Source organism: Aeromonas sp. S2(2024) (genome assembly GCF_041402505.1).
GTDB classification, from domain to species: domain Bacteria; phylum Pseudomonadota; class Gammaproteobacteria; order Enterobacterales; family Aeromonadaceae; genus Aeromonas; species Aeromonas media.
Genome location: NZ_JBGLRL010000026.1, coordinates 1 through 41,551, shown reverse-complemented (window position 1 = coordinate 41,551; position 41,551 = coordinate 1). Strand labels below are relative to the sequence as shown.

General features: G+C 63.3%; 42 protein-coding genes and 1 pseudogene. 24 read left to right on the top strand and 19 right to left on the bottom strand.

The genetic code is table 11. The annotated features are described in order from the left end of the window. The first annotated feature begins 383 nt into the window (after positions 1-383). On the top strand, positions 384-1,580 hold the full coding sequence (locus ACB039_RS19080) for an NnrS family protein (protein ID WP_371166227.1): 1,197 nt from the start codon (positions 384-386) through the stop codon (positions 1,578-1,580). A 3-nt stretch (positions 1,581-1,583) separates the two neighbouring features. Here ACB039_RS19080 and ACB039_RS19075 read toward each other — a convergent pair whose 3' ends face one another. Beyond that, entirely contained in the window at positions 1,584-2,153 is a 570-nt protein-coding gene (locus ACB039_RS19075) for a helix-turn-helix domain-containing protein (RefSeq protein ID WP_005327753.1), read from the bottom strand. 115 nt (positions 2,154-2,268) lie between these two features. Between ACB039_RS19075 and ACB039_RS19070 the strand changes: the two genes are divergently transcribed. Then, positions 2,269-3,420 carry a benzoate/H(+) symporter BenE family transporter gene (locus ACB039_RS19070; protein WP_371166226.1) on the top strand — a complete coding sequence of 384 codons (1,152 nt, stop codon included), beginning with the start codon at positions 2,269-2,271 and terminating at the stop codon, positions 3,418-3,420. 147 nt (positions 3,421-3,567) lie between these two features. Next, complete coding sequence (locus ACB039_RS19065) at positions 3,568-4,632, top strand: DUF3103 family protein (protein WP_371166225.1); 1,065 nt, start codon at positions 3,568-3,570, stop codon at positions 4,630-4,632. Between the two features lie 120 nt (positions 4,633-4,752). Here the strand turns inward: ACB039_RS19065 and ACB039_RS19060 are convergent, their stop codons facing one another. Then, complete coding sequence (locus tag ACB039_RS19060) at positions 4,753-5,223, bottom strand: Lrp/AsnC family transcriptional regulator (protein ID WP_025325515.1); 471 nt, start codon at positions 5,221-5,223, stop codon at positions 4,753-4,755. A 160-nt stretch (positions 5,224-5,383) separates the two neighbouring features. Between ACB039_RS19060 and ACB039_RS19055 the strand changes: the two genes are divergently transcribed. Continuing rightward, the gene (locus ACB039_RS19055) at positions 5,384-5,902 is read left to right on the top strand and encodes a tyrosine-protein phosphatase (RefSeq protein ID WP_371166224.1); all 519 of its coding nucleotides are present in this window, start codon (positions 5,384-5,386) and stop codon (positions 5,900-5,902) included. Between the two features lie 82 nt (positions 5,903-5,984). Here ACB039_RS19055 and metA read toward each other — a convergent pair whose 3' ends face one another. After that, entirely contained in the window at positions 5,985-6,932 is a 948-nt protein-coding gene (gene metA, locus ACB039_RS19050) for a homoserine O-succinyltransferase (RefSeq protein WP_005327747.1), read from the bottom strand. Positions 6,933-7,076: 144 nt separating this feature from the next. On the opposite strand from metA, the gene ACB039_RS19045 reads away from it, so the two are divergent. Both ACB039_RS19045 and ACB039_RS19040 read left to right on the top strand, forming a co-directional pair. Next, a complete protein-coding gene (locus ACB039_RS19045) occupies positions 7,077-8,315 on the top strand; it encodes an HD-GYP domain-containing protein (RefSeq protein ID WP_270824863.1) in 1,239 nt (412 codons plus the stop codon). A gap of 27 nt (positions 8,316-8,342) precedes the next feature. Next, positions 8,343-9,506 (top strand): competence/damage-inducible protein A, encoded by a 1,164-nt coding sequence (locus ACB039_RS19040; RefSeq protein WP_371166223.1) that lies wholly within the window; start codon positions 8,343-8,345, stop codon positions 9,504-9,506. 7 nt (positions 9,507-9,513) lie between these two features. On the opposite strand, the gene ACB039_RS19035 is transcribed toward ACB039_RS19040, so the two are convergent. Next, entirely contained in the window at positions 9,514-10,029 is a 516-nt protein-coding gene (locus ACB039_RS19035; protein WP_005327731.1) for a metal-dependent hydrolase, read from the bottom strand. Between the two features lie 404 nt (positions 10,030-10,433). Here ACB039_RS19035 and ACB039_RS19030 point away from each other — a divergent pair, with 404 nt between their 5' ends. The 3 genes from ACB039_RS19030 to ACB039_RS19020 all read left to right on the top strand — a co-directional run bounded on the left by ACB039_RS19030 (position 10,434) and on the right by ACB039_RS19020 (position 14,171). Then, a complete protein-coding gene (locus ACB039_RS19030; protein WP_371166222.1) occupies positions 10,434-12,098 on the top strand; it encodes a FapA family protein in 1,665 nt (554 codons plus the stop codon). Between the two features lie 127 nt (positions 12,099-12,225). Then, positions 12,226-13,035 (top strand): sugar-phosphatase, encoded by an 810-nt coding sequence (gene yidA / locus ACB039_RS19025; RefSeq protein ID WP_043130614.1) that lies wholly within the window; start codon positions 12,226-12,228, stop codon positions 13,033-13,035. Between the two features lie 365 nt (positions 13,036-13,400). Beyond that, positions 13,401-14,171: a gamma-glutamyl-gamma-aminobutyrate hydrolase family protein gene (locus ACB039_RS19020; RefSeq protein WP_371166221.1), complete on the top strand. Its 771-nt coding sequence runs from the start codon at positions 13,401-13,403 to the stop codon at positions 14,169-14,171. Here ACB039_RS19020 and ACB039_RS19015 read toward each other — a convergent pair. The 7 genes from ACB039_RS19015 to ACB039_RS18985 form a co-directional block, all read right to left on the bottom strand. Continuing rightward, entirely contained in the window at positions 14,168-14,572 is a 405-nt protein-coding gene (locus ACB039_RS19015; RefSeq protein WP_005327724.1) for a hypothetical protein, read from the bottom strand. The two genes, ACB039_RS19020 and ACB039_RS19015, sit on opposite strands and share 4 nt — an antisense overlap. A gap of 92 nt (positions 14,573-14,664) precedes the next feature. Beyond that, positions 14,665-15,375: an HAD-IA family hydrolase gene (locus tag ACB039_RS19010; RefSeq protein ID WP_161507596.1), complete on the bottom strand. Its 711-nt coding sequence runs from the start codon at positions 15,373-15,375 to the stop codon at positions 14,665-14,667. A 46-nt stretch (positions 15,376-15,421) separates the two neighbouring features. Next, positions 15,422-16,378 carry a tyrosine recombinase XerC gene (xerC, locus tag ACB039_RS19005; protein ID WP_041206763.1) on the bottom strand — a complete coding sequence of 319 codons (957 nt, stop codon included), beginning with the start codon at positions 16,376-16,378 and terminating at the stop codon, positions 15,422-15,424. Continuing rightward, on the bottom strand, positions 16,371-17,051 hold the full coding sequence (locus ACB039_RS19000) for a DUF484 family protein (protein ID WP_161507597.1): 681 nt from the start codon (positions 17,049-17,051) through the stop codon (positions 16,371-16,373). Before ACB039_RS19000 ends, xerC begins: the two co-directional genes overlap by 8 nt. Positions 17,052-17,206: 155 nt before the next feature. Next, entirely contained in the window at positions 17,207-18,037 is an 831-nt protein-coding gene (gene dapF / locus ACB039_RS18995) for a diaminopimelate epimerase (RefSeq protein WP_025325502.1), read from the bottom strand. A 96-nt stretch (positions 18,038-18,133) separates the two neighbouring features. Further along, the gene (gene lysA, locus ACB039_RS18990; RefSeq protein WP_161507598.1) at positions 18,134-19,384 is read right to left on the bottom strand and encodes a diaminopimelate decarboxylase; all 1,251 of its coding nucleotides are present in this window, start codon (positions 19,382-19,384) and stop codon (positions 18,134-18,136) included. Between the two features lie 20 nt (positions 19,385-19,404). Beyond that, a complete protein-coding gene (locus ACB039_RS18985) occupies positions 19,405-19,611 on the bottom strand; it encodes a lipoprotein (protein ID WP_025325500.1) in 207 nt (68 codons plus the stop codon). A 73-nt stretch (positions 19,612-19,684) separates the two neighbouring features. On the opposite strand from ACB039_RS18985, the gene cyaY reads away from it, so the two are divergent. Next, entirely contained in the window at positions 19,685-19,999 is a 315-nt protein-coding gene (gene cyaY / locus ACB039_RS18980; RefSeq protein WP_005330957.1) for an iron donor protein CyaY, read from the top strand. A gap of 14 nt (positions 20,000-20,013) precedes the next feature. Next, complete coding sequence (locus ACB039_RS18975) at positions 20,014-20,667, top strand: alpha/beta hydrolase (protein ID WP_042649021.1); 654 nt, start codon at positions 20,014-20,016, stop codon at positions 20,665-20,667. 77 nt (positions 20,668-20,744) lie between these two features. Here the strand turns inward: ACB039_RS18975 and ACB039_RS18970 are convergent, their stop codons facing one another. Then, positions 20,745-23,264 (bottom strand): class I adenylate cyclase, encoded by a 2,520-nt coding sequence (locus ACB039_RS18970; RefSeq protein WP_263685758.1) that lies wholly within the window; start codon positions 23,262-23,264, stop codon positions 20,745-20,747. Between the two features lie 322 nt (positions 23,265-23,586). Here ACB039_RS18970 and hemC point away from each other — a divergent pair, with 322 nt between their 5' ends. The 4 genes from hemC to ACB039_RS18950 are packed head-to-tail and all read left to right on the top strand — an operon-like array spanning position 23,587 to position 27,544. Further along, positions 23,587-24,516: a hydroxymethylbilane synthase gene (gene hemC, locus ACB039_RS18965; protein ID WP_182310278.1), complete on the top strand. Its 930-nt coding sequence runs from the start codon at positions 23,587-23,589 to the stop codon at positions 24,514-24,516. A gap of 46 nt (positions 24,517-24,562) precedes the next feature. Next, positions 24,563-25,297, top strand: coding sequence for a uroporphyrinogen-III synthase (locus ACB039_RS18960; RefSeq protein ID WP_317842691.1), 735 nt, complete (start codon positions 24,563-24,565; stop codon positions 25,295-25,297). Then, complete coding sequence (locus ACB039_RS18955) at positions 25,294-26,370, top strand: uroporphyrinogen-III C-methyltransferase (protein WP_263685759.1); 1,077 nt, start codon at positions 25,294-25,296, stop codon at positions 26,368-26,370. The genes ACB039_RS18960 and ACB039_RS18955 overlap by 4 nt, the downstream gene beginning before the upstream one ends. Positions 26,371-26,380: 10 nt before the next feature. Then, on the top strand, positions 26,381-27,544 hold the full coding sequence (locus ACB039_RS18950; RefSeq protein ID WP_371166220.1) for a heme biosynthesis HemY N-terminal domain-containing protein: 1,164 nt from the start codon (positions 26,381-26,383) through the stop codon (positions 27,542-27,544). 119 nt (positions 27,545-27,663) lie between these two features. On the opposite strand, the gene ACB039_RS18945 is transcribed toward ACB039_RS18950, so the two are convergent. Beyond that, positions 27,664-27,915 carry a YkgJ family cysteine cluster protein gene (locus ACB039_RS18945; RefSeq protein WP_041206765.1) on the bottom strand — a complete coding sequence of 84 codons (252 nt, stop codon included), beginning with the start codon at positions 27,913-27,915 and terminating at the stop codon, positions 27,664-27,666. 276 nt (positions 27,916-28,191) lie between these two features. After that, entirely contained in the window at positions 28,192-29,202 is a 1,011-nt protein-coding gene (gene glpX / locus ACB039_RS18940; RefSeq protein ID WP_041206766.1) for a class II fructose-bisphosphatase, read from the bottom strand. Between the two features lie 218 nt (positions 29,203-29,420). On the opposite strand from glpX, the gene ACB039_RS18935 reads away from it, so the two are divergent. Next, a complete protein-coding gene (locus tag ACB039_RS18935; RefSeq protein WP_161507600.1) occupies positions 29,421-30,479 on the top strand; it encodes a porin in 1,059 nt (352 codons plus the stop codon). A gap of 85 nt (positions 30,480-30,564) precedes the next feature. Here ACB039_RS18935 and ACB039_RS18930 read toward each other — a convergent pair whose 3' ends face one another. Next, entirely contained in the window at positions 30,565-31,044 is a 480-nt protein-coding gene (locus tag ACB039_RS18930) for an N-acetyltransferase family protein (RefSeq protein WP_371166219.1), read from the bottom strand. Positions 31,045-31,322: 278 nt separating this feature from the next. Between ACB039_RS18930 and ACB039_RS18925 the strand changes: the two genes are divergently transcribed. The 4 genes and pseudogenes from ACB039_RS18925 (at position 31,323) to ACB039_RS18910 (ending at position 35,872) form a co-directional block, all read left to right on the top strand. Further along, the gene (locus ACB039_RS18925) at positions 31,323-33,365 is read left to right on the top strand and encodes a TonB-dependent receptor (RefSeq protein ID WP_371166218.1); all 2,043 of its coding nucleotides are present in this window, start codon (positions 31,323-31,325) and stop codon (positions 33,363-33,365) included. 65 nt (positions 33,366-33,430) lie between these two features. Next, the gene (locus ACB039_RS18920) at positions 33,431-34,051 is read left to right on the top strand and encodes a PepSY-associated TM helix domain-containing protein (RefSeq protein WP_371166228.1); all 621 of its coding nucleotides are present in this window, start codon (positions 33,431-33,433) and stop codon (positions 34,049-34,051) included. A gap of 173 nt (positions 34,052-34,224) precedes the next feature. Then, a pseudogene (locus ACB039_RS18915) lies at positions 34,225-35,262 on the top strand (acyltransferase family protein). A gap of 175 nt (positions 35,263-35,437) precedes the next feature. Further along, positions 35,438-35,872, top strand: coding sequence for an N-acetyltransferase (locus ACB039_RS18910; protein ID WP_371166217.1), 435 nt, complete (start codon positions 35,438-35,440; stop codon positions 35,870-35,872). On the opposite strand, the gene ACB039_RS18905 is transcribed toward ACB039_RS18910, so the two are convergent. Continuing rightward, positions 35,869-36,234 carry a winged helix-turn-helix transcriptional regulator gene (locus ACB039_RS18905; protein WP_371166216.1) on the bottom strand — a complete coding sequence of 122 codons (366 nt, stop codon included), beginning with the start codon at positions 36,232-36,234 and terminating at the stop codon, positions 35,869-35,871. The genes ACB039_RS18910 and ACB039_RS18905 overlap by 4 nt on opposite strands. A 118-nt stretch (positions 36,235-36,352) precedes the next feature. On the opposite strand from ACB039_RS18905, the gene ACB039_RS18900 reads away from it, so the two are divergent. Continuing rightward, positions 36,353-36,658, top strand: a complete 306-nt coding sequence (locus ACB039_RS18900; RefSeq protein WP_371166215.1) for a monooxygenase — start codon at positions 36,353-36,355, stop codon at positions 36,656-36,658. Between the two features lie 19 nt (positions 36,659-36,677). Here the strand turns inward: ACB039_RS18900 and ACB039_RS18895 are convergent, their stop codons facing one another. Continuing rightward, positions 36,678-37,283: an outer membrane beta-barrel protein gene (locus tag ACB039_RS18895; protein WP_268435114.1), complete on the bottom strand. Its 606-nt coding sequence runs from the start codon at positions 37,281-37,283 to the stop codon at positions 36,678-36,680. A 225-nt stretch (positions 37,284-37,508) separates the two neighbouring features. Between ACB039_RS18895 and ACB039_RS18890 the strand changes: the two genes are divergently transcribed. Then, positions 37,509-38,147, top strand: a complete 639-nt coding sequence (locus ACB039_RS18890) for an exopolysaccharide biosynthesis protein (protein ID WP_371166214.1) — start codon at positions 37,509-37,511, stop codon at positions 38,145-38,147. Between the two features lie 74 nt (positions 38,148-38,221). Here ACB039_RS18890 and ACB039_RS18885 read toward each other — a convergent pair whose 3' ends face one another. Continuing rightward, positions 38,222-39,112: a sensor domain-containing diguanylate cyclase gene (locus ACB039_RS18885; RefSeq protein ID WP_171273096.1), complete on the bottom strand. Its 891-nt coding sequence runs from the start codon at positions 39,110-39,112 to the stop codon at positions 38,222-38,224. Between the two features lie 275 nt (positions 39,113-39,387). Continuing rightward, on the bottom strand, positions 39,388-39,969 hold the full coding sequence (locus ACB039_RS18880; protein WP_043130659.1) for a hypothetical protein: 582 nt from the start codon (positions 39,967-39,969) through the stop codon (positions 39,388-39,390). 394 nt (positions 39,970-40,363) lie between these two features. Here ACB039_RS18880 and ACB039_RS18875 point away from each other — a divergent pair, with 394 nt between their 5' ends. Both ACB039_RS18875 and ACB039_RS18870 read left to right on the top strand, forming a co-directional pair. Next, positions 40,364-40,780 carry a GNAT family N-acetyltransferase gene (locus ACB039_RS18875; RefSeq protein WP_371166213.1) on the top strand — a complete coding sequence of 139 codons (417 nt, stop codon included), beginning with the start codon at positions 40,364-40,366 and terminating at the stop codon, positions 40,778-40,780. Further along, entirely contained in the window at positions 40,780-41,322 is a 543-nt protein-coding gene (locus tag ACB039_RS18870) for a GNAT family N-acetyltransferase (RefSeq protein ID WP_371166212.1), read from the top strand. The genes ACB039_RS18875 and ACB039_RS18870 overlap by 1 nt, the downstream gene beginning before the upstream one ends. Positions 41,323-41,551: the final 229 nt, after the last annotated feature.

The window sequence follows — 41,551 nt, the reverse complement described above, 5'->3', positions numbered from 1 at the left end:
GTTCGATGCTGTGAGTGCCCACACAGATTGCTTGATTCAAATTGTTAAAGAGCGTCACGCTTATCGCGCTGAGGAGGCGCATCTTACGCTCCTCACTTCGAAAGTCAAGCGATTGTTTTCGCTTTTCTTTCGGCGCCTGCTTCACAAGGAAGCTGGCTCATCAGTTTGGCGTGTTCCGCCGTGCTGGTAGGGGCGCATTATAGGGAGCCGCGCCGGGATGACAAGGGCTTTTTTACCTTAACCGTTTGTTCGCTCAGTTCTACAGCAAGTCGTTCTCTTTTCAGCCATTCCGATTCCTAAATCGGCATTGACTGGATTTAAATTGAGTATTTGAAAAGCCACTTTATAATTGGCTTTTCAAATACTCAATTAAGGTCGCTGTCATGCACCAGATCCTCGATAGCCACAAGGAAGAGCAGATAGTCCCGCTGTTCCGTCTGGGGTTTCGTCCCTTCTTCCTGCTTGGAGCTCTGTTTTCCTGCCTAGCCATGTTGGGCTGGCTGGGGCAGCTTAACGGCTGGTTCGCTCTGCCCGGTATTGGCAATCCCATCTGGTGGCACGCTCATGAGATGTTGTTCGGCTTTGGCGCCGCCATCGTCGCGGGGTTTCTGTTGACTGCTGTCCAGAACTGGACGGCTCATCCCGGCGTTCGCAGCTGGCCATTAGCGTTGGTCGTGGGATTGTGGGCGCTGCCAAGGTGCCTGCTACCCTGGCTGGGAGAAGACAATATCATTCTGATGGCGTTGGATCTGGCTTGGCTACCGCTCTGTGCCTGGTTCCTCGCCAAGCCCATCATCATGACACGCCAATGGCGCAACCTCTTCTTTGTCCCCTTGCTCCTCATACTGACGCTGCTCAATGGCGCCACTTGGTTATGGCGAGATGACTGGAACACAGTGGAACATCTGCTGATCACGACGGTACTGCTGTTCACTACCCTGATTGCCGTGATGGGTGGACGGGTCATTCCCTTCTTTACAGCCAGAGGCACGGGTCAGGAGAAGGCACCTCCCCGCCCCTGGTTGGAGCGCGGGGCATTGGCCTCTCTCTGGCTGATCCTGCTGCTCTGGCTACTTCTGCCCGGCTCATGGGCCAACTCTTTATATACGATGCCTCTATATATAGTGGCGGCTGGCTTGCACCTGTGCAGGCAACTGCGCTGGCAACCCGGTGACACCCTGGTACACCCCCTGCTATGGTCGCTGCACCTGGCTTACCTGTTTATTCCCCTTGGTCTGCTCGCCCTCACGGCTCAGGCTGCTGGGCTGCCCCTCAGCTTGTCGCTGGCCAGTCACCTGCTCAGTGCTGGCTGCATGGGCACCATGATCCTCGGAATGATTGCCAGAGTGTCGCTCGGTCACAGCGGCAGAGCCCTGCACGTAGGGCGCAGGATCACCATGGCATTCGCTCTGGTGATCGTCTCTGCGCTCGTGCGGGTCTTGATCCCTCTGTATTGGCCTACCTTGACGCTGACGGGATGGAACCTGAGCGGCTGGAGCTGGATAGCGGCCTATGGTCTGTTTGTCTGGGTTTACACCCCCATCCTGACCCGCCCCAGAGTGGACGGTCGTCCTGGCTAGCCATCAGGCACGAGTGGCGGGATAGTGGATCAAATTGTGAAAAACGGCCGGGGCTATTCCCAAATTGCGGTAACCATGGGGGCGGTCGGCGACGAAGCGAACGGCTTCCCCCTGCTCCAGTGAACGCCACTGCCCATCGACCAGCACCTCCATTACCCCGCTGATGACGATGACATGCTCGGTCACCCCGGTCTCATGGGGTTCCGATTCCCGCTGATAGCCAGGTAGCAGGGTCAATTCAAACAACTCGAAACCGAAGCGGCCTTCATAGGGAAACAGCGGCGCCACCTGCATGCCTTCGCCCGCCGGTTGCTGGCGAATGTCATCGGCGGTGCGATAGAGCGTCTCCCCCGCCACTGCCGGGGTCGGCTCGATAAAGCTGGAAAAGGAGACCCGAAACCCGGTGGCGATCTTCCACAGAGTCGCCACCGTCGGGCTGGATTCCCCCCGCTCGATCTGCCCCAGCATGGCCTTGCTCACCCCGGTCTCACGGGCAGCCACATCCAGACTCCACCCCAGTTCGCTGCGCAGCCCTTTCAATCGCTGAGCCAGATGTCGATTCATCTCCTGCATACGCCCTCTCCCGAATGCGGTATGTCACCTTGTGCGCTATAGCGCACAAGGTTATAGTCAAAGTCATATTGTACGTAATAACGCACAAGCTATCGACATACACAAGGAAGTCACCATGCCCTTTGCTTTCCCCCATCTGGTCGCAGGCCTTATCGCCGTTCTGGTTGGCTATACCAGTTCGGTTGTGCTGATCATTCAGGCGGCCACCGCCGCTGGTGCCGATGCCGCCCAGGTATCCTCCTGGCTATGGACGTTGGGTATTGGCATGGGAGTGAGCTGCATCGGCCTCTCCCTTTATTACCGCATACCCGTGCTGACCGCCTGGTCTACCCCCGGGGCCGCCCTGCTCATCACCAGCCTGGGCAATTTCAGCCTGTCGGAAGCCATCGGTGCCTTCATCGCCTCCTCCTTGCTGATCACCCTGTGTGGCATCAGCGGCTGGTTCGACAGGCTGATGCGCCACATTCCAGCGCCCCTGGCCGCCGCCATGCTGGCCGGTGTGCTGCTCAGATTCGGGCTGGATCTATTCAAAGTCGCCCCACAGGATCCCCTGCTGCTTGGCGCCTCGCTGCTAGCGTTCTTGCTTGGGCGCCACCTCTGGCCCCGCTACACCATGGTGCTGGTCCTGGGTGCCGGCATGCTGCTCTGCACCCTGAGGGGCGAGCTGCAGCTTGCCGAGGTCCACTGGCAACTCTCCAGTCCGGTATGGATCTCGCCAACCTTCTCCATCAACGCCTTGCTGGGGATAGCGCTGCCGCTTTTCCTCGTCACCATGACGTCGCAAAACATGCCCGGCATTACTATCCTGCGTGCCCATGGTTATCAACCGGCAACCTCTTCCCTGATCGGTTGGACCGGTCTTACCGGCCTGCTGCTGGCCCCATTTGGTGGTTACGCCTTCAACCTGGCCGCCATCACGGCCGCCATCTGCATGGGCAAGGAGGTGGATCCCGACACGGCTCGCCGCTGGCCTGCCGCCGTGTGGGCGGGCTGCTTCTACCTGCTGACCGGTTGCTTCGGAGCGACTGTGGTCGCCTTGTTCAGCGCCTTTCCCACCGCTCTGGTGACCTGCGTGGCCGGGCTGGCACTGCTCGGCACCATAGGCAGCAGCCTGCACGCGGCACTGCAGCAGGATGAAGAGCGGGAAGCCGTGCTGCTCACCTTCCTCATCACGGCCTCGGGGATCAGCCTGCTCGGTGTCGGCTCTGCCTGCTGGGGATTGCTGGTCGGCGTGGCGCTGCATCAAGTCAACCGCCTCCGCGCCTGACCTGACCATCTGGGGAGACTCCAGTGAGACGCTGCACACAATTCGGCAAAGGTGGTTCACAGGCGAACCCCATTCCCGTTTAGTGAGAAGGAGGCGCAGATTCTTCCCGATACGCGCCGCTGTCAGACTCAATACTGGAGAAGAAGAATGAGGAATCAGGCTGTCATTTTATTGCTGACCCTGTTGGGTACCGCCAGTGCCCATGCCGCCGACACGGACAGGGAGCTGGCACGCCAGCTCGCATTGCAACAGAAGAACCTGCTACCCCTGCTCGCCCATCAGGAGTACCAGAGCCCGCTGCCAAACCTGCTGCAAAAGGCGAGTCCACGCCTCAAGCGGCAGGCCAGCGATGCCAACCAGGCCGCCATCAGCCGGCAAGGGCTGGACGGCGAGATCAAGCAGCTGATGCAACTGCGACTGGCCAACCCGGAGCAGGCTGCCGCACTGCAACAAGGAGTCGACCCCCTGGTTGCCTACGTGCCGAGCGGAGATGAGAAGAGCTGGAGTGCCATCGAAGCCTTCGACAGCGCCGGCAACCCGGTCTACCTCGATGTAAACCAGCCACCGGCACGACCGGTACTGGTAGTGGAGGCCGATCCCGTCAAGGCCAAGAATGCCGGCTTGAAGGTGATGCGCAAGGCGCTGGCTGCCGCCGACATGCAGGTGGCCCCCCGTGTCGGCGGCAACACGGCCCCCCTCAAGACCAGCATCCTCAAGAAGATCAGGCTCAGCGATGATCAGGAACCCTGGTTGCTCGGCGCCGCCGAGGTCTACGCCGTCGTGGCCGGGGTCAATCCCGGTCGGGACGAACCCGTGGTGGACATAGTCGACATGCCCTATCTCGACCATGACAACACCGACTACACCCCGAACCAGATCCTGGTGTACTGGGATCGCTATCGCTGGGGCGCCGTCGACCTCGTCATGATGGAGCAGGATGACAACGTCAACTACAAGGAGCTGAGCGCCCTGCTGATCGAGGCCCTCAAGCTCGGCTTCACCGCAGGCGGCGTGCCGGAAGCCCTGCCCTTCCTCGACCTAGGCGGTCGCATCGTCAAGGCGCTGCCCGACTCCTGGATGACCAACAACGACGACTATCTCGATACCTTCTACACCCTGGAGCAGGACCAGAGCTACCACCAGTATCCCGGTGCCGCCGGCAATGCGGTCATCACGCTGGAGCCCAAGGAGATCCAGCCGACCAGACCCTGAACATCACTCAAGGCAAAAAGCCAATGAGGCGACTCATTGGCTTTTCTCGTTTCGGTCTCAAGGGGCTCAAGGCCGGTTGAAATGATGCAGACCTACTTCAGGGCCGGCACCCACTTGTTGTCAGGGGTGGGTGAAGCAGGGCAGGGAGCGGCTGAATCTGTGCTCGAACACCAGAGAGGTCTCGAGGTGTACCACCTCTTCCCGGGAGGTGAAGTGATCGAACACGAAATTGCGCAGGTGCTCGGTGTCGGCGACGCAGAGGTGCACCAGGAAATCATCCTTGCCACCCATGTGAAACAGGCTGATCACCTCGGGCAACGCCAGGATGGCATCGCGAAACGCATCTATGATTTGCCGGCTGTGACGCGCCAGCTGCAGGGAGACCATGGCCTGGATATGGCCGCCCAGGGCCTGATAATCCACCTCGCAGTGAGCGCCCTTCAGCACCCCGTCCTGTTGCAGCTTGCGCACCCGCTCCAGACAGGTGGAGGGAGCCACCCCGACCAGGGCCGCCAAATCCTTGTTGGTCATGCCCGCATCGCGAAACAGATGGGCCAGGATGTCCAAGTCCAGTTGATCCAGGTTTCTCATCTCTACTCCTTCCATCGCTCAATTTTTTTAGACTCTGCCCGTAAACCGGGCCGAACACAACGCAGATTGACATCGTCCCCAGCGCCTCTATGCTGTGCCGCACTCAAACAGGGGGCCAACAAGTTCGTTTGACACCCGCTCAGCACCGACAAGGATCCTCATGCTCAGTGCCCACCCCTTCTGGAGCCTGGAGGTCCCGCGCCTCGACGGCCAGCTGTTGCTCACTCCCTGCCCCGGCAACCAGCAGGTTGCCCTGCCGCTCGCCCTGGCTCAGTTGCAACTGGCCGGTGCCGGCGGTGTGCTCACGCTGATGACGAAGGATGAGCTGGCCGCACGCGGTGCAGGCTCTCTCGGCTCACAGGTCAAGGCCAGGGGCATGGCCTGGTTCCACCTGCCCATAGCGGACGATGAGGCCCCCAATGAAGCCTTCGAGCAAGCCTGGCTCCCCGTGCTGCCGCAACTGATCTCCCTGCTGCGCGAGGGCAGGCACCTGGCCATTCACTGTCACGGAGGGAGCGGCCGCACCGGGCTGGTGGCGGCCCTGCTGCTGATGGCCCAGGGCCAGCCCCAGCTGGAGGCCATGGCCATCATCCGGGCCCGGCGGCCCGGCGCTTTCACCCTGGCCTGCCACCGTCACTGGCTCGACACCCGGGGACGACGACTGGCCGGGGCCGACTGAAGGAAGCCCTGACCCTTGAGCTGCTGACAAGTGAGCACCTTGCCGATCTCCTCCGACCATAGCCGGTGAGCCGGCCCTACATCTAGCCCTTGGGCTGCTCGTAAGTGAACACCTTGCCGATGTCCTCCAGCCGATAGCTGGTGAGCTGATAGACGTAGTAGTTGAGCCAGTTGGAAAACAGCAGGTGACCGTGACTGCGCCAGGTGGCACGCGGCGTCTGATCGGGATTGTCGCCCGGGTAGTAGTTGACCGGGATGACGGGGGTGAGGCCCGCCGCCAGATCCCGCCGGTACTCCCCGTCCAGGGTCAGTGCATCGTATTCGGGGTGGCCGGTGACAAACACCTGGCGGCAATCCTTGGTCGCCGCCAGATAGACACCGGCCTCCTCGGACTCGGCGAAGATCTGCAGATCGGTATGGGCGCGGATAAGATCCCCATCAAAGGCCGCATAGCGGGAGTGGGGCGCAACGAATTCATCATCGAAGCCACGCAGCAGCGGCTCGTGCTCATCAAGGCGGTGGTGGCGATAGACCCCGGACAGCTTCTCGCCGTGGGTCTGCTTCTCCATGCCGTAGAGCGCCTTGAGCGCCGCCTGCACCGCCCAGCACAGGAACAGGGTGGAGGTCACATGCTGATGGGACCACTCGATGATCTCGACGATGCGCGGCCAATAAACCACCTCCTCGAACTCCACCAGCCCGAGCGGCGCCCCCGTGATGATCATGCCGTCGTAGTTGTTGCCACGGACCTGCTCGAAATCGTGATAGAAGTTCTCGAGGTGTGCCTGGGGCGTGTTCTTCGACTCCCGATCGTCGATGCGCAGCAGATCCACGTCCACCTGCAAGGGCGAATTGGAGAGCATCCGCATCAGCTGGATCTCGGTCTCTATCTTCTTGGGCATCAGGTTGAGGATGAGCACCCGCAGCGGACGGATGTTCTGGGTGACGGCCCGGGATTCCGTCATCACGAAGATGTTCTCCTGCCCCAGCACTTCGGCGGCGGGCAACTGGTCCGGGATCTTGATCGGCATGCTGACTCCCTGTACTGCATCGGTAAATATGTCTGGACATCTAGAAGCCTATAATAAAGCACTCATCCTGTCATCAGATACCTTTTGTATTCACCCCTGCCTTTGACTAGCATACGGCTCTGTGTGTCTCTCGTGCCCAACCCCATGACAGGAATCAAGATCTCGGTAGACCGGCTGCAAGTCGGCAATTATGTCTCCCTGCCACTAGGGTGGCGTGAGCACCCCTTCCTGTTCTCCAGCTTCAAACTCAAGAGTGAAGAGGAGATAGAGCTCATCCGCCGGCTCGGCCTCAAGCTGGTGACCATCATTCCCGACAAGAGCGACGCCCCCCCCAAGCCCCTCGATCAGGTGCAACCCGCACCGGATGGTTCGGACGATCTGGTCGGCCGCCAGCAGGAGATGCAGCAGGAGAAGACCAGACGCATCGAGCAGTTGCAGCGCTATCGCCGGGATCTGCAACAGTGCGAGAAGCATTTTCAGCAGTCCCTGGCCCAGGTGCGCAACCTGATGGGCAAGATCCAGTCCCGTCCCCTCAATGCCATCAATGAGGCCCAGGAGCTGATCAACGCCATGACGGAGCAGTTGCTGTCGGTAGACGAGATGGTGCTGCACCTGGTCTCCGACAGCGCGGACGGCAATAACCTCCAGTTCCACTCCCTCAACGTCAGCGTGCTCAGCATGCTGCTGGCCAGAGAATGCAAGTTGCCGGCCGAGGCGATCCGTCAGGTCGGCATGGGAGCCCTGTTCCACGACATCGGCAAGCTGAAGATCCCGAGCCAGATCCTGCGCAAGACAGGCCCTCTGACCAAACCCGAGCAGAACCTGATGGCCCAGCATCCGCGCTACGGCCTGGAGCTGCTGAGCCTGACCAGTGGCTTCCCCGAGCCGGCGAAGCGCATCGTGCAGTACCATCACGAGTACCTTGACGGCAGCGGGCCACAGGGGCTCAGGGGGGATCAGCTCGACCCGCTGACCCAGATAGTGTCCCTCATCAACGAGTACGACAACCTCTGCCACCTGCAGGCCAAGGTGCCCTATTCCGCCCTCGGCAACCTCTACAAGCAGCGCAAGGCTCAGTTCAACGCCGACCACCTCGGCATGCTGATCCGGCTGATGGGCATCTATCCCCCCGGCAGCGTGGTACAGCTCTCCAACGGCCAGGTCGGGCTGGTGATGTCGGTCAACGCCTCCCGCCTGCTCTACCCCGCCGTGCTGGTGTACGACCCCCGCATCCCGCGCCAGGAGGCGGCCATCATAGATCTCGAGCAGGCCGAGCTGACGATTGCCAAGGTGATCCACCCCAAGCGACTGCCGCCGGCGGTGTTCGAGTACCTCAACCCGCGCACCCGGATCAGCTACTACTTCGAGCACAACAAACCCTGATCGGGGTTCACCACCCAAGGAGCCTGCATGCGTATCGAGATCATCAGCACGGGGGACGAGATAGTGACCGGCTTGGTGGTGGACACCAACGCCGCCTGGCTCAGCGCCCTGCTGCTGGAGCAAGGCTGGCAGGTGCGTCGCCGCCTGACCGTGGGGGACAACCTCGCCGATCTGAAGGCCGCCTTGCAGGAGAGTGCCAGCCGGGCCGAGGTGGTGCTGGTGTGCGGGGGGCTCGGCCCCACCGCGGATGATCTCACCGCCCAGGCTGCGGCCGAGGCCTTTGGCCAGCCCCTGACCCTGTTCCCCGACTGGCTCGCCACCATGGCCGAGCGCTACGCCAGCCGGGGCCGCACCATGGCCCAGAGCAATACCAAGCAGGCCTGGCTGCCCCGGGACTGCGAGATCCTAGACAACCCGGTAGGCACCGCCTGCGGCTTCGTGGTCAACCACCCGGCCAGCCACGGCCAGAGCCGGCTCTTCTTCACTCCGGGCGTGCCGTTCGAGTTCAAGCAGATGGTGCGCGAGCAGATTTTGCCCCGCCTCAAGGCGCTGGCGGGGGAAGAGACGGACACCGAGCTGCGCCGCTTCTACACCTTCGGCATCTCGGAATCCGCCCTCTCGGACAAGCTGGATGCGGCGCCCTGGCCTGCGGGCATCGAGCTCGGCTACCGCTCCTCCATGCCCCTCATCGAGCTGAAACTCATCGGCCACGGCGCCAGCGCCGCCGACATGGATGCTGCCGAGGCACGCCTGCTCGGGGAGATAACCCCCTGGCTGGTAGGACAGGGCAACGAGGAGCCGGCGCAGCAGATCCTGTCCCTGCTGGGGGCAAGGCCGCTGTACCTGCAAGAAGGGGAGAGCCGGGGTGCCCTGCTGGCCATGTGCCACCCGCATCCGGGGCTGGAGGCCAGCTTCAGCCATAGCCTCCCCTGCGAGCTCGACCATCTGACATGCAGCGGACGGGAGCCCAGCCTGACCATAGGCAGTGCGGGCCCCGACGGCGTGCCGCTGCTGCTGTGCGCAGACGGGCAGCGAATCGGCCAGCGGGTGAAGCTAAATCACCCGGATCCCGAGAGCGCCCGCCGGATCCTCGCCTTCGCCGCCCTCGACATGCTGCGCCGCCACCTGCAGGGGCTGCCGGTGCTCGCCGACTACCTCACCCTGACCAGAACCGCCAGCCGCATCGACTGATACCGGGCTAGAAGGCGCCTAAGCCCCCATTCCCATGCACCCAGTACCCGGCAAGCGCCAGGGTCAGCAGGCAGAAGGCCTTCTCATAGCCCCCGCCGCTCTTGAGGGGCAGGCCGGGCAACCGAAAGCGCCGTCGCCAGGGCCAGAGCAGGGGAATGCCCATGGGAGTGAGCCAGTCCCCGAGCAAGTGGCTGAGGTAGCCGACGATGAGGGCGTCCTTCATCACGCCGGACAGCGGGCCGGATACCTGAAACTGCGCCAGCCCCCATATCCCCAGACCGACCGCCAGCAGGCTGTGGGTGAAGCCGCGATGGCCGAACAGGCGGGAGAGGGGCCCCGAGATCCAGGGCAGCTGCCGACCGAGCAGGGACTGGGGGTGATCGAGGTCTGGCAGCAGCGCGCTGGCCAGGGCCATGGGCACTATGTGCCACAGGCTGCCTTCGGCCAGAGCCGGAGTGAGTTCGACCTTGTGGGCAAGCAGGGCGCAGGTGACGGAAAACAGCAGGTGGCCTTGGGCGGTCATGGGGCTCGTTCGGTTGGACAAGAGGGCAGTATGATCGGTAGCGACCCGCATCAGCGCCTCGGGACGGCGGCAGATTAAAATCCCTTGAACCGCCTCTGGCAAGGTGAATCGTATCGCCACCCTGAACCTGATACCCATCGGGGTCCGCTTTCGGTGAAATAGTCAGCAGATACCGCCAAACACACCTCATTTGACACCAAACAAGTCATCACGGCACCGTCACCCGCCGTCAGACACAATTTCCCCAACCCGGCTCACCCATTTGCACTCGGCTCGTTGACCCGGAAGAAGAAATGCCAGAATACTGCGGTTCTGGGCCGCCCTGATGACATTGGCTTTTGGCAAGGATCCCGCCCCCGGCCACAGGGAGGTTGGCCGGATCGGGACAACGAAGGAGGATCCCGGTGTTAAGCAAAGAGTGGTTTCAGCTGTCGGCAGACATGACCTATGTCTGTCTGCGCATTACCCCGGGTCTCACCGAGCCCGTTCAGGAGCACCATGTCCTGGCCCTGTTGCGGCTCTCCAACTGCCGACGCTATCAACCCCTCGGCGAGGGGATCCGGCAGGCCGTCACCCTGCTCAACACCCTGCTGACCCAGCCTGATGCCCCCTCTCACCCGCCCGTGCCCATCGCCCAGCGGCAGGATGCCCGGCTGCTGATCCTGATCGACAAGGATCAGATGAGCGCCAGCGCCCAGATCACCGCCGACTGGGGCGGCAGTTCCCTCACCCTGGCGCAGTTGCAGGAGGCCGTGGCGGCGAGCCCGGTCAAGCAGGGAGTGAGCGAGCAGCTGCTCGCCGCCGCCATCAAGGCCGCCAGCGAGGCCGCCCCCGGCACCCGGCTCAACCCCGTCATCGCCCTGGGCAAGGCGGCCAGACACGGCCTGGATACCCGCCTGGAGCGACTGGTGGAGACCGCAGCCGAGCGGATCCTGAAACCCCAGGAACTGGACCATGGCAGGGTAGACATGCGCGATCTCGGCACCTTGCTCACCGTCAAGGCAGGCGCCCCCCTGATGCGGCGCCACCCGGCCACCCAGGGCATAGATGGCTTCACCGTGACGGGCCAGGTGCTGGCGGCCCGCTCCGGCAAGGAGAGCGCCATGACGGCGGGAGAAGGCACCTGCTTTTCCCCCGAGGATCCGGACCTACTGCTGGCGACCCGCGCCGGGCTACCGTGCCAGGAGCGGGCCGGCATGAGGGTGGACGAGGTGCTGAGCGTCAAACAGGTCGATATCCGCCACGGTCACGTCGAGTTCGAGGGTTCCCTGCTGGTGACCGGGGATGTCATGCCCGGCATGCGGATCAAGACCAGTGGCGATGTGGTGATAGGGGGCTTCGTCGAAGGGGGCTATATCGAATCCGGCGGCACCATCACGGTGCGCAACGGCATCATAGGGCGCAAGCTGGAGGGGGACGAATACCTCTGCCACCTCTGCGCCGGGGGCGAGATCCACGCCAGCTATGCCCAGTACGCCAGGCTGGAAGCAGACGGCGACATCCATATCCAGAGCCAGCTCAGCCACAGCTATTGCCGCAGCGGCCAGGATCTCAAGGTCGGGGACAGCGCCATGCGCAAGGGGCACCTGATCGGCGGCGTCAACATCGCCAACCGGCTCATCATGGCACCGGTGCTCGGGGCCTCGGCGGCGAACCGGACCCGGCTGCAGATCCTCGGCGGCTACTTCAGCCACAAGGAGCAGGAGCAGGCCCTGCGCCAGCGCAAGCAGGCCTGCCGGGAGCAGATCGACAAGCTGCAGGATCTCATCCTGCGGCTGCTGCAACTGCCCCGTGACAAGCGCAATCCCGAGACCCTGCAGAAGATCAAGGCGCTGCGCACCCGCCAGCTGGATGAGAGCAAGTCCCTCGACGAGCAGCTTGCCGAGGCGCAGCAAGCGCTGCAGGCGCTGATGGCCAACATGGAGATCATCGCCACCCAGCGCCTCTTCCCCGGTGTCGAGGTGGAGATGGCCCACTACCACAGCCGGGTCGACATCGAGCACGGCCCCATCCACTTCGCCATCCGGGAAGACCAGTTGCAACTGACCCCTTACGAGGGCCAGCACTGAAAGGCGTCAGTCAGAGTCAGCACCGCCCATGCAACCCTTCAACTCGTGATCCCGGCGGCGATTTTCGCTACACTCGGCCTCCCCTTGGCCCCATAGGGCGGGCCGGCCAGACTCAGGTAGTGAGAAGATGTACAAGCTGATCGCATTGGATATGGATGGCACCCTGCTGAACCCGCACGGTCAAATAACCCCCCGCACCCATGCCGCCATCGCGGCCGCCCGCACCCAGGGCGTCACCGTGGTACTGACCTCGGGCCGCCCGCTGGAGGGCATGACAACCTATCTGGCCGAACTCGGCCTCACCGGTCAGGATGACTACGTCATCTGCTACAACGGCGCCCTGGTGCAACAGGTCGCGGATCAACGCATCCTGCGCAGCCAGCTGCTAACCGGCAGCGATGCCAGCGCCATCGCCCATCTGGCCTTTGAGCTGGGGGTCAACGTCCACGGCTTCTCCGTCCGCCAGGGCCTCATCAGCCCTAGAGTCAGCACCTACACCGAGCACGAGTCCCGACTGATCAAGATGCCGATCAACCTGGTGGACTTCGCCACCCTGCCCGCCGACGAGCAGATCATGAAGGTGATGATGATAGACCCCGAGCCCCAGCTCTCCCGCGCCATCGCCCAGCTGCCCGCAGAACTCTATGAACGCTACACAGTGGTGCGCAGCTCCCCCTACTTCCTCGAGTTCATGAACAAGCGAAGCAACAAGGGCACCGGCGTGGCCGCCCTGGCCGAGCACCTGGGCCTGGACGCCTCCCAGGTCATCGCGGTGGGTGATGCGGGCAACGACCGCCACATGATCGAATATGCCGGACTCGGGGTCGCCATGGGCAACGCCACCGACGAGATCAAGGCGTTGGCACAGCACACCACAGCCCGCAACGACGAGGACGGCGTGGCCAGGGTGATTGAGCAGTTCATCCTCAATGCCTGAATCGACGAGGGGCCTGCGGGCCCCTTCTGCTATCCGGCCATCAGGGTCGAATGTTTAATATATCCACCACGCCTTTCTCCCAGAAGCCCACCAACTGCGGCTAAAGCCCCTTATAAAGGGACTCAAGCTGGCTTTTCCATCATCAAAATTAACATTGCGGCATCATTTCGTTTGACATATTGAACGGCCTTGGCAGACTGGGATCGGGATCCAGGCTGTCATCGCCCAGGCTGACCGACGATTCTGGCACTGCAGCATGACCCTGATCCCATGACCATGCCTTGAGGCATGCCCTTGCGAGCGTGAGGCGGCAAGGGCCTTCCCAAGGCGCAGGATGAGACCGCCAAGGATAGCCAAGGTGACCTATGCCCAACCCCAGTTCCCGTTCCAAACCCGTCGTGCTGATGACCATGGGGGCCCAGGCCCGCAGCGGCCATGCCTACCAGGTCATGACCCACAAATACATCACCCCCCTGGTGGAGATTAGCGGCTGCGTGCCCCTGCTGGTGCCGACCTGCTGCGGGACAGCTGATCTGGAGCAGTATCTGGATCTCGCCGATGGGGTCTACCTGAGCGGGGCCGGATCCAACATAGATCCCGCCCTCTACGGCCAGGAGAACCTGACCCCGGAGAAGGCCCAGGACAGAGACAGGGATCTGTTCGACATAGCTCTGGTGCGCGCCGCCATCGATCGGGGACTGCCCCTGCTCGGCATCTGCCGCGGCATGCAGGAGATCAACGTGGCGCTCGGCGGGGACATTCATCAGAAGGTCTATTGCGAGCCCGGCTATGCGGATCACAGGGAGGATGCGGACGATCCGGTAGAAGAGCAATATGGCCACAGCCACCAGGTGAGCCTGGTGCCCGGCAGCTGGTTTGCCGACCTGATGGGGGAGGCGCAGATCCCGGTCAACTCCCTGCACGGCCAGGGGATCAAGCGGCTTGGCAAGGGGCTGGCGCCGCTGGCCCATGCCGAGGATGGCTTGATAGAGGCCATTCATGCCCCCGGATTGCCCCAGTTCACCCTGGCGGTGCAGTGGCACCCGGAGTGGAAGGCGAAAGAGAACCCCCACTCCATCAAGCTGTTTCGCGCCTTCGGCGACGCCTGTCGCCAATATCGGCAGCGGGCGGGCTAGTCGCCGAACCCCTTGCCCTTCAACTTGGGCAGGGCCCCGCGATCGGGGCGCAGGGTACGGCAGACATCCAGCCCCTTGAGGCCCCGCTGGACATGGTCAGGAGCCTGCCCGAGCACCATGCCGTTGCCGCGATAGAGCCGGGCCTCTTCCAGCTCGAACAGCTCGCCGCCGATCAACAGCTGTTCACGGCCATCGACCACCTTGCCCCGCTTCAGGGGCAGGGTCATGTCCACCAGGATCTCGCCGGTGGCGCACCCCTCACGCCAGCGGGCCTCATCCGAGAAAGGCGAAATGGCGATATCTCGCCAGGATCCATCCCGAAACTCCATCCGGTAGTGGTCGCGAAACAGATCGCAGCCCGCCAGCACCATGGGGATGGCCAACCAGATGACACTCTTCATTCCACTCACGCCCTGCACTCCCTTGTCAGTCCGCGCCAAGGATAAATAAATGGCCTCGCCTGTGCACCTCTTTCTCTGCCGCTCGGGGTGGATCAGAGCAGCAGCCCGTCCAGCTCGTCTAGGGTGGCGAGCTCCACATCCGGCAGCAACCTCAGTGACTGCCAGGGCAGCCGGCGCTCGTTGAGCCAGGCGGCTCGAAAGCCGTGCAGCCTGGCCCCCAGCACGTCCGTCTCGGGATGATCCCCCACGTGGAGGATCTGGCCGGGGGCGAGCCCGAGGGTCTGCTGCACCTGCACGAACATGTCCGGCGCCGGCTTCATCCTGGCCCCCGCCCCTGCCTTGCAGACCAGGGTGAAGTAGTCGCTCAGCCCGGCCTGTACCAGATCCAGGTTGCCGTTGGTGATGACCGCCAGAGGGTAGCGCTCCGCCAGTCTGGTCAGCAGCCGATGGGTCGATTCGCTCACCGCGATCTTAGAGCGTTCGGCCAGAAAACCGGCGAACACCCGCTGCGCCTCCTGTTCCGCCAGGGAGGCGGCCATGCCCCCCTGCACCATGGCCTCGCGGATGCCGTGCTGGCGCGCCAGGCTGACGTCTTGGCCCAGCTCGGGCCGGGCCAGCAGCAGGTTGCGCTTGAGCTCGAGCCAGCGCGGCTTGTCCAGCATGGCAGTGGCCAGGTATTCGCTGCGCAGGTGGCTCAGCATCCACTGCTCGGCCCGCGCTATGGCGGGGCCGTTATCATAGAGGGTGTCGTCAAGATCGAACGAGATGGCGGCTACCGGCTGCCAGCGACGGTAAAAATGCATGCATTCTCCTCTGCGTCATCAACAGGAGCGCCTGGGCTCCCTGCTGTCACTCATCTTCCGGGGTGTCGGGATCCCGCTTGGCCCTGGGGTGGGCGCTGTCATACACCTTGGCCAGATGCTGGAAGTCGAGGTGGGTATAGATCTGGGTGGTGGAGAGATCGGCGTGGCCCAGCAGCTCCTGCACCGCCCGCAGGTCCCCGGAGGACTCCAGCATGTGGGTGGCGAAGCTGTGGCGCAGCTTGTGGGGATGGACATGGGCATTGAGGGCCTGCTTGTTGCCCCAGCCGTCGAGCCGCTCCTGTACCGAGCGGGCCGACAGCCGCTGCCGGCGCTTGGAGACGAACAATGCCTCCCCCTCGTCCCCCGCCAGCGCTGGCCGCACCTTGAGCCACTTGTGCAACCACTCCACCGCCATCCTGCCCATGGGCAGCACCCGCTCCCGCGACCCCTTGCCGGTAACCCTGAGCTGGCGCTCGTCGAGCTTCACGTCCGCGAGGTTGAGCCCCACCAGCTCGGCGAGGCGCAGGCCGGAGGAGTACATCAGCTCCATGATGGCGCGATCCCGCACCGCCAGCGGATCCTGCTCGTCGGTGATGTTGAGCAGCTGGTACATCTCGTCCACGTCGAGGTTTTTGGGCAGCGGCCGCCCCTGCTTGGGGGTGACGATGCCCCGGGCCGGGTTGGCAGGGAGCCGCCCCTGGCGCACCTGCCAGTCGCAGAAGCTGCGCAGGGCGGATACCTTGGTGGCGAGCGATCGGGGGGCCAGACCGGCCTTGTGCATCCGGGTCACCAGACTGCGCACCTGGCTCGCCTCGAGCCGGGCCCAGTCATCGACCCCCAGCCTGACCAGCTCGGCGGCCATCGCCTCCAGATGGGCCTGATAGTTGCTGCGGGTGTGGGGGCTGAGCTGGCGCTCGACCCTCAGGTATTCGATAAAGGCCGTGAGCTCCCCCGCCAGGGCGGGGGGCAGAGGGTCGGCGGCAGGAAGGGGGGCCTTAGCCACGAACCAGCTCGGGCAGACGCATCTGCAGCAGACGGCCCAGCTGACCCAGCAGCAGGGTGTCGTTGTGGGGGGTGAAGTGGCTGGGGTCCGAGCTTGCGAAAGCCAGCACGCCGAGATCCCCGAGCCGCATCAGGGCCACTGAGTTGACCAGCACGTCGCTGCCAAACAGTGCCTGCTTCTCGCTCTGGTTGAGCCGCCCGAAGTAGTAATCCGTCCCGGGCAGTCGTTGGCCCAGCAACTGGTCGAGCTGTTTGCCGTCCGCCAGGAAGCGCTGCTCCGGGCCAGTCAGCTGGAATTTCTTCGGGCTGAGCCAAAGGCGCAGGCCGGTCAGCCGCAACCGCTGCACGAACGCCTTGCCCATCACGGCGCTCAGCTCGAACAGGGTCTGACAGCCATACAACTCGCCATAGAGATCCGCATAGACCCGGAAGATCCGCTCGTTCTCGCTGGCGATCCCCATCAACTCGGTGATCTCCTGCTCCAGCTGCTCGATGCGCTCGCGCTGTCTGTCCAGCTGGCGCTCCACCAGGGAGATGGTGCCCTTGTGCTCATGGGGAATGCGGATCCGGTCCAGCATGGCCCCGTGGCGCTGGAAAAACTCGGGGTAACGGGCCAGGTACTCCAGCACTGTGGCTTCGTCCAACAGTGACTCCTGCCGTTTGAGTTCGCTCATAACTTGGTTGATCCATCCGAAAAAGGGGCACAGGGCCCCGACATTACCGTTTGGCTGCGCGGAGGAGGTCCCCGCTCGATGCCTATAACTCTATCTGGCCGTCGAACACGTGCTCGGCCGGGCCCGTCATATGCTCGACTGGCCCGCTCACTGGCTTACAGCTCTATCTGGCCATCAAAGACATGCTCGGCCGGGCCCGTCATGTAGACCGGCTGACCCGGCCCCTTCCAGGCGATGGTCAGCTTGCCACCCGGCAGGGTGACGGTGACCCGCTCCCTGAGCTTGCCCTGGCTGATGCCGATCACCACGGCCGCGCAGGCGCCGGTACCGCAGGCCAGGGTCTCGCCCACCCCGCGCTCGAACACCCGCAACTTGATCTCGCTGGCGCTGACCATCTCCATGAAGCCGACGTTGACCCGCTCGGGGAAACGCTCGTGGCGCTCCATGATGGGCCCCAGGGTCTCCACCGGTGCATCGGCTACCGAGGGCACCTCGATGACGCAGTGGGGATTGCCCATGGAGACGGCACCGCACATCACGGTGTGATCCTGCGCCCGCAGCAGGTAGGTCTTTTCCGCCTTCTGGGCGCGGAACGGGATCTTGCCCGGCTCGAACTGGGGCACCCCCATGTTGACCGTGACCTGGTTCTCCCCCTCCAGTTGCAGGGTGATGCGGCCACGGGCCGTGCTGACCGCAATGCGATCCCGGTTGACCAGCCCCTTGAGGCGCACGAAGCGGGCGAAACAGCGGGCACCGTTGCCACACTGCTCCACCTCGCTGCCATCGGCATTGAAGATGCGGTAATGGAAGTCGAGCTCGGGATCATAGGGCGGCTCCACCAGCAGTAGCTGATCGAAGCCGATGCCAAAGTGGCGATCCGCCAGCTTCTTGATGACGTCGTTGCTGAAGAACACCTTCTGGGTGACGCCGTCCACCACCATGAAGTCGTTGCCCAGGCCATGCATTTTGGAAAACTCAATCAACATCTTCTTTCCCTGCGCAGTTCAGGCCGTCACGAAGGTCGTCCACAGCCCCATGGATCCTGGAAAAATCTGTCACCGTCTTGCGTTCCTGTGGCTGGCTCACGGCAGCAGGTGCTCGCCGCGCCAGAGATCGGCCAACTGTTCCCGCTCACGGATGAGATGGGCCTGGTCACCGTCCACCAGCACCTCGGCCGCACGGGGACGGGTGTTGTAGTTGGACGACATGGTGAAACCGTAGGCCCCGGCGGAACGCACCGCCAGCAGGGAGCCCTCGGCAATCGCCAGGGTACGCTCCTTGCCGAGGAAGTCACCGGTCTCGCACACCGGGCCGACCACGTCATACAGCGCCTTCTCGTGGGTCGTGCGGCTGTCCACCTCGATGATGTTCATCCAGGCGCCGTAGAGGGAGGGGCGCAGCAGATCGTTCATGCCGGCGTCGATCAGCGCGAAGTTGCGGGTCTCGCCGGGCTTCAAGAACTCGACCCGGGTCAGCAGCACGCCGGCGTTGGCGACGATGGCGCGGCCCGGCTCGAACAGCAGGGTCAGATCCCGGCCCGCCAGCTTCTGCTTGAGCGCCTCGGCGTACTCGGTCGGATGCGGCGGCTGCTCGGCGCCATAGTTGACCCCGAGACCCCCGCCCACGTCCAGGTGATGGATGTGGATGCCTTCGGCCGCCAGCTCGTCAATGAGCTTCAGCAGCTTGTCGGCCGCTTCCATAAAGGGATTGAGCTCGGTGAGCTGGGAGCCGATATGGCAATCCACCCCCTTGATCTCGATATGGGTCATGGCCGCCGCCTTGCGGTAGATGGCAGGCGCCTGCTCGATGGGGATACCGAATTTGTTCTGCTTGAGGCCGGTGGAGATATAGGGGTGAGTGCCCGCATCGATATCCGGGTTGACCCGTACCGAGACCCGCGCCTTCTTGCCCATGCTGCCAGCGACCCGGTTCAGGCGCTCCAGCTCGGCTTCCGACTCCAGGTTGAAGCAGAGGATCTCTTTCTCCAGCGCGAGGCGCATCTCGGCCTCGCTCTTGGCGACGCCGGAGAAGACCACCTTGGCCGGATCTCCCCCCGCCGCCAGCACCCGTGACAGCTCCCCGCCGGAGACGATGTCAAAGCCCGAGCCCAGGCGCGCCAGCAGGTTGAGCAGGGCCAGGTTGGAGTTGGCCTTGACCGCGTAGCAGATCAGATGGGGAATGTCGCCCGCTGCCTGATCGAAGGCGTGCCAGTGGCGCTCAAGAGTGGCGCGAGAGTAGACATACAGCGGGGTGCCGTACTGGTCGGCGAGCTGTTGCAGGGGAAGCTGCTCGGCCTGAAGCTGGCCGTCGGCATCGTAGTTAAAGTGATCCAAGGGGGCGGTTCCTTCCTAGATTATTGCGGCGCGGCCTCGGAGGCCGGTTTGGCGGTCGCAGGCGAGGCGGCTTGCGGTGTACTCTCTGTCTTGGGCTGTGCCGGTGTTTGCTCAGTGGAGACGGGCTGCTCGGCCGGTGGCATGTAGAGCGGCCCCGTCAGGCCGCAGGCGGCCAACCCGAACGACAGCGACGCGGCAAACAGGCACTTGGTGAACTGGGTAATCATAATGGTTCGCTGCGAAAAAATTTTTGGCCCTCTATAATCGCACTCACATTGTTAAAAGCAACAGGATAAACCGATGAAGGATCACGAGTATCACGCCCTGACCGACGCCTTTTTCCAGTATGTGGAAGACGTTATCGACGAGGGGTATCCGGATATCGACTGCGAGCGGGCCGGCGGTGTGCTGACCTTAAGCTTCGAGAACAAGACCAAGGTCATCATCAACAAGCAGGAGCCCCTGCACCAGATCTGGGTGGCCACCCGGGAGAACGGCTTCCACTTCGAGCTGCGCGGTGACAGCTGGATCGACAACCGCTTTGGCGACGAGCTCAAGGCTCTGCTGACCCGGGCCTGCACCACCCAGGCGGGCGAGCCCGTCCGGTTCCCATGATGGCAGAGCCCTCCATGATGGATCTGCATCCCCAGGGCGCCCGTCACGCGGTGGTCTGGCTGCACGGGCTGGGGGATTCCGGTGCAGGCCTCGCCCCGCTGGTGGAAGCGCTGGCCCTGCCCACCGACCTGCCCGTCCGCCATCTGCTGCCCGATGCGCCCGAGCGGCCCATTACCATCAACATGGGCTACAAGATGCGCGGCTGGTACGACATCAAGAGCTTCGAGGATCCGGCGGATCGCGCCGTGGAGTCCCATGTGCGCGAGTCCGCCGATCGTATCGCAGCCCTGCTGGATCAGCTGGTAGCCGAGGGCTTCGCTCCCGAGCATATCGTGCTGGCCGGCTTCTCCCAGGGCGGGGTCATCGCCTCCTTCACCGCCCTGCGCTATCAAGCAAAGCTGGCGGGCCTACTCTGCATGTCCACCTATCTGGCGGCGCCCGAGCAACTGGTCGAGGAGATGAGCGAGGCCGCCCGCGCCCTGCCCATCTGCTACATGCACGGCATCTATGACGACGTGGTGAGCCTCTCCATGGGCTGGGATGCCAAGAACCGTCTGGAAGCGGCGGGACTCAGCCCAGAGTGGCACGAGTACCCGATGCGCCACGAGATCTGCCGCCCCCAGCTCGACGAGATCCGTCGCTGGCTGCTGGCCCGCCTCGGCGCCTGATCCCGCACTGCGGATACGATAACGGCCTGCATCAGCAGGCCGTTTGCTTTCATCCCGTTGGCGATGTGCCCGGCACATCACCCGACTTCCCGGGCCGCCCCCGGATTGTCCCGCTGCGGACTCTGGCTGCGGTAGGGGATCACCTCCAGCTTGTCGCCCATCTGCACGATCTCGTAATACTGGGGCAGGTTGAAGTTGCTGAACTGGCCCGCATCGCTGAAGCGCTCGTGGCCCGAGGTGTAGAAGCGGTTAACTCCCTGCACCAACTCATCCTTGTTGCCGGCGAAGTGCTGGTAGATCTCCACCCGATTCGCCTCGTCCAGGATATAGATGTTGGTGCCCGCATCCCGGGTGTCGAAGAAGAACTGCACCAGCCCTTCGCTCGCGTAGGCATCGACAATGCCGGGCAGATGCTGGCTGTGGGTCTTGTCGAGGCGCAGCGGCAGGTGATCCAGCTTGTTGTGGGAGATGTGGCGGTAGAAGTCGATGGCGTTTTCCAGCTTCTTCACCGACACCCCGCGCCGCTCGAAGAAGATGCCGTACTTCTCTTTCCCCAGCGCCAGCGTCTTGACCAACTGCTGCTTGTCCCGGGCCAGGCGCAGTTCGATGCACTCGGCCACCAGTTGCTGGAAGCGGGTACGCACCAGGGAGCGGAAGTGCTGGCTGTAACAGAACACCTCTATCATCTCGGGGGCGGCGGCATCCTGGTGCATCTTGCCGAGTATGGTGGTGAGGGCATCCACCACCGCTTCCTCTCCCTCGAAGTGCAGGGTGCGGATCTCGCTCCAGGAGTTGCGATAGACGAGATCCACCGAACCCACCAGGCACTCCTGGTTGCGGCCGAAGGAGAAGACGTCGGCGGCATTGGCATCGAACTCGATCACCTGCCCCACCCAGTGGCTTGACGGGTCCGTCTCCAGGTTCAGGAAGATGGAGAGTTGGCGGATCTCGCACGGCCGGCTCAGCGCCAGGTTGGTGGCGCGGGGATACTTGACCGGGAAGGTGCCGGAGAGATCGCGGCAGAACTGGTGCAGATTGTCGATGTGCAGATCCGAGCCCTGATTGAACAGGTGCACCCGGGACTGGGGAGTAAGCAGGCCGTTGAAATAGGCCCAGGCCACCAGCTTGCTGATGTAGCCATTATATTCGAGCGGCGCCCGACCGATGATGTCGGCGGGCTCCAGGGAATGCTTGTAGAGATACCAGCCGGCGCGATTCAGGCGACCGTGGGGCACCTGCACCAGGCTGAGATCCGGCTCGCCGAGATCCGGCGCTATCTTGAGGTTGATCCGCTGCACCTTGCCCGGCAGGCTCTCGAAGGCGGCATAGAGCTTGCGCGACAGTATGCCGATGTCTTCCGGATTGATGGACTCGCTGATGTTGTTACGCCGGGCGAACTGGATGAGGTTGCGGTAGCTCTGCATCAGGGCCTCCAGCAACTCGGCGTAGGCCACCTTGACGTCCTCGACCTTCCACTCCTGGCGATGATCCAGGTGATGCAGCCGCTCCGGGCTCCAGCCCCAGTAGGCCACCAGCTGGGCCATCTGCTCCCGGCGCCAGTCCGGGGAGTGATCTTCCTTGGGGTGGCTCAGGCCGTCACACACCTTCAGATAGAAGCAGCGGCGCACCAGATCCAGGCGCTGCATGTCGCCGATGGATTTCAGGTAGTTGGTCACCTTGTCCAGCATCAGGCAGTAGTTGTCGAGTCGGTAGTGCATCCCCTCGTTGTGCTGGAACCAGTCGCGGCTGGTCACCGACAGCAGCCGGGTGTTGGGATACTCGTGGGAGTAGGCCTCCATCAGCACCGACTTGAGCACCGCCTTGTAGGGGGAATCTATGCCCTTGTAGAGCTGCCACAGGGCGGAGCCGAAGTACTCCTCGGCGGGGATGCGGTCAAAGCCCCCCAGATCGAGCCAGTCGTCCTGGCTCAACTTGCCATGGGCGAACAGGCCGTTGACGTAGTCGTCGTAGTGATCGTCATATTCGGCCGGCACCAGATACCAGAGCAGCCGCTTGCCCGCGATGTGCATGGCACTGCGATAGAACTCGTCGAGCAGCAGCAGGTGCTGGGCGCTGCCGCAGCTCTCCCCCTGCATCTGGGCATCGTTGCGCTGGCGGAACTTGTCTTCGGGGATCAGGAAGAAGTTGAGATCGACTCCGCGCTGCTCGGCCCACAGAGAGAGGTGCTGGCACTTCTGCTCCAGCAGGGCGAGGCGCTCACTCGACAGACCGGCCACGTGACAGACCCAGATGTCGAGATCTGAGTGGCAGCACTGACCGATGGAGGAGGTACTGCCCATGGAGTAGAGACCCTGGATCGACTTGTCGTGGGTGCTGAGGCCGCCCTGACAGTTGGCGTTCTGGCACAGATCCTGGATGAAGGCCTGCTGGGCCTCGTTGGCGACGAAACTCCAGATACCATGAGGCACGTCCCCTGCCACATAACCAGGCAGAAGGGGATGATTGAAGTGCAGCATCACAGGCAGCAGTTGGAAGACCTGCTGCCCGTAGCGACTCATGAGATCCAACGCTCGTTGCGTCTTGAGACGATTCAGCTCGTCGTAGCGCGCCACCAGCGTGTCCAGTTTTACCAGCAATGCCCTACCTATGGGGAAGAGAAATGACGCACCAAAACGGGGAGACGTCAAAAAAGTGTGATCATGTTAACAATGCAAACAGCAGTGGTAAACAAGCCCGCACACAATCACCGGATTATTTCTGGCACGCCCCGTAACGGTATCAGTAGAAAGCAATAAAAAATAATATTTTCAATTAGTTGCCATCATATAATGACCGCGTGAAAATTATTTTCAGCGACCGTTTTTGAGCTTGGCCCCGCTTTTGCCGGCTGCGTCATGAAAGCCCATGCAAAGGGTGGTAAGATCGTTTTCCTCACTAAAGATGAAACAACTGATTGATATGGCAGCCCGAACCCTGAGAATTGCCACTCGCAAGAGCCCACTGGCCCTGTGGCAGGCCAACTTTGTAAAAGATCGGCTGGAAGCTCTCTATCCCGATCTACGAGTCGAACTGGTCCCCATGAGCACCCAGGGTGACAAGATCCTGGATACCCCGCTGGCCAAGGTCGGCGGCAAGGGGCTCTTCGTCAAGGAGCTGGAGACTGCCATGCTGGAAGGTCGGGCCGACATCGCCGTCCACTCCATGAAAGACGTACCGGTGGAGTTCCCCGAGGGGCTAGGCCTGCACACCATCTGTGAACGCGAAGACCCGCGCGATGCCTTCGTCTCCAACCGTTTCAAGCAGATAGACGAGCTGCCCCAAGGGGCCGTGGTCGGCACCTCCAGCCTGCGCCGCCAGTGCCAGCTGCGGGCCGCCCGCCCTGATCTCGTGATCCGCGACCTGCGCGGCAACGTCAATACCCGCCTCGCCAAGCTGGATGCCGGCGAGTACGACGCCATCATACTCGCCGCCGCCGGCCTGAAACGGCTGGAGATGGCCCATCGCATCACCGCCTTCATCGAGCCGGAGCAGAGCCTGCCCGCCAACGGCCAGGGTGCCGTCGGCATCGAGTGTCGTCTGGACGATGTTGAGCTGCACGCCCTGCTGGCACCGTTGGAACACACCGAGACCCGGATCAGGGTGCTGACCGAGCGCGCCATGAACCGTGCCCTGCAGGGAGGCTGTCAGGTGCCTATCGGTGCCTATGCCCTGGTGCAGGGGGACGAGATCTGGCTGCGCGGCCTGGTGGGAAGCCCGGATGGCACCCAGGTGATCCGGGACGAGATCCGCGGACCCCTGACCGATGGCGAGGCACTCGGCCACACCCTGGCTCAGCGCCTGCTGGCCGATGGTGCCGACGCCATTCTTGCCGAGGTCTACCGGGCATGAGTGCGAATCGGGTCTGCTCATGGTCACAACCACCGAGCGTGGCCTGATGGTCCCGCTGGTGGTGCGCCCGGCCGCCCAGGCCGCCGAGCTGGCAGCACTGCTGCGCCAGCACGGTCATGCACCACTGTGCTGCCCGCTGCTGGAAACCCGACCGGGTAGTGAACTCCCCCACCTGCCCGAACTGCTGCCCCAAACGGACATCATCATCGCCGTCAGCGCCCATGCCGTTAAATTTGCTCATCATTTTCTGTTGCAAACTGGTCTGACCTGGCCACATATTGACTACTTTGCGGTCGGTCAGGCGAGCGCGGATGCCTTCAGCGAGGTGGGTGTCCAGGCCCTCTGCCCGACCGATCCCCGCAGTGAAGGCCTGTTGGCCCTGCCGCCCCTGCAAGGGGTGAGCGGCAAGCGGGTGCTGATCCTGCGCGGCAACGACGGGCGGGATCTCATCGCCCGAACGCTGGCCTCACGCGGCGCACTGGTGCACTATTGTGCCACCTACGAGCGCCACTACCCCGAGCTCGACGGGGACGCATTGACCCGCCACTGGCAGGCAGCCGGCCTCGACAGCCTGCTCATCACCAGCGGTGAACTCTTGCAGCGGTTGCTGGCCCTGGTGCCCGGCCCGCAGCGACCCTGGCTTTATGACCGCCTGCTGGTGGTGCCCAGTCCCCGGGTGGCCGAGATGGCCGAGGGAGCTGGTTTTACCCGTATCGTGATTGCCCAAGGTGCATCCAACCAGGCTCTGGTGGCCGCCCTGGAACTGAGGAAGATGGAATGACTGAACAGCAAGAAGTCCAGCCGAGTGCTGCGGCCCCCGCGGCCGACAACAACAAGCCCGAGAACAAGGCCGCCGGCAACAAGAAGGGTGGCGCCGGCGTCGTCCTCGGTGGCGTTGCCATCCTGCTGGCCCTGGGGCTGACCGGCGGCCTCTATCTGCACGGCCACCAGAATGCCGTCGCCCAGCAGGCCGAACTCGGCGCCCTCAAGCTGCAACTGGCCGAGGCCATGGGCAAGCTGGATCAGAGCAACAGCAAGGATGCCGAACAGATCGGCGCCCTCGGCAAGAACCAACAGCAGTTGCAGGAGGCGCTGGACGCCCTGCAGACCAAAGTGCTGGATCTCGACGACAAGCGCCCCAACGACTGGATGCTCGCCGAATCCGAATACCTGGTGCGCATGGCGGGCCGCAAGCTGTGGCTAGAACACGATATCGTCTCCGCCATCACCCTGCTCGGCAACGCCGACGAGCGGATCAAGGCGCTCAACGACCCCAGCCTGATGCCCATTCGCAAGGCGCTGGCGGAAGACATAGCCCAGCTCAAGGGGATGCCGCGGGTCGATCGCGAAGGCTTGACCCTGAAGCTGGCCGCGCTGTCCGACCAGATAGAGCTGCTGCCCCTCTCCACCGTGAGCATGCCACAAGCCAAGGCCGAACCGGATCAGGCGGTCAGTGCCAATCCGGACGAGTGGGAGAGCAATCTGAAGAAGAACTGGGTCAAGTTCACCGAGAACTTCATCACCATACGTCGCCGCGACGGCGCCGTGGAGGCCCTGCTCTCACCGCAGCAGGAGATCTTCCTGCGGGAGAACCTCAAGACCAAGCTGTTGCAGGCCCAGCTCGCCGTCTATCGCGAGCAGCAAGCGCTCTATACCGACAGCCTGGAGAAGGCCCAGCGCTGGCTGACACAGTACTTCGATACCGACAACAGCGCCACCCAGTACATGCAGTCCGAGCTCGACAAGCTCAAAGGCGAGCAGATCCAGTTTGACTACCCGGATCAGTTCAAGACCCAGGCCATGCTGGAACAGGTGCTGACCGAGCGCCTGCAACGCATCCTGGCCGGCAACTGAGGAGGAGACCATGATTCGTCTGATCGTCGTGGTGGCCGTGATGGTCGCGGGCCTGATCTTCGGCCCAGAAGCGTCCGGCAACAAGGGCTATGTGCTCATCTCGCTTGGCAACTACACGGTGGAGTCTTCGGTCACCAGCGCCGTGATCCTGGCGGTACTCTTCTACGGTGCCCTGCTCATCGTCGAGTGGGTGCTCGGTCGGGTCTTCGGCCTGCGCCGCAAGACGCAAGGCTGGTTCGGCTCGCGCCGTCGCCGCAAGGCGAACCTGCAAACGGTGAATGCCACCCTGGCCATGGCCGAGGGGCACTACAACCAGGCCGAGAAGCTGCTGATCAAGGGCGCTGACAACAGCGACACCCCGCTGCTCAACTACCTGAGTGCCGCCAGAGTGGCCCAGGCCAGAGGCGATGACGTGCGCCGGGATCACTACCTGCAAAAGGCGCAGGAGGAGAACCCCAAGGCCGAGCTGGCATTGACCCTGATCCAGACCCAGCTGCAGATAGAGCAGGGCCAGTACGACAGCGCCCTCGGTCGGCTCGAGTCCGTCTATGCCCTGCACCCGCGCCACCCCATGGTGCTTGATCAGTTGCGCCAGGTCTATCTGGCCCGGGAAGACTGGGCGGCCCTCATCGATCTCGCCCCGGCCCTGCGCAAGGTGGGCAAGTTGACGTCGGTACAGGAAGAGGCGCTGCTGCACCAGGCCTGGATTGGCCGTCTCGAGGCTGCCAGCGGCGCCCTCGAGACACTGCGCCCGGTATGGCAGGCGCTGCCCCGCAAGCTGCGTCAGGACCCCGAACTGCTGGCCAACTACGGGGATCGTCTGCGCCGGCTCGGTGCCGACAGCGAGGCTGCCGACCTCTGGCTGGAGGCCCTGCGCAAGGATCCCTCCCCCGAGCTGTTCGCCCGTCTGCCCAAACTCAGGCTGGATGACTATCAGCCCATGTTGACCCTGCTCAAGAAGATCCAGGATCAGCCGGGCGCCGAGGCTGCTCTGGCACGAGTCTACCTGCTGGCCGGCCAGCTGGACGATGCCCAGCGCCTGCTGGAGCAGGAAGTGGCGAAGCGGCCGGAGGCCGCCCTCTACCATGCCCTCGGGCAGGTGATGGACAAGCGCCGTCTCACCAACAAGGCCAATGAGTACTATCGTCAGGCCCTGCAACTGGCCGACGTCTGACCCCAGCTCGACAGAGAGAACCAAAAAGGCCGCAATTGCGGCCTTTTTCTATTCCGTGTTCCCGCGTGGATTCGGGGTGTTTCTCAGCTCCCCTCTCCCTGAGGGAGAGAGTCAAGGGCTCAGGCCGTCAGCCGCTCCATCTCGCCGATAAGCCAGACGGCCTCCTGGCGGTGAGAGCCGCACACGTCCTGCATGGGCCGAAAGCTGCTGCACACCGCAGGCCGCTCAGGCTGGCCGAAGATCTTGCAGCCCAGCCACGCGTCGAGCTGAACACAGGGAACGCCGGCCGGCTTGCCCTCCGGCATGCCGGGGATGGCACTGCTGATACTGGGGGCTGTGCAGCAGGCACCGCAACCTTGACGACATTCCATATGATGCATTCCTGTGCATGGCGAAGCAGTCTATCAAAGGGCCCCGATTCCCCTTAGCCTTATCCGCCCTGTCCCGCTAAATAGTCCAGACCCGGACGCGCGGGCAACAAAAAGCCCGACGGCAGCAGCGGTCGGGCTTTTCATCTTCAGCAGGTTCAACCCACTCTCATCAGAGAATGATGTCGCGCACCACGCTGTCTTTGCGATCCAGGAAGTGGATCGACTTGATGCGGCGGCATGAGAGGACGGGACTTGCCGCCACTCAGCACACCCTCATTACAGGATGATGTCGCGCACCACGCTGTCTTTGCGGTCCAGGAAGTGGATCGACTTGATGCGGCGGATGGTGCGTGACTTGCCGCGGATCAGCAGGGTCTCGGTGGTCGCCATGACGCCGTTGCTGGTGATGCCTTCCAGCAGATCACCCTTGGTGATGCCGGTGGCCGAGAAGATGACGTTGTCATTCTTGGCCAGATCTTCCAGCTTGAGCACCTTGCTCACATCGATGCCCAGCTCCTGGCAACGGGCAATCTCCTGTTCGCCCAGGGCACGCACCTCGGGGCTGTCGCCCTTGACCTGATGACGGGGCACCAGGCGCGCCTGCATGTCGCCGTCCAGGGCGCGGATCACCGCCGCCGAGATCACCCCTTCCGGAGCGCCACCGATGCCATAGAGCATGTCCACTTCGCTGTCCGGCAGACAGGTGAGGATGGAGGCGGCCACGTCGCCGTCGGGAATGGCGAACACCCGCACGCCCAGCCCCTGCATCTCCTTGATCGCCTTGTCATGACGCGGCTTGGCCAGGGTGATGACGGTCAGGCGGGAGAGCGGCTTGCCGAGCGCCTTGGCCACGGCCTTGAGGTTCAGCTCCAGGGCCTGATCGAGATCGATGGCGCCCTTGGCACCCGGACCCACGATCAGCTTCTCCATATACATGTCGGGAGCCTTGAGGAAGGAGCCCTTGTCGCCCACGGCCAGCACGGCCAGGGCATTGGACTGCCCCATGGCGGTCATGCGGGTGCCCTCTATGGGGTCGACCGCGATGTCCACGGCGTCGCCCTGACCCGTGCCCACCTTCTCGCCGATGTAGAGCATGGGGGCTTCGTCGATCTCGCCTTCGCCTATCACAATCTCGCCATCGATCTGGATCTGATTGAGGATGTGACGCATGGCCGCAACGGCCGCGCCATCGGCGATATTCTTGTCACCACGTCCGAGCCACTTGTAGCCAGCCAGTGCAGCCGCTTCCGTCACTCGGGAAAATTCGATTGCCAGTTCACGTCTCATCGCATATCCAACCTTAGGAGCTCGAAAACGGGCGGCATTCTACCACAAGGGCAAACCTTTGCGCGCAAAAGTGGCGGCTCGCCACATAAATCCCGGTTTTCATCCCGCTGACATGGAATCGACACGGTTTGTTCATTGCACGGTCACCCGACTGTCATCTGTCACTTCTAGCATGGCCCCGTCTTTTAAAACAAAAGCTTGCAACACAAGGGATCATGATGAAAAAGCTGACAGTAGTAGCATTGGCTCTTACCGCCGCCTTCCAGGCTCAAGCCGTTGAAGTGTACAAAAACGAGAGCACCCTGCTCGACCTCTACGGCCGCATCTACGCCGGCCAGTTCTTCGGCGAGAAGAAAGAGCTGGATGCCAATGGCGACATCAAGAACGAATACAGCGACAAGCAGGGCGCCAACCAGTTCGTCCGCCTGGGTGCCAAGGTAGAGAGCGAGATCAATCCGGGTCTCAAGGCCCTGGCCCAGTACGAATTGCAGATCTACGTCAATGACAGCGAGAAGACCGTCAGCGAGAACTCCGACAACATGCGCACCCGTCTGGCCTTCGCCGGTGTGGGTGCCGACTGGGGCAATGTCACCTTTGGTCGTCAGAAAGGCGCCCCCGGCCTGCTGGCCGACTGGACCGACGTTTCTCTCTCCGACGGCTACGGCAACGAGGCGCTGGGTGCCAAGACCGACACCTTCGCCACCAACCGTGCCGGCTCGGTGCTGAAATACTCGGGCCTGTTCAACGGCTTCCAGGTCGATACCAGCTACAAGTTCGACGGCGGTGACACCGAAGAGACCAGCAGCAAGGACAGCGATGCCGCCTACGGCGCCGCCCTGGCCTACACCTTCCCGTTCAACCTGGCCCTGGGTACCGCCTACAACGTGGGTATCCGCGACAAGAGCGGTGAAGAGGATGCCAAGCTGTGGCTGCTCTCCGCCAAGTACGACAACAAGGCCGTCTATGCCGCCCTGAGCTACGCCGACGGCAGCGACTTCCTGGCCACCGGCAAGGATCACACCGGTTGGGAAGGGGCGCTGGGTTACAACTTCGAGAGCGGCTTCGGCCTGATGGCCCTGTGGAACAAGCAGAAGGTGGAGCAGAGTGGCAAGTCCGACTACGACTCCATCGACTACTACACCCTGGGTGCCCAGTACAAGTTCAACAAGAACCTGCGCGTCATCGGCGAGTACCGCATCAACAACCTCGACAGCAATGACAGCGGCAAGCTGAACACCAAGGATGACTTCCAGCTGGCGGCCCGTTACGACTTCTAACTCCGGCCCCAGACAAAACGGCGCGCAGATCCCTCTGCGCGCCGTTTTTCATTCTCCCCTCCCGCCTGGGGCTGAACCACAGAGGCTAGAGCCTCTTCTGCCAGAACAGGGCCCGGCCCACCTCGGGATCGAGCGCATAGCCCGCAAAACCGCTGGCCAGGTAGGCGGCCTGCGCTACCTTGTTGCCCTCCAGCACCTCCAGGGTCAACTTGCAGCAGTCGAGCTCCCGGGCGAGCTGCTCCACCTGCGCCAGCAGCCGTTTGCCGAGGCCGCGCCCGCGATGATCCGGGTGCACCGCAAGGTCGTGGAGGTTGAGCAGGGGCCGGCAGGCGAAGGTCGAGAAGCCCTCGAAGCAGGTGGCCACCCCGGCCGGCTGCCCATCGACCCAGGCCAGCAACACATGGGCACCACTTCTCGCCGCCAGGGCCTGCGCCAGATTGGCCTTCACCTCATCGGCGAGGGGGCTGCCCCCGCCCATCTCGTCTTTCGCGTATTCGTTGAGCAGATAGACCAGCGCCTCGCCGTGCTGCCGGTTATGAAGGTCTGCCCTGATGATCTCTTCCATGTTCCGTTTCCTGTTTCCCTGGGGCGGCATCGGCGCCACCGAACCCGGATGGTAAACCAGCCCTTTGCCCCAACCAAGACTCATCCGATGGGTTGCATCAGGGCAATGATCCTCAACTGACCGCACAACTGCTCGTAGGTGTGGGATTTTTGCATCTTTGCCTTGCAAGACAAATGAAAATCAATATCATTAGCGTCCTCTCGAAACGGGAGATACTAATAACTACAAATAAATCAATAAGTTCAGGCCGACAGGTCGATTAAAAGAGTCACACGCAGATGCATAACCCCAACTCCCCGCGCGCCCTGCTGGGCGTCGCCTTGCTGTCCCTTTGCGCCAGCGCCCAGGCCGAAGATGAAACCCTCACTGTGGTCGGCAAACGCAGCCAACACGAGGAAGTCGCCACCGCCACCCGCACCAGCACCCCGGCCAAGCTGGTGCCCCAGAGCATAGAGAGCGTCTCCGCCAGCGAACTGACCGCCTACGGCCAACCAACCCTGAGCGAGGCCCTGAGCGGCATCCCCGGGGTCAACGCCAGCGGCGACACCCGCTTCGACGGCGTCAACATCCGCGGCTTCAACGCCAGCAACGACTTCTACCTCGACGGCCTGCGGGACGACATGCAGTACACCCGGGATCTCGGCAACATAGAGCGGGTCGAGGTGCTCAAGGGGCCGGCCGCCGTGCTCTACGGCCGTGGCAGCACGGGGGGCATCATCAACCGGGTCAGCAAGAAGCCGCAGCGGGGCCAGGCCTCCAGCGTCAGTGCCCGGGTCGGCAGCTTCGACAGCCAGCGCCTCGCCGCGGATCTCAATGCCGAGGCAGGCGAGCGGGTGCAGCTGCGCCTCAACCTGGCCCAGGAGGACAAGGAGAGTTTTCGCGACGGCGTGACCAGCAAGCGCACCCTGCTGGCCCCCTCCGCCAACTGGGAGATCACCGACAAGCTGAACTGGCTGGTGCAGTACGAGCGCAACGGCAGCGATCGCACACCGGATCGCGGCATCCCCGGGGTCAACGGTCGCCCGGCCGACGTGCCCATCGAGAGCGTCTACAGCGACACCAGCCGCGACTTCATAGATGACGTGGCCCAGTCCACCCGCTCCCAGCTCACCTGGGATCTGAACGAGCAGTGGCAACTGCGCCAGCAGCTCGGCTACACCAGCCTCGACAGCCAGTTCGACAACACCTATGTCACCAGCGTCAAGGGCGACCAGGTGACCCGCGCCCGCTGGCAGCAGGATCTCAAGGCCAACAACCTGACCAGCAACACGGAAGCGGAAGGCCAGCTGCAGACCGGTCCCGTCGAGCATCGCCTGCTGGTGGGCCTGGAGCAGAGCTGGCAGGAGCGCACCCCCAAGCTCTATCAGAACGCCACCCCTATCCCCCCGGGCAACCTGTACGATCCGGATTCACTTCCCAGCTACAACGGCGCCATGAAGCTCTCCAGCGACGCTAACCACAGGGTGCGCGGCTACGGCCTCTATGTGCAGGATCAGCTCAGCCTGGGGGACTGGCACCTGCTCGGCGGCCTGCGCCGGGACGCGTTCACCGTCACCAGCCGCCGCAATGACCTCGACAAGGAGGAGACCCTCTCGGTCACCAGCCTGAGCCCCCGTCTGGGCCTGGTGTGGAACCCCATCGAGGAGCACGCCTTCTACACCTCCTACAGCAAGACCTTCACTCCAGTGGGTGGGGAACTGATCGGCATCACCCCGGGGGACAAGAACAACAACCTGGATCCCCAGCACACCCGGCTCTACGAGGGGGGCGTGAAGAGTGACTGGCTGAACGGCCGCCTGGCCACCACCCTCTCCATCTACCGGCTGGAGATGTACAACAAGCGCAGCAAGGATCCGCTGGATCCTACCAAGGTGCTCCTCACCGGCCTGCAGCGCACCGACGGCATAGAGCTGAGCGCCCGCGCCCAGCTCACCGACGCCTTCTACCTGCATGGCGGCATCGCCATCCAGGACGCGGAGCAGGTCAAGGCGGATGCGGATCTGCAGGGCAAGCGGCCGATGAACGTCTCCCGCGAGAACGGCCAGCTGTTCGCCGGCTACCAGAGCGGCAAGCAGGGCTGGTATGGGGAAACCGGGGTGACGGCGGTGGGGGATCGCTTCGCCGACAACGCCAACACCACAGTGCTGCCGGGCTACGCCCGCTATGACGCCCGCGCCGGCTACCGCTGGCAGCACTGGGATGCCCAGCTCAGCGTGGAGAACCTGACCAACCACGACTACTTCGTCAGCGCCACCAGCGCGGCCCAGATCATGCCGGGCAGCCCCCGTCAACTGAATCTCACCGCCGCCTACCGCTTCTGATCCTCCTGCCCACAGCCAAACTGGCCAGCCTCTGCTGGCCAGTTTTTTTATGACGCGCCACCATGATGAAATCCAAGAGACTCCCCCTTCACAACAACAAGTGGGTGCGCCGCATCCACGCCTGGGCCGGCTTTGCCACCCTCACCCTGATGCTGCTCTACGGCCTGACCGGCCTCTGGCTCCAGCACAGGGCCGTGCTGCCCCTGCCCGGACCCCACACCGAAAAGTCGAGCGAGGAGATAACGCTGGCCACGCCGCTGGCAAGCCCTGACGCACTGAAAGCCCTGCTGCAACAGCACTACCCCGAAGGCTTGGAGGAGGGGCGGATCAGCATCACCCCGGCCCGGACCCTGCCCACCCCCACTGGCCCCCTTACCCTGCCGGCGCGCTGGGAGCTGCGCGGCGTCACCCTCAGCCAGAGCCTGGCCGCCAGTTATGTGGAGGGTACCCTGCTGGTGCAGACCGAACTGCAGCGGGCCAACCTCGCCGCCAGCCTCAACCGGCTGCATCGCGGCATGGGCACCGGTCTGGCCTGGCAACTGGTCAGCGATCTCGCGGCCCTCTCCATGCTGCTGCTGGCCCTCACCAGTTTGCTGATGTGGAACAAGCTGCACGGCCCGGCCGGCCGTGGCATCGCCCTGCTGCTGACGGGCGCCATCGCGACAGCGCTGGTCGCCCTGCTCTAGGGCTTCTACCGACACCAAAACGGGATCCACCTCCCACCCGGGGTAACCCTGCCCATCCCCCGGGTAACAAAGGGTAACCGGGCACCGATGGGGGTCACAGTTGGCGGCCCCCCGGCTGGAAGAGGCATGTGCCCGGCTGCTAGGGTGCCGGGTTTCAGCCGTCGGAAACCTTCATGCGCATCTCCAGCATCGAGTGCGGGCGAGTCCTGGCCATAATGGCCGTGATGACCATTCACCTCTCCCCCTTCAGCAATCCGTTCGATCCCACCCTCTGGGACGGCACCCCCTACCTCTGGCTCGGGGCCATCATCAACCAGCTGTGCCGCTTCGCGGTGCCGCTGTTCTTCCTCTGCGCCGGCTACTTCCTGCAACCCGCCCTCGCCGCAGGCAAGCCCATGGCGGTGGCGCTGCGCTACTGCCGCCCCCTGCTGGGACTCTGGCTCGCCTGGAGCCTGCTCTATCTGCTGGTGCCCTTCAACCCGGTCGCGGCCATGACGGAAGGCTATCTGGCCAGCATGGCAGGCCAGTGGCAGATGCAGCTGGGGGACCCTCTCAACGCCTGGTAGGTGGGCGGCATGATCCACCTCTGGTTCCTGCCCGCCCTGATGCTGGCCGTCCTGCTGCTGGCCCTCAGCTGGCGGGTCAGGCTGCCCAGACTGGCTCTGGTGGCGGGCGCCCTGCTCTACGGGCTGGCCCTGATCGGCGGCTCCTATGGCCCGTTGCTGCCAGGGGGCGAGTGGGCCCTGCTGACCCGCAACGGCCCCTTCTTCTCGCTGCTGTTCGTGGCGCTTGGCGCCGAGCTGCGCCTGCGTGGCTGGCAACCGGATGCCAGGCGCAGCGCCCTGCTGATGGTGGCGGGGATGGGTCTCTATGCCCTGGAGGCCGCGGGCCTGCTGCGTTTCGCCGCCGTGCCCCTCAACCGTCACGACTTTCTGCTCGGCTCCCTGCCCTGGGCGCTCGGCCTGTTCGGCCTGCTGCTGGCCAATCCAAACTGGGGCAGAGGCAGCTGGCTCGAGCGCCAGGCCCCCAGGGTGCTGGGCCTCTACTGCCTGCACATGATGCTGGTGGTCTGGCTGATGGTGTTCGGCCCCCAGGGCAAGCTGCTGTGGTGGGAGCTGGTGAAGGTGCCGGTGCTGCTGGTGCTCTCCCTGCTCGCCTGCCGACTGCTGGCGACGAACCGGATCAGCGGCTGGCTGCTGCGGGCCCGCTGAAGGGGAACAAGGCATGGGAGGGAGGCAGATCTCTCCCCTACGCCCGCTAACGGCAACAGGCGACCTGCGGGTCGCCTTTTTTGTTACAGGGGCATCACTTTGACCCGCTAGCGGGTGACGACGAGATCTGTGCTGCTACCATGCCCCTCTTTTGACGAATCCAGACGAGACACATATGCAGATCCGCCCCTTCACCCCGGTCGACACCGAGGCCGTCCTCGCCATCTGGCTGGAAGCCTCCCTGCAGGCCCACCACTTCATCGAGCCGAGCTACTGGCACACCAACCTGGCGCCGATGCGGGAGATCTACCTGCCCGCCGCCGACAGCCAGGTACTCTGCCTGGGTGACCAGCTGCTTGGCTTCTACTCCCTCCACGAGGGCTCCCTGGCAGCCCTCTTCGTGGCCCCCGCGCAGCAAGGGAAAGGGCTGGGCAAGGCTCTGCTCGAGCACGCCAAGGGGCAGTTGCCGGCCCTGCGGCTGCAGGTCTATCAGCAGAACCGGACTGCTTGCGACTTCTATCGCTCGCAAGGATTTCAGGTTGCGGCCGACGCCCTGGATCCCCACACCGGCTGCGCCGAGTGGGTAATGGTCTGGTCGGCGCGGGATTAACTGGGCTCGGTGGGATGAGGTTCTTCGCGGGCCGCCGCCGCGTCGTTCGGTGCCAGCAGATCGCCGTGACTCAGGGCAAAGTCGTGCATCTGTTGCAGCAGGGGGAGAAGGGCCACCCCGAGCGGGCTCAGGGCGTATTCGACCCGAGGCGGGACGTCGGGATAGAGGGTGCGAATGATGACGCCGTCGCTCTCCAGCTCCTTGAGCTGGGCGGTGAGCACCTTCTGGCTCACCTCGGGGAGGCAGCGGCGCGGGTCGCCGAAACGCAGGGTCTGGCTGCGCAGATGAAACAGGATGGCCGGTTTCCATTTACCGGCGAGCAGGCGCAATACCTGATAGGCGGGGCAAGGCAGTGAGGACAAGGGATGGCTCGCGACTGGTTACTTTGGGGTAACTATGCCACGAAAAGGTGCCTTCTTGCAGCCAAGATGCCGGCTTCTTATGATGCGGATTCCGTCATTCCCCCGAGAGAGGTTCATCATGCCCAGCCTGCTGCAGATCCATTTCAACTTCCCCGCCGAGCTGATGGGGCCGTCCCTGACCGCCGCCGCCACGCCGCTGGCCGAGTCCATCACCCGGGAGCCGGGCTTCATCTCCAAGATCTGGACCGAGAATCCGCGCACCGACGAGGCGGGCGGCATCTATCTGTTCGAGGATAAGGCCAGCGCCCTCGCCTACGCGACAATGCACGAGCAGCGGGTGCTCGCCATGGGCGCCAGCGCGGTGCAGTACAAGGTGTTTGACGTCAACGAGCCCCTGAGCCGCATCACCTTCGGCATCAAATAAACCGACCCACAGCGCGGGCTCAGAACCTCAGGGTCAAGCCGATATTGGCCTGCCACTGGGTGAGCAGATCCCCCCGCACCCGGAAGGCGCAGACCTCGGGGTTGCAGAGAAACGCGCTGTCGTCGTTGAGCAGGGAGCCGTAGCCACGCACCTCGGCCCGCAGCGCCAGATGTTCCCCCAGGCGCGGCTGCACCCCGAGCGCCAGGGACATGGAGGGGGCCGTCTCGCTGTCGTAGGCATCGAAGCGGGTCACCCCGATCCCGGCGCCTATATAGGGCGCCATCAGGTTGTCCGAGAGGGTCAGGGCCCCGGCGAAGTGCAGGGTATCCACCGTCAGCCTGTCCGGCTGATCCGGGGAGACGGGGGTGGATTGATGGCTGTAGAGCAGCTCTATCATGCCGGGATCATCCACCTCCCTGCTGATGAAGAGGCCCCAGTTGCCCGAGCTCTCCCCCTGCAGGGAGCCTACGTGGGGCGTGGGGGCGGGTTCATCCATCGCCTCGAAGTCGATGGACGAGCTATAACCCAGGAAAGGGGTCAGCTGCCAACCCGGCGCGGCAGGCTCGGCCGCCCAGCCCGTCAGCGGCAAGCACAGTCCCAGCACCATCATCGTCGCTCGCGTCACGCTCTTCTCCCTAGTTGCATGGATTGCGTCAAAAGCATATCAGAGCCTGTTCCATCCGACCCTGGATGGTGGCTGTATCGCCCCATTTTGGCGACCCGCCCCCGTTCCCCGCCCTCTCTTTTCATCAAAGCTTGCGCCGGCTCACATTATTCATCTGGGATTAACCTCTGCCACGTAAGCTGACGGCGCCACAGCGGTGGCATCAACAGGACGAGGATCTCAGGAATGGTTGCCGCGCAACTCAACGACCCACAAAGCACGCTCTCCGATACCCTGAGGGCCACCGCCCACGCCATCGAGGAGAGCCACGTCAGCCTCAAGGAGATGCTGGCCCTGGTGGGTGAGCAGGGCATGCTGCTGTTTTGCGTGCTGCTCACCGTCCCCTTCCTGTTGCCGGTCTCCATCCCGGGCGTCAGTACGCCGTTTGGCCTGCTGATCCTCTTCATCGGCATCGGCATCACCCTCAACCGGGTACCCTGGCTGCCCGCCATCCTGATGGAGCGCCGCTTCGCCGCCGAGCACCTCAAGCCAGCCCTGCACAAGGGGGCCGATCTGCTGGCCCGCATCGACCGTTTCATCCGGCCGCGCCTGCTGCTGCTGACCGGCAGCTCCACAATCAATCGCTGCAACGGCCTGCTGATCATGCTGGCGGCCCTGCTGCTGATGCTGCCGCTCGGCGCCATTCCCTTCACCAACGCCATGCCCGCCTGGGCCATACTGCTGCTGGCCATCGGCATGCTGCAACGGGACGGCCTCTTCGTCGCCCTCGGCTACGCCCTGGTCACTGCCACCCTGGTCTGGTTCAGCGTGCTGGCCATCGGCCTGCTGATGGCGGGCCAGAACATCTCGACGCTGTTTGGCTGAGACGGGCGCAGACACAGACAAATGAAGGAGGGCGACACAGGGTCGCCCTCCTTCGTTGCAAGCCTGGGTGATTTTCAGGGATCCCCGTCATGGGCCACCTGGTTGCGCCCGCCCCGCTTGGCCCGATAAAGCCACTCGTCCGCCCGGGCCAGCACTGTGCCGAGATCTTCCCCCGGCCGGATCAGGGTGGTGCCCAGACTCACGGTGACGGGAGCAGGATCCGGCTCCATGGCCGCCACCGCGGCGCGGATCCGCTCCGCCACCTTCAGCAATATCTCCTCGTCTATCTGCGGCAGCAGGATCAGAAACTCCTCGCCGCCGCTGCGCACGAACAGATCCTCTCCCCGCAACTGGGCGGACACGCAGTCGCAGACGCGGCACAGCACCCTGTCCCCGGCCTGATGGCCGTAACGATCGTTGATCTGCTTGAAGTGATCGAGATCCAGCATGATGAGGCCGGTGAGCGGCTGACCCTGCACCCTCTGGTGGTACTGATCGAAGAAGAAGTGGCGATTGTAGAGGCCGGTCAGCTGATCCGTCTCCCCAAGCCGCTTGAGCCGCCGCTGCAGCTCGTGCTGGCGGGTGATGTTGCGGGTCATCCAGGCCACCGCCCGCTTGCCGTCATAGAGGGAGGGCAGCGGCGCTATCTTGCCCTCGAAGCGCTGCATTCCCTGGGGCCCCGCCTCGGCATCTATGCCATCCACCTCGGCGGGGGAGAGATCGTACTCCACCACCTGCACCTGGCCGCTGGCCAGGGCACGCGCCACCTGCTCCATCACCCAGAACGCCTTGTCTGCCGGCAGCACGTCGAACAACCGCTTGCCGATCAGCGGGTTGCCATCCTGGTATGACTGCTGCTCCACCCCGCCGATGTACTCGATGTAATGACCATCTTCACTGAGAATGAAGACGGGATCGGGCAGCTGGGTCATCACTTCATAGAGTTGTGCCACTGAGAGCGCCATCTGTGCTCCTTTTATCTGCGGGGAGGGCCCTGTGTTGTCTGTTATACACGACCCGTGCAGTATCGCATACGGCCCGGACGCCGTGGCAACGTGGCGGCAGAACCCGCGGGTGCGGTAGTGAACGACTATCCCCCGGGCCCGCAGTCAGTACCCGCAAGGGGGATATGGCGCCACTCGGCCCATGACAGGCGCTCGCGGCGAGCGCGCTGGCGCCTTGATACAAAAACGCCATCGAGAGGAGCTCGATGGCGTTTTCGGTGACCGTGATGAGGGGATCAGCGGCTGGCAGAGCGGTTCCCGCTCCAGAGCAGCTCGCCGCTCTTCAGATCCATCAGGCTCATGGCGAGGCGGTAGCGGCTTCCCTCGGAGACGAGATCCCCGTAGAGCATGTAACCGGCCCCGGTCTGACGACCCAGGCGCACCAGAGAGGCCGGATTCATGCCCCCCTGCTGGTACTCGAGCTGGCTGGTGATGGCTGATACCTGGCCGGGATCGGCGAAGCTGAAGCCGCCCTGTTTCTGAATCCGCTGGATCATGGCCACCGCCATGGACTGGGTGTTGAACGACTCACCCGTGCCGTTCTGAGGGGCCATCAACAGCAGCACCGGGCTGCCGTCCCGGGTCAGTGCCTGCACCTCGGGGGCCTTCAAGAAAGCATCCGCCATGGCGACAGCCAGCCCGGTCGGTGCCACGGGTTTGGGCGGCGGCTTGACCGCCTCGGGTTCAGCCACAGGTTTCTCTGGCTGACTCACCGGCTTGTCCGGCTCGCCGACCGGCGCCGGGGTGCCGCCATAAGGATTGACCGCACAACCGCCCAGCAGCAGGGCACCCACCATCAACAAGGAACGCAGCTTCATCTTTTCTCTCCGCCAGAAGTCCGTGGAACGGACTTCGCCAAAAGCCCGCATGACGGAGCCCCGCTCCGCCTCCCTCCCATGCTAGAGACAAACCGGCCCCAGGTCGATGCGCATATGGGACGGGGGCGACAAAGGCTGGCGAACCTGGCTGCACAAAAGGGTGGCAAGGCCCCGCCAGATTCCGTTACGGTAGTCCGGGCCAAGATTCAAGAGGATCGCACCGGGCATGCCAACCCTCAGGGTGATCCGCTCCTCCTTTGACGACGCCACCGGTCCGTCTCAATATCCTCCTCTGGTGGAATGGGCGGAAATGGGCTCTTGATTGGCCGCGGGGAGACAGACACACCACAGGCCACAACCAGATAGATACAACCAACATCAAGCAGGAAGCACTATGCAATTGACCACACCCCAACCGCCTCAGGACGATGAGATCGAAGCGCTGCGAATTGGCCTCTCCGGCTACAACCTGGGTCACGCCGGCGCACACCTGCGCGAACGGATCGCCAGCTTTATCAAGGATGAGCAGGGCAAGGTCCACGGCGGCATCATCGCCGACATCAAGTGGGGCTGGCTGCACGTCGACTGGCTCTGGATCGACGAAAGCATCCGCAAGTATGGCTGGGGTGGCCGCCTGCTCGGCGCCATGGAGCAGTACGCACAGAGCAAGGGCATCACCAACTACCATCTGGAAACCACCAGTTTTCAGGCCCTCCCCTTCTACCAGAAGCAGGGTTACGAAGTCTTTGGCCAGCTGCCCGATATGCCACCTGGGCATATCAGTTACTTCCTGAAAAAGCAGGATAAGTGATGCCATTCCAGCGCCTTGCCAACGCCAATCTCGTCATTCGCCCGTTCGAAGCGGGCGATGCCGACGAGTTTGTCCGCGCGGCCCACGAATCCATCGAGACGGTTGGCAGATGGATGAGTTGGTGCACTCCCTCGTTCAACCGGGAGCAGGCGCTGGCGTGGTTTGCGACCTGCGATCAGGATCGCGCGGCGGGGCGAGCTTTTGACATAGGCCTCTTCTGCGCCGCCACCGGACAGCTACTGGGTGGCGCCGGTATCAACCAGCTGGCAGCCCATCATCGCTACGGCAATATCGGCTATTGGGTGAGACAATCCCGACAAGGCCAAGGCATCGCCCGGCAAGCCGACGCCCTGTTACATGACTTTGGTTTTGAGCAGTTAGGGCTATTTCGGCTGGAGATCGTGATGGGGATTGGCAACACCGCCAGCGAAGCCGTTGCCATCGCCGCCGGGGCAACCTTCGAGTGCCGGGCAAGGAATCGTATCTTTTTTAATGGCCAGCCTTTTGATGCATATATTTATTCGCTTACGCCCATAGACTGAATCCTGTTGTAAGACGCCTCCTGCGTGTATCTCTCAGATGAACGGACGTTATACATGGTATTCCATCTTCTCACCACCTAAGTCCAGCAATCCATTCTCCCTCGGCCAAAGTAGCGGGTGTAGTGGTCTAATCATCCCGGACACCATTTTAGGTGGTACAGTCGCCACCATGACTTGAGGTGTTCAATGACAAGATTACGTCGCTCATTTACTGCTGAATTCAAACTCG

Bases quoted from the DNA above. Each gene is read 5' to 3' on its own strand.
- ACB039_RS19045 (WP_270824863.1), top strand. From the start codon at position 7,077: ATGACAGGAATCAAGATCTCGGTAGACCGGCTGCAAGTCGGCAATTAT.
- ACB039_RS18955 (WP_263685759.1), top strand. From the start codon at position 25,294: ATGACTGAACAGCAAGAAGTCCAGCCGAGTGCTGCGGCCCCCGCGGCC.
- ACB039_RS18985 (WP_025325500.1), bottom strand. From the start codon at position 19,611: ATGATTACCCAGTTCACCAAGTGCCTGTTTGCCGCGTCGCTGTCGTTC.
- ACB039_RS19035 (WP_005327731.1), bottom strand. From the start codon at position 10,029: ATGACCGCCCAAGGCCACCTGCTGTTTTCCGTCACCTGCGCCCTGCTT.
- ACB039_RS19070 (WP_371166226.1), top strand. From the start codon at position 2,269: ATGCCCTTTGCTTTCCCCCATCTGGTCGCAGGCCTTATCGCCGTTCTG.
- ACB039_RS19040 (WP_371166223.1), top strand. From the start codon at position 8,343: ATGCGTATCGAGATCATCAGCACGGGGGACGAGATAGTGACCGGCTTG.
- ACB039_RS18870 (WP_371166212.1), top strand. From the start codon at position 40,780: ATGCCATTCCAGCGCCTTGCCAACGCCAATCTCGTCATTCGCCCGTTC.
- ACB039_RS18890 (WP_371166214.1), top strand. From the start codon at position 37,509: ATGGTTGCCGCGCAACTCAACGACCCACAAAGCACGCTCTCCGATACC.
- ACB039_RS19060 (WP_025325515.1), bottom strand. From the start codon at position 5,223: ATGAGAAACCTGGATCAACTGGACTTGGACATCCTGGCCCATCTGTTT.
- ACB039_RS18945 (WP_041206765.1), bottom strand. From the start codon at position 27,915: ATGGAATGTCGTCAAGGTTGCGGTGCCTGCTGCACAGCCCCCAGTATC.
- ACB039_RS18900 (WP_371166215.1), top strand. From the start codon at position 36,353: ATGCCCAGCCTGCTGCAGATCCATTTCAACTTCCCCGCCGAGCTGATG.
- ACB039_RS18935 (WP_161507600.1), top strand. From the start codon at position 29,421: ATGAAAAAGCTGACAGTAGTAGCATTGGCTCTTACCGCCGCCTTCCAG.
- ACB039_RS18925 (WP_371166218.1), top strand. From the start codon at position 31,323: ATGCATAACCCCAACTCCCCGCGCGCCCTGCTGGGCGTCGCCTTGCTG.
- metA (WP_005327747.1), bottom strand. From the start codon at position 6,932: ATGCCGATCAAGATCCCGGACCAGTTGCCCGCCGCCGAAGTGCTGGGG.
- ACB039_RS19015 (WP_005327724.1), bottom strand. From the start codon at position 14,572: ATGAAGAGTGTCATCTGGTTGGCCATCCCCATGGTGCTGGCGGGCTGC.
- cyaY (WP_005330957.1), top strand. From the start codon at position 19,685: ATGAAGGATCACGAGTATCACGCCCTGACCGACGCCTTTTTCCAGTAT.
- ACB039_RS19055 (WP_371166224.1), top strand. From the start codon at position 5,384: ATGCTCAGTGCCCACCCCTTCTGGAGCCTGGAGGTCCCGCGCCTCGAC.
- hemC (WP_182310278.1), top strand. From the start codon at position 23,587: ATGGCAGCCCGAACCCTGAGAATTGCCACTCGCAAGAGCCCACTGGCC.
- ACB039_RS18930 (WP_371166219.1), bottom strand. From the start codon at position 31,044: ATGGAAGAGATCATCAGGGCAGACCTTCATAACCGGCAGCACGGCGAG.
- ACB039_RS18960 (WP_317842691.1), top strand. From the start codon at position 24,563: ATGGTCCCGCTGGTGGTGCGCCCGGCCGCCCAGGCCGCCGAGCTGGCA.
- ACB039_RS19075 (WP_005327753.1), bottom strand. From the start codon at position 2,153: ATGCAGGAGATGAATCGACATCTGGCTCAGCGATTGAAAGGGCTGCGC.
- ACB039_RS18910 (WP_371166217.1), top strand. From the start codon at position 35,438: ATGCAGATCCGCCCCTTCACCCCGGTCGACACCGAGGCCGTCCTCGCC.
- ACB039_RS18875 (WP_371166213.1), top strand. From the start codon at position 40,364: ATGCAATTGACCACACCCCAACCGCCTCAGGACGATGAGATCGAAGCG.
- ACB039_RS19080 (WP_371166227.1), top strand. From the start codon at position 384: ATGCACCAGATCCTCGATAGCCACAAGGAAGAGCAGATAGTCCCGCTG.
- glpX (WP_041206766.1), bottom strand. From the start codon at position 29,202: ATGAGACGTGAACTGGCAATCGAATTTTCCCGAGTGACGGAAGCGGCT.
- yidA (WP_043130614.1), top strand. From the start codon at position 12,226: ATGTACAAGCTGATCGCATTGGATATGGATGGCACCCTGCTGAACCCG.
- ACB039_RS19000 (WP_161507597.1), bottom strand. From the start codon at position 17,051: ATGAGCGAACTCAAACGGCAGGAGTCACTGTTGGACGAAGCCACAGTG.
- ACB039_RS18880 (WP_043130659.1), bottom strand. From the start codon at position 39,969: ATGAAGCTGCGTTCCTTGTTGATGGTGGGTGCCCTGCTGCTGGGCGGT.
- ACB039_RS18950 (WP_371166220.1), top strand. From the start codon at position 26,381: ATGATTCGTCTGATCGTCGTGGTGGCCGTGATGGTCGCGGGCCTGATC.
- ACB039_RS18975 (WP_042649021.1), top strand. From the start codon at position 20,014: ATGATGGATCTGCATCCCCAGGGCGCCCGTCACGCGGTGGTCTGGCTG.
- ACB039_RS19065 (WP_371166225.1), top strand. From the start codon at position 3,568: ATGAGGAATCAGGCTGTCATTTTATTGCTGACCCTGTTGGGTACCGCC.
- ACB039_RS18885 (WP_171273096.1), bottom strand. From the start codon at position 39,112: ATGGCGCTCTCAGTGGCACAACTCTATGAAGTGATGACCCAGCTGCCC.
- ACB039_RS19010 (WP_161507596.1), bottom strand. From the start codon at position 15,375: ATGCATTTTTACCGTCGCTGGCAGCCGGTAGCCGCCATCTCGTTCGAT.
- ACB039_RS18920 (WP_371166228.1), top strand. From the start codon at position 33,431: ATGAAATCCAAGAGACTCCCCCTTCACAACAACAAGTGGGTGCGCCGC.
- ACB039_RS19020 (WP_371166221.1), top strand. From the start codon at position 13,401: ATGCCCAACCCCAGTTCCCGTTCCAAACCCGTCGTGCTGATGACCATG.
- dapF (WP_025325502.1), bottom strand. From the start codon at position 18,037: ATGTTGATTGAGTTTTCCAAAATGCATGGCCTGGGCAACGACTTCATG.